The sequence below is a fragment of the Quyinboa sediminis genome (assembly GCF_042219855.1).
Classification (GTDB): domain Bacteria; phylum Bacteroidota; class Bacteroidia; order Bacteroidales; family UBA5342; genus JBHJHP01.
In genome coordinates, this window is the sequence record NZ_JBHJHP010000001.1 from 1,038,084 (window position 1) to 1,095,754 (window position 57,671).

General features: G+C 40.5%; 48 protein-coding genes and 1 tRNA gene. 27 read left to right on the plus strand and 22 right to left on the minus strand.

Annotation, left to right across the window (positions count from 1 at the left end; genetic code table 11):
* Positions 1-492 precede the first annotated feature (492 nt).
* Positions 493-2,244 carry a phospho-sugar mutase gene (locus ACE1EF_RS04365; protein ID WP_375719398.1) on the plus strand — a complete coding sequence of 584 codons (1,752 nt, stop codon included), beginning with the start codon at positions 493-495 and terminating at the stop codon, positions 2,242-2,244.
* A gap of 84 nt (positions 2,245-2,328) precedes the next feature.
* Here the strand turns inward: ACE1EF_RS04365 and ACE1EF_RS04370 are convergent, their stop codons facing one another.
* The 3 genes from ACE1EF_RS04370 to ACE1EF_RS04380 form a co-directional block, all read right to left on the minus strand.
* Positions 2,329-3,084: a PRC-barrel domain-containing protein gene (locus ACE1EF_RS04370; protein ID WP_375719399.1), complete on the minus strand. Its 756-nt coding sequence runs from the start codon at positions 3,082-3,084 to the stop codon at positions 2,329-2,331.
* Between the two features lie 335 nt (positions 3,085-3,419).
* Complete coding sequence (locus ACE1EF_RS04375; RefSeq protein WP_375719400.1) at positions 3,420-4,007, minus strand: DUF1287 domain-containing protein; 588 nt, start codon at positions 4,005-4,007, stop codon at positions 3,420-3,422.
* Positions 4,004-4,834, minus strand: coding sequence for a hypothetical protein (locus tag ACE1EF_RS04380; RefSeq protein WP_375719401.1), 831 nt, complete (start codon positions 4,832-4,834; stop codon positions 4,004-4,006). The genes ACE1EF_RS04375 and ACE1EF_RS04380 overlap by 4 nt, the downstream gene beginning before the upstream one ends.
* Before the next feature lie 270 nt (positions 4,835-5,104).
* On the opposite strand from ACE1EF_RS04380, the gene carA reads away from it, so the two are divergent.
* The 7 genes from carA to ACE1EF_RS04415 all read left to right on the plus strand — a co-directional run bounded on the left by carA (position 5,105) and on the right by ACE1EF_RS04415 (position 12,427).
* A complete protein-coding gene (gene carA, locus ACE1EF_RS04385; protein WP_375719402.1) occupies positions 5,105-6,196 on the plus strand; it encodes a glutamine-hydrolyzing carbamoyl-phosphate synthase small subunit in 1,092 nt (363 codons plus the stop codon).
* A 112-nt stretch (positions 6,197-6,308) separates the two neighbouring features.
* The gene (gene rlmD / locus ACE1EF_RS04390; protein ID WP_375719403.1) at positions 6,309-7,721 is read left to right on the plus strand and encodes a 23S rRNA (uracil(1939)-C(5))-methyltransferase RlmD; all 1,413 of its coding nucleotides are present in this window, start codon (positions 6,309-6,311) and stop codon (positions 7,719-7,721) included.
* Between the two features lie 31 nt (positions 7,722-7,752).
* Positions 7,753-9,216, plus strand: a complete 1,464-nt coding sequence (locus tag ACE1EF_RS04395; protein WP_375719404.1) for an aminoacyl-histidine dipeptidase — start codon at positions 7,753-7,755, stop codon at positions 9,214-9,216.
* A gap of 301 nt (positions 9,217-9,517) precedes the next feature.
* Positions 9,518-10,123, plus strand: a complete 606-nt coding sequence (locus tag ACE1EF_RS04400) for a YceI family protein (protein ID WP_375719405.1) — start codon at positions 9,518-9,520, stop codon at positions 10,121-10,123.
* Positions 10,124-10,158: 35 nt separating this feature from the next.
* Complete coding sequence (locus tag ACE1EF_RS04405) at positions 10,159-11,343, plus strand: hypothetical protein (RefSeq protein ID WP_375719406.1); 1,185 nt, start codon at positions 10,159-10,161, stop codon at positions 11,341-11,343.
* A gap of 57 nt (positions 11,344-11,400) precedes the next feature.
* Positions 11,401-12,003, plus strand: a complete 603-nt coding sequence (locus ACE1EF_RS04410; RefSeq protein WP_375719407.1) for a hypothetical protein — start codon at positions 11,401-11,403, stop codon at positions 12,001-12,003.
* Positions 11,987-12,427 carry an RrF2 family transcriptional regulator gene (locus tag ACE1EF_RS04415; RefSeq protein WP_375719408.1) on the plus strand — a complete coding sequence of 147 codons (441 nt, stop codon included), beginning with the start codon at positions 11,987-11,989 and terminating at the stop codon, positions 12,425-12,427. The genes ACE1EF_RS04410 and ACE1EF_RS04415 overlap by 17 nt, the downstream gene beginning before the upstream one ends.
* Here ACE1EF_RS04415 and ACE1EF_RS04420 read toward each other — a convergent pair.
* Entirely contained in the window at positions 12,411-14,417 is a 2,007-nt protein-coding gene (locus ACE1EF_RS04420; protein ID WP_375719409.1) for a protein-disulfide reductase DsbD family protein, read from the minus strand. The genes ACE1EF_RS04415 and ACE1EF_RS04420 overlap by 17 nt on opposite strands.
* Positions 14,418-14,545: 128 nt before the next feature.
* On the opposite strand from ACE1EF_RS04420, the gene ACE1EF_RS04425 reads away from it, so the two are divergent.
* The 3 genes from ACE1EF_RS04425 to menB are packed head-to-tail and all read left to right on the plus strand — an operon-like array spanning position 14,546 to position 18,905.
* On the plus strand, positions 14,546-16,411 hold the full coding sequence (locus ACE1EF_RS04425) for a sensor histidine kinase (RefSeq protein ID WP_375719410.1): 1,866 nt from the start codon (positions 14,546-14,548) through the stop codon (positions 16,409-16,411).
* An 8-nt stretch (positions 16,412-16,419) separates the two neighbouring features.
* Positions 16,420-18,084, plus strand: coding sequence for a 2-succinyl-5-enolpyruvyl-6-hydroxy-3-cyclohexene-1-carboxylic-acid synthase (menD, locus tag ACE1EF_RS04430; RefSeq protein WP_375719411.1), 1,665 nt, complete (start codon positions 16,420-16,422; stop codon positions 18,082-18,084).
* Positions 18,085-18,086: 2 nt separating this feature from the next.
* Positions 18,087-18,905: a 1,4-dihydroxy-2-naphthoyl-CoA synthase gene (gene menB / locus ACE1EF_RS04435; RefSeq protein WP_375719412.1), complete on the plus strand. Its 819-nt coding sequence runs from the start codon at positions 18,087-18,089 to the stop codon at positions 18,903-18,905.
* A gap of 112 nt (positions 18,906-19,017) precedes the next feature.
* Here menB and ACE1EF_RS04440 read toward each other — a convergent pair whose 3' ends face one another.
* From ACE1EF_RS04440 to ACE1EF_RS04465, 6 genes are all read right to left on the minus strand, one after another.
* Complete coding sequence (locus ACE1EF_RS04440; RefSeq protein ID WP_375719413.1) at positions 19,018-19,635, minus strand: cytochrome b/b6 domain-containing protein; 618 nt, start codon at positions 19,633-19,635, stop codon at positions 19,018-19,020.
* Between the two features lie 4 nt (positions 19,636-19,639).
* Positions 19,640-20,593 (minus strand): hypothetical protein, encoded by a 954-nt coding sequence (locus ACE1EF_RS04445; RefSeq protein ID WP_375719414.1) that lies wholly within the window; start codon positions 20,591-20,593, stop codon positions 19,640-19,642.
* Positions 20,594-20,617: 24 nt separating this feature from the next.
* Complete coding sequence (locus ACE1EF_RS04450; protein WP_375719415.1) at positions 20,618-21,049, minus strand: c-type cytochrome; 432 nt, start codon at positions 21,047-21,049, stop codon at positions 20,618-20,620.
* A 24-nt stretch (positions 21,050-21,073) separates the two neighbouring features.
* Positions 21,074-21,943 carry a DUF5777 family beta-barrel protein gene (locus ACE1EF_RS04455; protein ID WP_375719416.1) on the minus strand — a complete coding sequence of 290 codons (870 nt, stop codon included), beginning with the start codon at positions 21,941-21,943 and terminating at the stop codon, positions 21,074-21,076.
* A gap of 12 nt (positions 21,944-21,955) precedes the next feature.
* Positions 21,956-22,324 carry a hypothetical protein gene (locus ACE1EF_RS04460; protein WP_375719417.1) on the minus strand — a complete coding sequence of 123 codons (369 nt, stop codon included), beginning with the start codon at positions 22,322-22,324 and terminating at the stop codon, positions 21,956-21,958.
* A gap of 83 nt (positions 22,325-22,407) precedes the next feature.
* Positions 22,408-23,400: a hypothetical protein gene (locus ACE1EF_RS04465; protein WP_375719418.1), complete on the minus strand. Its 993-nt coding sequence runs from the start codon at positions 23,398-23,400 to the stop codon at positions 22,408-22,410.
* Between the two features lie 213 nt (positions 23,401-23,613).
* Here ACE1EF_RS04465 and ACE1EF_RS04470 point away from each other — a divergent pair, with 213 nt between their 5' ends.
* Both ACE1EF_RS04470 and ccsB read left to right on the plus strand, forming a co-directional pair.
* On the plus strand, positions 23,614-24,306 hold the full coding sequence (locus ACE1EF_RS04470; protein ID WP_375719419.1) for a Crp/Fnr family transcriptional regulator: 693 nt from the start codon (positions 23,614-23,616) through the stop codon (positions 24,304-24,306).
* A gap of 99 nt (positions 24,307-24,405) precedes the next feature.
* Complete coding sequence (gene ccsB, locus ACE1EF_RS04475; RefSeq protein ID WP_375719420.1) at positions 24,406-27,471, plus strand: c-type cytochrome biogenesis protein CcsB; 3,066 nt, start codon at positions 24,406-24,408, stop codon at positions 27,469-27,471.
* A gap of 39 nt (positions 27,472-27,510) precedes the next feature.
* Here the strand turns inward: ccsB and ACE1EF_RS04480 are convergent, their stop codons facing one another.
* The 10 genes from ACE1EF_RS04480 to ACE1EF_RS04525 all read right to left on the minus strand — a co-directional run bounded on the left by ACE1EF_RS04480 (position 27,511) and on the right by ACE1EF_RS04525 (position 38,686).
* Entirely contained in the window at positions 27,511-28,047 is a 537-nt protein-coding gene (locus tag ACE1EF_RS04480) for an archaemetzincin family Zn-dependent metalloprotease (RefSeq protein WP_375719421.1), read from the minus strand.
* A gap of 5 nt (positions 28,048-28,052) precedes the next feature.
* A complete protein-coding gene (locus ACE1EF_RS04485) occupies positions 28,053-29,396 on the minus strand; it encodes a sigma-54-dependent transcriptional regulator (protein WP_375719422.1) in 1,344 nt (447 codons plus the stop codon).
* A 9-nt stretch (positions 29,397-29,405) separates the two neighbouring features.
* Complete coding sequence (locus tag ACE1EF_RS04490) at positions 29,406-31,064, minus strand: sensor histidine kinase (RefSeq protein ID WP_375719423.1); 1,659 nt, start codon at positions 31,062-31,064, stop codon at positions 29,406-29,408.
* Between the two features lie 76 nt (positions 31,065-31,140).
* Positions 31,141-31,860 carry a glycine cleavage system protein H gene (locus tag ACE1EF_RS04495; protein ID WP_375719424.1) on the minus strand — a complete coding sequence of 240 codons (720 nt, stop codon included), beginning with the start codon at positions 31,858-31,860 and terminating at the stop codon, positions 31,141-31,143.
* 19 nt (positions 31,861-31,879) lie between these two features.
* Complete coding sequence (gene nrfD / locus ACE1EF_RS04500) at positions 31,880-33,103, minus strand: NrfD/PsrC family molybdoenzyme membrane anchor subunit (protein ID WP_375719425.1); 1,224 nt, start codon at positions 33,101-33,103, stop codon at positions 31,880-31,882.
* 3 nt (positions 33,104-33,106) lie between these two features.
* Positions 33,107-33,967 (minus strand): 4Fe-4S dicluster domain-containing protein, encoded by an 861-nt coding sequence (locus ACE1EF_RS04505; protein WP_375719426.1) that lies wholly within the window; start codon positions 33,965-33,967, stop codon positions 33,107-33,109.
* 37 nt (positions 33,968-34,004) lie between these two features.
* Positions 34,005-35,669 carry a hypothetical protein gene (locus ACE1EF_RS04510; protein WP_375719427.1) on the minus strand — a complete coding sequence of 555 codons (1,665 nt, stop codon included), beginning with the start codon at positions 35,667-35,669 and terminating at the stop codon, positions 34,005-34,007.
* A 464-nt stretch (positions 35,670-36,133) separates the two neighbouring features.
* On the minus strand, positions 36,134-36,889 hold the full coding sequence (gene tpiA, locus ACE1EF_RS04515; protein ID WP_375719428.1) for a triose-phosphate isomerase: 756 nt from the start codon (positions 36,887-36,889) through the stop codon (positions 36,134-36,136).
* Between the two features lie 13 nt (positions 36,890-36,902).
* Positions 36,903-38,138 (minus strand): BT_3928 family protein, encoded by a 1,236-nt coding sequence (locus ACE1EF_RS04520; RefSeq protein WP_375719429.1) that lies wholly within the window; start codon positions 38,136-38,138, stop codon positions 36,903-36,905.
* The gene (locus tag ACE1EF_RS04525) at positions 38,135-38,686 is read right to left on the minus strand and encodes a DUF1599 domain-containing protein (protein WP_375719430.1); all 552 of its coding nucleotides are present in this window, start codon (positions 38,684-38,686) and stop codon (positions 38,135-38,137) included. Before ACE1EF_RS04525 ends, ACE1EF_RS04520 begins: the two co-directional genes overlap by 4 nt.
* 161 nt (positions 38,687-38,847) lie before the next feature.
* Between ACE1EF_RS04525 and ACE1EF_RS04530 the strand changes: the two genes are divergently transcribed.
* From ACE1EF_RS04530 to ACE1EF_RS04550, 5 genes are all read left to right on the plus strand, one after another.
* Entirely contained in the window at positions 38,848-39,159 is a 312-nt protein-coding gene (locus tag ACE1EF_RS04530; RefSeq protein ID WP_375719431.1) for a PadR family transcriptional regulator, read from the plus strand.
* A gap of 2 nt (positions 39,160-39,161) precedes the next feature.
* Positions 39,162-40,805, plus strand: a complete 1,644-nt coding sequence (locus tag ACE1EF_RS04535; RefSeq protein WP_375719432.1) for a PspC domain-containing protein — start codon at positions 39,162-39,164, stop codon at positions 40,803-40,805.
* Positions 40,806-40,807: 2 nt separating this feature from the next.
* On the plus strand, positions 40,808-41,014 hold the full coding sequence (locus ACE1EF_RS04540; protein ID WP_375719433.1) for an LITAF-like zinc ribbon domain-containing protein: 207 nt from the start codon (positions 40,808-40,810) through the stop codon (positions 41,012-41,014).
* A 3-nt stretch (positions 41,015-41,017) separates the two neighbouring features.
* Complete coding sequence (locus ACE1EF_RS04545; RefSeq protein WP_375719434.1) at positions 41,018-41,422, plus strand: DUF2752 domain-containing protein; 405 nt, start codon at positions 41,018-41,020, stop codon at positions 41,420-41,422.
* Positions 41,423-41,547: 125 nt separating this feature from the next.
* Positions 41,548-41,769: a DUF6132 family protein gene (locus ACE1EF_RS04550; RefSeq protein ID WP_375719435.1), complete on the plus strand. Its 222-nt coding sequence runs from the start codon at positions 41,548-41,550 to the stop codon at positions 41,767-41,769.
* 191 nt (positions 41,770-41,960) lie between these two features.
* Here the strand turns inward: ACE1EF_RS04550 and ACE1EF_RS04555 are convergent, their stop codons facing one another.
* Positions 41,961-44,339: a TonB-dependent receptor gene (locus ACE1EF_RS04555; RefSeq protein ID WP_375719436.1), complete on the minus strand. Its 2,379-nt coding sequence runs from the start codon at positions 44,337-44,339 to the stop codon at positions 41,961-41,963.
* An 8-nt stretch (positions 44,340-44,347) separates the two neighbouring features.
* On the minus strand, positions 44,348-45,082 hold the full coding sequence (locus ACE1EF_RS04560; RefSeq protein ID WP_375719437.1) for a hypothetical protein: 735 nt from the start codon (positions 45,080-45,082) through the stop codon (positions 44,348-44,350).
* 220 nt (positions 45,083-45,302) lie between these two features.
* Between ACE1EF_RS04560 and ACE1EF_RS04565 the strand changes: the two genes are divergently transcribed.
* The 9 genes from ACE1EF_RS04565 (at position 45,303) to ACE1EF_RS04605 (ending at position 57,340) form a co-directional block, all read left to right on the plus strand.
* Positions 45,303-46,730 (plus strand): TlpA family protein disulfide reductase, encoded by a 1,428-nt coding sequence (locus tag ACE1EF_RS04565; RefSeq protein WP_375719438.1) that lies wholly within the window; start codon positions 45,303-45,305, stop codon positions 46,728-46,730.
* Positions 46,731-46,736: 6 nt separating this feature from the next.
* Positions 46,737-47,405, plus strand: coding sequence for a porin family protein (locus tag ACE1EF_RS04570; protein ID WP_375719439.1), 669 nt, complete (start codon positions 46,737-46,739; stop codon positions 47,403-47,405).
* Positions 47,406-47,449: 44 nt separating this feature from the next.
* Positions 47,450-49,099 carry an NAD+ synthase gene (locus tag ACE1EF_RS04575; protein ID WP_375719440.1) on the plus strand — a complete coding sequence of 550 codons (1,650 nt, stop codon included), beginning with the start codon at positions 47,450-47,452 and terminating at the stop codon, positions 49,097-49,099.
* 423 nt (positions 49,100-49,522) lie between these two features.
* The gene (locus ACE1EF_RS04580) at positions 49,523-50,293 is read left to right on the plus strand and encodes a glycerophosphodiester phosphodiesterase family protein (RefSeq protein ID WP_375719441.1); all 771 of its coding nucleotides are present in this window, start codon (positions 49,523-49,525) and stop codon (positions 50,291-50,293) included.
* 170 nt (positions 50,294-50,463) lie between these two features.
* Positions 50,464-50,784, plus strand: a complete 321-nt coding sequence (locus ACE1EF_RS04585) for a hypothetical protein (RefSeq protein ID WP_375719442.1) — start codon at positions 50,464-50,466, stop codon at positions 50,782-50,784.
* 34 nt (positions 50,785-50,818) lie between these two features.
* Entirely contained in the window at positions 50,819-53,053 is a 2,235-nt protein-coding gene (locus ACE1EF_RS04590; RefSeq protein WP_375719443.1) for a TonB-dependent receptor, read from the plus strand.
* Positions 53,054-53,271: 218 nt separating this feature from the next.
* On the plus strand, positions 53,272-56,592 hold the full coding sequence (treS, locus tag ACE1EF_RS04595) for a maltose alpha-D-glucosyltransferase (RefSeq protein WP_375719444.1): 3,321 nt from the start codon (positions 53,272-53,274) through the stop codon (positions 56,590-56,592).
* 63 nt (positions 56,593-56,655) lie between these two features.
* A complete protein-coding gene (locus ACE1EF_RS04600; RefSeq protein WP_375719445.1) occupies positions 56,656-57,168 on the plus strand; it encodes a GNAT family N-acetyltransferase in 513 nt (170 codons plus the stop codon).
* Positions 57,169-57,269: 101 nt separating this feature from the next.
* A tRNA-Gln gene (locus ACE1EF_RS04605) sits at positions 57,270-57,340 on the plus strand.
* The last annotated feature ends 331 nt before the right edge of the window (positions 57,341-57,671 follow it).

Below are 57,671 nucleotides of genomic sequence, written 5' to 3' on the forward strand. Positions count from 1 at the left end.
AAGCCGGTTTTATTCCGGCTTTTTTTATGCCCTTACCGAACAAAACCCCATCTAACGGAGGACATCCCTTTCAATACACAATATACTTATTTCCAATGAATTAAAACAGCGAATACGTATATTTTGTTTAATTATATAAATTATTCTCATCTATTTTTAAGGAGGATAATTAAACGTGTTTGTATGGCTTGTTTTTCAACTCCCGAAAACCTTTAGAACGACCATAAATCCGGCATTTTTACGACAGAAAAACTGAACGAAAGTACTAAAAAACCGGCTCATACCATTCAAACCGTTCTAATCTGAAAATACTAACACAAACAGTATATACTGGTAGGTTTATTAATTAACTCATTTAATGCATATTGAATTTATATTTATTTTAATTAAAAAACTACATCCAGGGTTTAAATTTACTGAATCCAAATATTAAAAGTAATTCTTTCTTAAACGCACATTTTACGCTATATTTGCTTTACAAAATTGAGTAAAATGGATAACAAAGACGTATTAAATTCTGTACTTGAGAAAGCCCGGAAGTGGCTTGACGGTAATTATGATGAGCAAACCAAAGAAGAGATCAGAAGCATGATGGATGCGGACGATAAATCGGAACTTATTGATGCTTTTTACAAGGATCTTGAATTCGGTACCGGAGGTCTTCGCGGTATTATGGGAGCCGGATCAAACCGAATGAATATTTATACATCCGGTGCGGCAACGCAGGGCCTGTCGAATTATCTTTTAAAGCAGTTTCCGGATGTCAATCCGATAAAGGTGGTTATAGGACACGACTGCAGAAACAACAGCCGGTTATTTGCTGAAACCTCCGCCAATATCTTTTCGGCAAACGGTATTAAGGTTTATCTTTTTGAAGATTTACGCCCTACTCCGGAAATGTCTTTCACCATACGCGAACTTGGTTGTCAGAGTGGAATTATTTTAACGGCGTCACACAATCCAAAAGAATACAACGGATACAAAGCATACTGGGATGACGGTGCCCAGATGATTGCACCTCATGACAAAAACGTAATTGATGAGGTTAATGCCATTACCGACGTTAACGATATTAAATTTGACGGAAATCCTGATCTCATAGAAATAATCGGTGAGGAAATCGACAATAAATACCTGGACAGGGTCGCCACGCTGGTTCTTGATCCTGATGCCATAGAGCGTCAGAAAGATTTAAAAATAGTATATACCCCCATTCATGGCACTGGTGTAAAGATTGTTCCTGCAGCCCTGAAACGTTATGGTTTTACAAACATCATCAATGTACCGGAACAGGATGTGGTCAGCGGCGATTTTCCAACCGTCAAATCACCAAACCCTGAAGAGCCGGCTGCGCTTGAGATGGCAGTAAAAAAAGCCATTGAAAAAGATGCAGACCTGGTTATGGCCTCTGACCCTGATTCAGACCGGATTGGTATTGCCATAAAAAATGATAAAGGTGAATTCATACTGGTTAACGGTAATCAGACCGCTCTGCTCCTGACCTACTACATTATCACACAATGGAAAGCAAAAAACAAGCTTAAAGGCAATGAATTCATTGTAAAAACCATTGTCACATCTGAGTTACTTAAGGAAATTGCAGTTAAAAACGGTGTAGAATACTACGACTGTTATACAGGTTTTAAATGGATTGCAGCATTGATCCGTGAATTAGAAGGTCAAAAACAGTACATAGCCGGTGGCGAAGAGAGCTACGGATTTCTGCCGGAAGACTTTGTACGGGACAAAGATGCTGTTTCCTCCTGCGCTGTCATGGCCGAAGTAGCTGCATGGGCTAAAGACAACGGCAAATCGTTATATGAATTACTTCAGGATATCTACCTTACTTACGGTTTCTCAAAAGAAAAGCTGATATCTGTTGTTCGTAAAGGAAAAGCCGGGGCTGATGAAATCAAACAAATGATGGAAGACTTCAGGCACAATACGCCTCAGACATTGGGCGGATCACCTGTAACTGTTTTGAAGGACTATCAGTCACTGGAAGCAAAGCATTTATTAACCGGGAAAGTTGAAAAGCTTGATTTTCCTGCCACATCAAATGTATTGCAGTTCCTGACCGAAGATGGCTCGAAAATTTCTGTTCGCCCATCCGGAACAGAACCTAAAATTAAGTTCTATTTTGAAGTCAAGGGTGAATTAAAATCCAGAGCAGATTTTGATGCGGCCAATATGAAGGCCGATGAAAAAATATCCCGGATCATTCATGAACTGAAACTGGATTAACACAATGATATAACAGAGTAAAAGCCCGGTTAAGCCGGGCTTTTTTTTGCTGTTTTATCTATATTACCTACCAATAAATGGGGCTTAAGCTTTTATTTTTCGGCCGTAAAAATCATATAATACCTTCTCATACTCTTCGTTGACGGGTTTTGAAGGATCAAATTCCGGGGCGTCTTCAATGTCATCCCGGGTCATATCAATCATTGCCTTTCTACCGGAATAACTGATTTTTGAAATCGCTTCAATGGGTAACATCACCTTTTTACTCCAGGGCAAAAAATCTCTGGTATCTATAACCACATAAAATATATGCCAGTTGTCATCGTCAATAATTAAATCCTCAACATGTCCGAAATAATCATCGCTCGACTGAATGGTATACCCGCGTATCTCCCTGAAACTTCTGAGACTGGTATCAATATCATCCTCATCAACCACTTTTTCAGGATAACGGTTTGGCACCGGTCTGTTTGGATCCAGCATTGATGCTATACCTGTATAACCTGCATATTGCTGAGCCCAGTAAGGTTGCATGGCATAGTGGTTGAATAACAACTGCTCATACCTTCTGGATACAGGCTTGTCAAAATCAATTCCGGGAGACTTTTCAATAACTTCTGTGGTCAGGTTTACCGGAAAATGCTCACTCATCCATTCCGGTTCACCCAGATTTACCCTTGGAATCAATACTTTGCGGCTACTAAATATGCCACCGAGTTTTACTTCAAGGTAACGTATGGTCCAGCGCTCTTCATCGAACAAAAAATCTTTCACACTACCTTTATCCCCATCTTTTGCTTTAACAGAAAACCCTACTAATTTATTTAAACTCCGTCTCATAATGCTTTTTTGCAACTATCGTTGCAAATAATATTCCAGAGCAACGCACAGATGACTGCTATTCATAAAATACTGACCAGAAAACAGATACAACAAAATAAATACGATAGCCGGCTGACAGGAATTCACTAAATTGTAGAAGATTTTGCAAAACCGTGTAAATTCTCCACAACGCAACAATCTTATCATGGTAAAAGAAACCATGGACCTGTTATCGCAGGATGCCGGTCCAGTTTTCAGTATTAACTTACAAGTGAGAAAACTTAACTGAATTAAATGCTGGAAATAAGGCCTGAATAAAGTTTAAACAACAGTACAGAGATGGAAGTATTGATCTATGCTGCTTTTCTGTAACGATAATGGCCTATGATTTTATATGCAAAGAGACAATCTGCAAGAACCTGCCCCTGACCAATATTATGGACTATTTCCAGGTGTGTTTTTTTCTCATTAAGCCAGTTCACAACAATACCAATATGGCTTACACCATTACCCAGATCCCAGCAAACAATATCTCCGGCATTATAGTCTGATCCAGCATCCGTAACAGCCAGTGTTTCACCAAACCGCTGAAAAAACACCATTAGGTTAGGCACTCTTCTGTGATCAATATTTTTATCCGGTCCGGAAAGTCCCCAAATCCCGGGATATAAATCAAAATTATCCCTCATATCCTCATGTACTTCTTTTTGAAGATCGGTTCCCATCTTGCGGTATGTCCTGATAATTACATCTGTACATACCCCACGCCCTTCGGGGACATCACCATCTGGATATGGAATTGAAAAATACGACGGATCATATACAACATCGTGACTTATTAATGTGATTGCTGAATCAGCCAGGGAAGCATAATAATTATCCTGTGACCATAAACCGGCACACGATAGAAACATTAAAACTGTTGCAACAATATGTTTCATTGCACATCCAGTTTATCAGAATTGATCTTTTTCCAGGATTTCCGCTTAATAATCGCCAGTTTTTCGTTCTTCAGATCAAAAACGGATACATACTTCTTACTCATAACATAGTGCAGGTCCCAGTCCACCTCATTCCGATAAAGCAAAAGTGTACAGATATCAGTCGGATCTATAACCTCAGAAATTAAGTGTTTGTGCAACGTAGCATTCTGTGTTGTGTCAATTCCTGAGCTTACACTCAGCTTTATTAAGGATTTATGAATCCGCTCTACTCCCCTGTACTTATTATTTTCATCGAACTTAATACGATAGTCATTACCGAGAATGATCACATCTTCCATTTTTGACCCCGAAAGGACATAAATAACACGTTCGTGACTGTTGATTACAGGAAGTAATGTAAAAGCCACTCCCTTGTAATAGGTATAATAGCCATCTTTGTTAACCTTTATTTTTTCGATAGCCTTTTCCCTCATGGTAATCAGACTGTTTTCCAGTTCTGTAGGAACCAGACTTTTTGTTTCCGGAATGCCGGTAATTTTAACGGGATCGGTTGCCGTTAGATGATAACGGGCGATAATTCTTGTTGTGTCAAAAAAATAATAAAACAGGGTGATAACCTCATTACCGTTTAAATAGGACAAATATCCGTTTGTATTTTCAGAATCATCAGGAAAAAGCTTAAGAAAATGCTCAGTTGCAACAAGAGATGCTTTATCCAGCGTATACAGCATTTTTCCTTCAGCCAGTATTTTTTCAGCATCAGGCTTTTTTGCTGAAACAAATACTGAAAACAGGATAAACAGAATTAATAAGGTGTGTTTCATTTCATTAAATTTGGTTCGACAAGATACAATATACTTATCAGGATATCAGAATAATTAAAAGCTTAATTGTTTAAAAAAACTTATTCACTACTCTATGAACGTTAACCATTATATTCTGTTACATATATACGAAATAATTGAGCCGTGCAATCACATTATTTCGTTTGGATTGAATCGATCCTTTTTTTATTTTTGCACGCGGTTTCGGGGTCACTGATTGCCCCAAAAATTCATTTCGGGGAAGCCCGTAAATAACAAAAACAAACAAAGATGCAGGAGTTTAAGCCTATCAAACTTGTACTGGAAGACGGAACCGTATTCGAAGGAAAATCATTTGGTTATCATCAATCTGTCGCCGGAGAAGTTGTTTTTAATACCGCCATGACCGGTTACCCCGAGAGTTTAACAGATCCATCCTATAAAGGCCAGTTACTGGTTGCCACATATCCTTTAATCGGGAATTATGGAGTACCGGGTGATGAACTGGAAAACGGGATTCCTAAGTTTTATGAATCGGATCAGATTCATGTCAGTGCCTTTATAATATCTGAATATTCTACTGAGCACAGTCACTGGAATGCTGACAAGAGTCTGGGAGACTGGCTCAAAGAACACAAAGTTCCGGGTTTGTTTGGAATCGACACCAGGGCCCTGACCAAAATTATCAGGGAGAAGGGTGTGATGCTTGGGAAAATAATAGCCGATGAAGTGGACGTTGACTTTTATGATCCCAACCAGGATAACCTTGTTGACATGGTGAGCTGCAAAGAAAAAATGGTATATGGTAATGGCCAGCATAAAATTGTTCTGGTGGATACAGGTGCCAAGTACAACATCTTTCGCTGTCTGCTCAGAAGAGACACAACATTAATCAGAGTTCCCTGGAATTATGATTTCACGAATGAGGACTATGATGGGATCATGCTTTCCAATGGTCCCGGTGATCCGGAAGTTTGTGAAGCTACTGTACAGCATATCAGAAAAGCCCTGAACGATGACAAACCGATTTTCGGCATCTGCCTGGGGAATCAGCTGATGGGACTTGCTGCAGGAGGTGGAACACACAAACTCAAATACGGGCATCGCAGTCATAATCAGCCGGTACGCGAAATCGGAACAAACACCTGCTACATCACATCGCAGAATCACGGTTATGTATTGGATACGGATTCACTTAAAAAAGATTGGGAACCGTCATTTGTCAATGTAAATGATGAAACAAATGAGGGAATTAAGCATAAAAGCAAACCTTTCTTTTCAACACAGTTTCATCCCGAAGCATCAAGCGGGCCAACCGATACTGAGTTTTTATTTGATGTGTTTATCGACAAAATAGTAGAACACAAAAGCAGTAAAAAGTAAATTACACATCATAACATCATTCAAAAAAACAGGATGATTTAAAAGGGGTTTTATTTCAAAACTCCTTTTTTAGTCTGAAAATGTCCCGTCAAAAAAAACAAAAAATACCAAAATGGGAAGAAAAAAAAACCATCCTCTGCTCGAAAATATTGAGATTACAGATGTCGGTACAGAAGGTAAAGCGCTGGCCAGGGTTGATAATATGGTGGTCTTTACAAAAAATGTGGTCCCCGGCGATATTGTTGACATTCAGGTAAATAAAAAGCGTAAGAAGTATATGGAAGGCTTTGTTACGGCCATCCACAAAAAATCAGAAATAAGGGCAGTACCAAAATGTGAGCATTTCGGGGTATGCGGTGGCTGCAAATGGCAAAATCTTCCCTATGAGGAGCAGCTCCGTTACAAGACCAGGCATGTAAAAGATTCCCTGGTTCGTATCGGACATCTCTCCATCCCTGAAGTTAAACCGATTCTGGGGTCTGAAGATGAGTACTATTACCGAAATAAAATGGAATATACTTTTTGCAATAACCGCTGGGTTACAGCAGAAGAACTGGAAAAAGGCAATGAAATAAGCGATTGGAGGGCAGCCGGGTTTTATGTTCCCGGGCGTTTTGACAAAGTACTCGACCTGCACACCTGTCATTTACAGGCAGAACCAAGCAACGCAATACGGAATGGACTAAAGGAATTTGCCGTTAAAAAAGGGTATTCATTTTTTGATCTGAAAGAACAAACCGGTTTTTTAAGAACGTTATGGGTCCGGACATCATCAACCGGAGAAATCATGATTATAGTGGTTTTCAATGAGAACCGGAAAAATGAAATTGCGGAAGTAATGGAATACCTTAAAAATACATTCCCTGAGATTACATCGCTTACGTATTGCATCAACACAAAAGGAAATCCGGTTATTAGCGATCTTGACATTGAGACCTATAGTGGAAAGGATCATATCATGGAAGAAATGGAAGAACTGCAGTTTAAAATCAGTCCCAAGTCTTTCTACCAGACAAACAGTAAACAGGCTTATGCACTGTACAAAGTAGCCCGTGAATATGCTGAACTGACAGGAAATGAAACGGTTTATGACCTTTATACCGGAACCGGAACCATTGCTAACTTTGTGGCATCAAAGGCCAAAAAAGTTATCGGTATCGAATATGTGGAAGATGCCATAAGAGATGCCAGACAAAACGCACAACTGAATAGCATAGAAAATGCTGCTTTTTTTGCCGGCGATATGAAGGATATCCTTAATCCGGAATTTATATCTGTTCACGGTCAACCGGACGTTATTATTACCGATCCACCAAGAGCCGGCATGCACCCCGATGTGGTTCAGACCATAATGCAGGCCAGGGCAAAACGCATTGTATATGTAAGCTGTAATCCAACAACCCAGGCCAGGGACCTTGAAATGATGTCTGAGCTATACAGAGTCTCAAAAGTACAGCCTGTGGATATGTTTCCACATACCGCCCATGTGGAGAATGTGGTTCAGCTTGAACTAATTGATGAATAGATGGTTTTAACATGTGACTAAACACACAGCAATGACAATTACACAATTATCTCCCAATGCAATATGGCATTATTTTAATGAAATATGCCGGATACCAAGACCATCAAAAAAAGAAGAAAAAATCATCGCATATTTAAGCGAATTTGGCAAATCTCACGGTTTGGATACCCGCACGGACAAAGCAGGCAATGTACTGATAAGCAAAGCAGCCACACCTGGTTATGAAAATCTTAAAACCGTAATTTTACAGTCGCATGTTGACATGGTATGTGAAAAAAACAGCGACACGGTTCACAATTTCGATCTTGATCCGATTCAACCCTATATCGACGGAGAATGGGTTAAAGCCAAAGGCACAACGCTTGGTGCAGATGATGGCATTGGTGTTGCTGCCCAACTGGCTATTCTTGCTGCCAGTGATATGGAACACGGTCCACTGGAGTGTTTGTTCACTACTGACGAAGAAACCGGTTTATCGGGTGCATTTGCCCTGGAAAAGAATTTTATGACCGGTGAAATCTTACTTAATCTTGACAGCGAAGATGAAGGGGAATTATACATGGGATGTGCCGGAGGCATTGATACCATAGCCTTACTCGAATTCATGAAGGAAGATGTGCCGCAGAATCTGAAACCATTTAAAGTTGTGGTTAAAGGCCTGAAAGGCGGCCATTCCGGTGACGACATCAATAAAGAATTAGGGAATGCCAATAAAATACTGAACCGCTTTATGTGGGAATGCCATAAAGAATTTGGCATCAAGGTATCCTCATTCAACGGAGGTAACCTCCGGAATGCCATTGCACGCGAAGCGGAAGCTGTTCTCCTGGTTCACAAGGATAATGTTGAACTGCTGTTGCAAAAAATGCCTGTCTTTATCAACGAAATCAAATCGGTTTTTGAAGTCACAGAGCCCGGTTTCAGACTTGAAATTGAAGAAACTGAGAAACCCGGTTTTATTCTCGATCGTGATGCCCAGAATAAACTTTTAAATGTTATATATGCCTGTCCCCACGGCATTCTGGGAATGAGTAAGACCATTCCCGGTCTGGTTGAAACGTCCACCAATCTGGCATCCGTAAAAATGTTGGATGACACGCATATAGAAATCGTTACAAGTCAGCGCAGTTCCGTTGAAGCTGCCAGAAAAGGTGCGGCACAAATGCTTCGAAGTGTCTTCAGTCTGGCTGGTGCTACCGTCCGCCATTCTGATGGTTATCCCGGGTGGAAACCAAATCTGAACTCCCCCGTTTTAAACATCACCAGACAGACATACCAATCTGTTTTCAAGGTTGAACCAGAAGTTAAAGCCATCCACGCAGGACTGGAATGCGGGCTTTTCCTGGAAAAGTATCCTTTTCTGGACATGGTTTCATTCGGGCCGACCATCAAAGGTGCTCATTCACCCGATGAGCGGATACACATTGAAAGTGTAAATAAATTCTGGTTGTTACTGACAGAAACATTAAAACGCATACCTGAAAAGGAGCATTAATTTGCATGTTTTAACACCATAACAAATCCTGTATACCTGTGCTGTGTATACCCTTCACTGACGATTGTTTAATGTTTGGTTAAACAATTTTCTTAAAAAAAGCCCACAAGTTAAAACAATATCAAATTGCCATAAAATTATTTTTACAAATTCTAAATTAGTGAGCCTAAAGCACTAATAATAAATTTAATACATATTAAATTAACTATTTTTTTATTTATTTTTTTTGTCATAATGAAAACTGTTCATACTTTTATCCTAGTATTCCTATAGGATTTATAGTTTTTAAAGAACAAACATTATGAGAACAAAATTATTTTTATCCGCTCTTTGCTTCGTGTTGCCATTGATGGTATCCGCACAGCAAAAGGAAACATTTAAGCTGGACAAAAGCAATCTCCTTGTAAAAGGCACATCCTCTTTACACGATTGGGAAATGGAAGCAAAAGATGTATCCTGCTATACAGCAACAGAATTTGAGAATAACGAACTGAAAACTTTTGAAAGCATCAGCTTTGTATGCAAAAGCAATTCTTTAAAAAGTGAGCATTCCATGATGGATGACAAAGCATATGATGCACTGAAAGTGAAAAAACATCCGGAAATTATATTTAAGCTTGATGCCAGTTCAATAAAAAACAATACAGACAGGGACTTTGACGGTTTACTCAAAGGAACACTCACACTATCGGGGGTATCGAAAAAAATTGAAGTACCGGTGACCGGTACATTGAGCAGTTCCAACCAGTTTGAAGCCAAAGGCTCTCTCAGTCTTAAAATGTCGGATTACGATATTGATCCGCCCACAGCAATGTTTGGTACAATCACTACAGGTGATAAAATAACAGTTGAATACGATTTTATTTTTACAAAAACCAGTTCACCGGTTTTATCGGAGAACAATTAAACATTCAAATTTAAACGTTATTTAAAAATTCAATTATGAGAAATTTAATAGCAGCAGTGCTTGTCGTGCTGACCGGACTATCCGGGTTTGCACAGAATTTCGAAGCTCCCAAGCTGGATGCTTCAAAATTCGAAAAAGTGAAGGTAAAGGTAGGAGGCGATTTTGCTATACAATATCAGGCTCTCAATCATTCGATCAATGGAAGTTCTGACTCTTTGGTTGATCTTAAGCATAATATCAACCTGCCGACTGCCAACCTGAAGATTAATGCAGATCTGGGCCCCGGTGTTCAGTTGTACATGAATACATTTCTTTCATCACGTCATCATAATGAAGCCTGGGTGGAAGGTGGATATCTGACCATTGATAATTTACCCTTTTTACCTGCTGCTGATCCGGTTATGAAGTACCTGACCATAAAGGCAGGTGTGTTTAATCCAAACTATGGTGATGCACATTTCTACAGAAGCACAAATGCACACGTCATTAATAACCCTTTTGTAGGGAACTGGATCATGGATTCCTACACCACTAATCCGGGAATGGAAATTATGTTTCGCAATAATGGATTGCTTGCCATGGTGGGAACCAATAATGGCAGGATGAATTACGGCCGTGGTAATGATTTGGGTAAAGACCTGGTGTTTCTCTGGAAACTGGCCTACGACAAACAATTTACAGATGATTTCAGGGGACGTGTTGCCCTTTCAGGTTATCATGTGCCTTCCGGGCACAGCGGATCCTATCTCTACAACGCCGATCGCGCCGGCTCACGGTATTACGATGTTATGTTATGGCACACCGAAAGTTTAATGGATCCTGGAAACCGCAGTACAGGCCGATGGGATCCGGGCACAGGTCAGACTCAGATGAACAGCTACCAGGCTAACCTGTTTGCTCAGTTTAAAGGTCTTAATATATTTGGCATATACGAAGATGAAACAGGTGTGAGAAGAGGCGCAGATCAGCACTTCACGCAGACTGCAATTCAGGCCATCTACAATATCGGAGCATTCTATGTTGGTACACGTTGGAACAAAGTGACAGACAATGCAGGATCAAACGTTACACGTGTTAATTTCGGAGGAGGATGGCACATGCTGGATGATGTTCTTGTAAAACTGGATTACGTCAATCAGAAATATGACGGCCCGGCCTTTGGAGAAATCAACGGTGGTAAATTTAATGGTGTAGTGGTTGAGGCAGCCATTTCATTCTAAAAATAGTAGTTCTTTCATTAAAAAACCGCACAAGTTGTGCGGTTTTTTTTCCTCGTTATGTTACATAAACTATTACATATCGTTCTGTTTTACCTTCTGATCTTCGTTTCGGTTGATGCTCAGCATTTGCCATCTGAAGAACAGGGCAGTATTGATATATCCGGCACTTCGAATATTAATACATTTTCTTTTTACAGTCAGGTTGACAACAACGATGTCAGCACAATAGAATGTGATACAGATTCAATATCAAGAAATTATCTGATCCATAAATTAGCCCTCAGGCTTTCAGATTTTAAAAATGACAATGCGGCACTAAAGAAAGAATTTCTTAAACTGCTAAAATACAGAGAGTTTCCTTATATCAGAATTACGGTCAGGCAGGTTCAACCGGATCACAGCAAAAACAGCCTGGAAAAACTACCGGTTGAACTGACATTATCAGGAAAGAAAAAACAATTTCTCATCGAATGTGACGTTTTTCAACTGCCGGATGATACCTATATTATTTCGGGTAGACATTGTATTCATTTAAACGACTTCGGGCTTGAACCACCTTCAAAATTTTTTGGATTAGTCAGAGTAAATAACGATGTTTATGTTAATTTTGTAATCAAGACAAACACACCTCAATACTGTTACAATGAAATTCAGCACTAAAACACGATATGGATTAAGGGCAATGATGGAAATCGCGAATGCTGACCAGAAAACCGGGATATTCCAGAAGGATATAGCAGCTAACCAGGATATTTCTTTAAAATACCTTGACCATATCATCCATGCCCTGAAGGTTGCCAATTTAATTACCAATGTACGGGGGAAAAAAAGTGGCTATATTCTTACAAAAGCGCCTTCAAGAATTACCGTCTTTGATATTCACAGCGCTTTTGAACCGGGCATATGTGTTATTGATTGTTTGTCGCGAAATATTAAATGCGAACGCGAAGGCATTTGTGCTGCCAAAGGATTCTGGGGCGGATTAAACAATCATATCGTAACCTATTTCAAATCCATAACGCTGAAATCACTTCTGGCAGATCAACTGAATATGGATGATGATTCAGCTACTGCCTGTTGTTAAATTCGGTTGTTGCCTTATCGAGAAACTCAATAAAACCATCCACATCCAGATCGTAGGCCTTAGGCTTTGCCAACAGGTTTTCATTATTATCCAGAAGGACATAATAGGGTTGTGAATTTACCTTATACCTGCTGATCTGGAAATCAGCATATTTTTTACCAAGTGTTTTCTTTACCTTTCCGTCAAAGGTTGAGGTGACCCAATCGGATTCGGGCAGCTTGGTCTTATCATCCACATATAATGCAACGATCACAAAATCTTCCTTCAGGCGTTTTAGAACTTTCGGATCCGACCACACCCTGTCTTCCATTTCCCTGCAGTTTACACAGCCATGTCCGGTAAAATCGATGAACAAAGGCTTATCTTTCTCCCGGGCACAGGCCAGCGCCTGCTCATAATCAAAATAGCCTTCCAGACCGTGAGGCAGATGTAAGAATTCTGCGTACTTCGGCTTTTCGCATATGGTTTGGGAATCATCTGTTTCTGCTACAGCAACTTTTTCCTGAACAATCCGGGTAAGATCAAAATCATGTGTCGATCTTGGAGGGAGATATCCGGCAAGTGCTTTTAAAGGCGCACCAAACATTCCCGGAATAAGATATACAACAAAGCTGAATGTTACAATAGCCAGAGCCAGACGGGAGACTGTAATATGCTTTACCTCACTGTCGTGTGAAAACTTAAGTTTTCCGAGAAAATAGAATCCGAGTAAGGTAAAGGTTACAATCCAGATGGCCAGGTAAACTTCCCTGTCCAGTATTCCCCAGTGATACGTCTGATCAGCCACACTCAGGAATTTTAATCCCAGCGCCACTTCCACAAATCCCAAAACCACCTTAACGGTATTCAGCCAGCCACCGGATTTTGGCATTTTTTTCAGATACCCCGGAAATAATGCAAAAAAGGTAAAAGGCAATGCAAATGCAAGAGAGAATCCCAGCATTCCGATTATCGGTGTCAGCACTGCACCACCGGCACTGGCAACAAGAATAGCACCTACAATCGGACCGGTACAACTGAATGAGACCAGCACAAGTGTAAACGCCATAAAGAATATGCCCACCAGTCCACCTTTATCCTCATTAGCGGTTGATTTGTTGACAATCCATGATGGCATTGTTATTTCAAAAGCACCAAAAAAGGATGCTGCAAATACCATAAATATAATGAAGAAAAGGATGTTTGGTAACCAGTGTGTACTGAGAAAATTAGCAAAATTGGCTCCAAAAACAAGGGCTACCACTGTTCCGACTACTGTATATATTGCTATAATAGATATGCCATATATCAGTGCATTAAACTTTCCACGTGCTTTGTTTTCACTTCCTTTCAGAAAAAAACTCATGGTCATCGGGATCATGGGAAACACACAGGGCGTAAAAATAGCTGCAAGCCCACCAAGAAATGCCAGGAAAAAGAATCCCCAGAGGCCTGTATTATCGACACTGCCTGTTTGAGTTAAATCAGCTGCCTGACTGTCAGCAGAAACTTTATTATTCGATTCGGGAGCGAGCTGCTCCTGGGCCTCTCCCACTTCATATTCAAAATCATAATCATCCGGAGGAATACAACGTTCATCATCACAGGCCATAAACTCCACATAGCCTTTAATCAGTACGTGATCCGGATCTGTAACTTTATAAGTCTGAATAAAATCCACTTCCCCTTCAAAATACTGCAACTCCATATTAAAGGAGACATCGAATTTATCGATTGGTTTTTTAGAGGTATGTATTTTTCCAACCGGCTCCAGTCCGTAGATGGTGTCAATGTTTAATGAAGTGGCAATCGGACCATTATCGGGTAATTCTGTTGAATATAAATGCCACCCTTCATCGATGCTTGCAGAAAAAATCAGATCGATCTGTGCATTTTGCTTAATATCCGTTGAACTCAGTCTTGATTCCCATTTTACGGGCTTTACAATCTGCGAAAAAACAGAAATGGGGAGAACAATAAATAAAAGTGCAACTGCAAGTGTTTTTCTCATGATTAATAACTATTTTTAAACTTTGAATTGTTAGTTAAACGTAAATTGTAAAAAATATACATAAATAACCATTTTTTTTCGATATGGTTTCTTTTTAAATGTTTTTTAATAAATATCTAGATATTTAGATGCCCGGAAAGCTTTTAAAGATAACACTACTGATTACCTTCCTCTGGATTACAAATGTGACATATGCGAAAGAGATGAAGCACGTTCTTGTGTTGCATTCATACTTTCCCAATCAGGGATGGACAAGGTTGGCCAACGAAGGAATTATGTCAACCTTACACAAGGAAAAGGATTTACCGATTACCGTGGATATCCGGTATCTTGATATGCGAAATGACACCAGTAAGAACCGTTTAAATCAGATAAAGAACGACTTGCGCAGGGAATATCCCGATTCGGAAGATATTGACCTGCTGATTGTTGTAGACGACCTTGCTTTTCAGTTTGTAAATGAAGAAGGGAATGCCTTGTTTCCTGATGTGCCAATCGTTTTCTGCAGTGCCAAAAACTACAGGTCGGTTGATTACGGCGATCGTCCTGTTACCGGTGTTAATGAATCAATTGGTTTTGTTAAAAACATACGATTGGCCAAGCAGCTGCTGCCAAAAACAACAACGGCATTACTTCTTAACTCTGAGAACCTGCCAACCGGTAAAGGACACCTGGCTGAATTTGCAGAATTCCCCGAAGAAGTTGACGGCGTTGAGATCAGGCTTTGGAAAGATCATACGAAATCGTCGTTACTGGATGCTTTGCATGATTTACCGGCAAACTCTGTATTATTTTATGGAATAACCAGTTTTACCGATGACCGTGAACTGGATCTGATCGTTAATCTTCACGATTTCAGTTTTTTTACTGATAATACCGATGCGGCTATCTTTTCACACAATTATGACTTAATCAACAGTGGTATCATGGGAGGCTATACCATTAAAGCAGAAGATATTGGTGAAGAGACCGCTAAAATGGCCATTGAATACCTCAAAGGCAAGCCCATTGACCAGCTTCCGGTAAAACTGGTCACTTCCGATCATCTTACCCTGAACTACAATGCATTGAAGAAGTACAACATCCCCATGAAGAACTTCAACAATAAATCAATACTGGTGAATTACAGCCCCAGTTTCTGGGATCAGCATAAAAATCTTGTCATTTCGATTGTAATAGTCTTTATTATTCAGCTTATCTTCATTATTATCTTGCTTGAACAAAGGCGTGCCCTTCAAAAATCGCACATCGATCTTAAGCTCGCACAAAAAACAGCTGAAGAAAGCGACCAGATGAAAAAAGTTTTTCTGGCAAATATGAACCATGAAATACGGACTCCCCTTAATGCCATAATCGGATTTTCCAACCTGCTTTATGAAGAAAATCTGACTGAAAAAGATAAGAAAAAATACCTCGATCTGATTAACGAGAACTCCGAAAATCTGCTCAATATCGTTGGCGATCTGTTGGACTTGTCAAAAATAGAATCCGGCGGACTTGAACTATACCCCAGAAAAGTAAATGTTAGTCAACTTGTTAAGGAGATTTACGACACGTCCAACATGTTAAAATTTGAGCAGGAAAAAACCGGTCTCAGGATAATCCATGTTGAATCCGATCCCGATGAAAAAGTATCCATTTTTACTGATCCCTACAGGTTGAAACAAATTTTGTACAATCTGGTTATTAATGCTATAAAAAATACGGATGAAGGAAATATTAAGTTAGGATATGAATTAAACGGAAATGAAGTCCGCTTTTTTGTAGAAAATCCGGGATTACACTTAACAGACAAGGAGAAAGAACGCATTTTTGAACCTTTTTATCATCCGTTGAAAGCCTATAATATTTTCAATAACAGTTTAGGTACCACGTTATCACTCATGTACCGGCTGGCTAAACTGCTCAATGGTTCGTTAAGTGTTGATGATAATCCCGGTGACGGCTCAGTTTTTATCCTTTCGCTTCCTTTATCGCAAAACGACTCTAATTAAGCAAATTAATGCAAAATAACAGTCATCTGTCTAATATTGCATCACTGGTTTCAGACTGCATTGCAGTTGGCATTACAACTATCGTTGTATCACCGGGTTCCCGGAATGCTCCGTTAACTATTCTGTTTTCATCTGTAAAAACAATTGATTTACACGTAGTTGTTGATGAACGATCGGCCGGATTTTATGCGCTGGGAATGGCACAACAGCTCAGAAAACCAGTGGCAGTCATCTGTACATCAGGAACTGCAGCACTGAATTATGCACCTTCAATTGCAGAGGCCTTCTACTTACAGGTACCCTTATTGGTCCTTACCGCTGACAGGCCATTAAAATGGCTCCACCATTCTGAAGGGCAACAAATAAACCAAACGGGCATCTATGATAATTTCAGTGCAGCATCGTATACCTATGATACAGAAAAGGACCCCGCTGAATTGAAGATCATCAGCAGAAAGGCTTTTGAGTCCCTGATCGCTTCTTCCCGACCGGTTCATATCAACATTCCAACGGATGAACCTCTGTACCAACTGGAAGGCATTTATCCTGTAGAAACGCAGGTTTCAAACTGGACATCCCCAGAAAAAAGGTATACATTTGAATTGCGTGACGAAGAAAAAGAAGCCTTACAAAAAAACATTCTCATCGCAGTCGGTTGTAAGATGCCGAACCCTGATTTTAGTAGCATAATCAGCAAACTGAGTGAGCATGGCAATGTTGCCGTTATCAGTGAAACCACCTCTAACTTACAGGAAGGTAACATTATTCGCAATCCCGATTTATTGTTTCCTTCACTCGATGAAAATGAGAAAAAAGAACTCAAACCGGATATTTTGATTACGGTTGGAACCCACTTTATTTCAAAACATCTTAAACTATTCCTCCGAAAATATAAACCGGAAGAGCACTGGCATAGTGATGCCAATGGTTTCTTCCCTGATACGTTTCAGGCCCTCACGAAAAGCCTTAAACTTCCGCCTGAGATTGTTCTGGGCAAAATTGAAGCAGAATTAAAAGGTGAAAATGACCTTTATTCGGAATTATGGCAAAATAAGGATAGAATAATTAAGCAGGGCATCCGTGACTTCATCATTCTTCAGCCATGGAGTGAACTGCAGGCTTTTAAGTCAGTATACGATGCCATTCCAACCGGCTCTGTTTTACATCTGGGCAACAGCATGTCCGTCAGATATGCACAGTACCTCGAAGTACGATCCGATCTTGAATACTACTCCAACAGGGGCACAAGTGGTATTGATGGCTCACTATCCACTGCTGTTGGCGCAGCAAAAGCGTCGGAGAAACTGCATGTGTTGATCCTTGGTGATCTGAGCTTCATGTATGATTCCAACGGATTGTGGCAGGAACAACTACCGGACAACCTCAGGATTATTGTTTTGAACAACGGCGGTGGTGGAATATTCCGTTTTATTAACGGTCCCTCCGCCTTTACCGGGTTTGAACGGACCTTTCTGGCCAAACATAGCAGAAACTTTAAACATTTAGCCGCACAGTTTAATGTACCTTATCATCCGGTTCAAAACAAGGCTGAACTAATGGATGCCCTGAAGGGTTTTTACATTACGAAAGGCATTAAGATGATTGAAATTCAAAGCAACGAAGAAGAAAACACAACGATTCTAAAAACATACATTCATAAAATTATAGATTAATTATGGGATACAACTGGAAAACAATCAAAGAATACAAAGACATTAAGTTTGAGTTTTTTGAGGGTATTGCCAAAATAACCATCAACAGACCCGAGGTCAGAAATGCCTTCCGGCCTCAGACGGTAATGGAAATGAGTGATGCGATGGTTATATGTCGTGAAAACCAGGAGATTGGTGTTGTGGTATTAACCGGCGAAGGCGACAAAGCCTTTTGCAGCGGTGGCGATCAGAATGTGAAAGGTAAGGCGGGATATATAGGTGAAGATGGTGTACCGCGCCTGAATGTACTTGACCTGCAGAAACAGATTCGATCCCTGCCCAAACCGGTCATTGCCATGGTAAACGGCTATGCCATTGGAGGTGGTCACGTGCTGCATGTTATCTGCGACATGTCCATTGCCTCTGAAAATGCGATATTCGGACAAACCGGACCCAAAGTAGGAAGCTTTGACGGCGGATTCGGTTCATCGTATCTGGCCCGCATTGTCGGACAGAAAAAGGCACGCGAGATATGGTTCCTTTGTCGCCAGTATTCGGCACAGGAAGCGCTTGATATGGGATTGGTAAATAAGGTGGTTCCTCTTGATAAACTGGAAGATGAAGTGGTTGACTGGGCCAGAACAATTATGATGCGTAGCCCGATGGCCATCAGAATGATTAAAGCCGGTTTAAATGCTGAACTTGACGGTCAGGCAGGGATACAGGAGCTGGCAGGTAATGCCACTTTGCTGTTCTACATGACAGATGAAGCACAGGAAGGGAAAAACGCGTTTCTTGAAAAAAGAGATCCTGATTTCAAAAAATTTCCTAAGTTTCCGTAACCGGAGCTTAAACAAAACAAAAAACGGGTGTCTGAAAGAACTATCAGACACCCGTTTTTTATAAATTTAAATCCTGTAAAGCGTCAAAACCATTATGGTTTATCCTTATTTTCTAATCTTCATGATATCCGGTCACAATGCTTCTGTAATTTCTGAACGGATGTTTACCTACTGAGGCCACATACAGGTGAATAAACAGAAACAGTGAGATAAAAAAGCCAAGAGAGGCATGAAAAATTGCCGTCAGACGGATACCACTGGTTTTCAGCACATTTTCAATTATCACTTCAGGAAACAATAACGAAACACCCGTGATAATTACCAAAGGTACTAAAACATACATTGTCACCACATATGCAACTTTCTGCAAGGGGTTAAACTTCTCAGTTTTACTCACCGGATATGGTTTCGGTTCACCTTTAAAATAACCGCTCAGATAATACTGTGATTGCACCATAAGGCGTTCTATCAGCCCCTTAAACTGTAACTTATAGGCTTTTTTGTTATCTGTAAGTGAGTTCACAATTACAAAAACCAGATAATTTATAAGCGTAATTACACCAAAGAGGTTATGAAAAAATACTGCCGACTGAAAATTAATAATCGGGTAGTTAAGATTTGAATACTGCATACTGATTCCGGTAGCAATGAGCGTAATGATGCTCACCGCATTAATGCCATGCCACACACGTAACCATTTGGGATACAGATATAATTTATGATCACTCATGATTTTACTTTCTAATTATTCGTGCAATAATATGAACCAGAATCCCTGTAATCAACAAACCAAAGATAATGACGCTGGTGTAATTCAGAAAAGGAACCCGGTTCGCACCTATCACATAGGCTTTATTCTCCAGCGATGATCCTAATCCTTTTTCTGATCTCGACTCCATGGTCATATACTTATATAACTTGGCCTGAAGCAAGTTGTCAGAGCTGTGACACTCCACACAATTCTTAATGGCATCTTCCTTGCGAAGAATATTATGCGAAACCATTAAGGTATCCTCTCTGGCTGTATGACACTCCAGACATCTGACATTTTTAAAATGTAAAGATTGGTTCGGCAACCAGTCATGCGCATCAATAATCTTTGGTTTTTCACTTTCGGTATAAATGTGAAATACACTTTCATCGCTATGACACTGCAGACACATGTTATTATCTACAGCGACAATATCCTGAATTGAATAATTCTGCGATGATGCCACCAACTTATTGGTGTGCGGGTCATGACACATTTCACACTTAAAGGCATCCCCAAGTTTTTCGGCATGTATACTCTTACTGGCTTCTTCTGCTATTTCATCAAAATGCAGATGTTCGTATGCCGGGTCTCCGCCATGGCAATCCATACATCCGTATTTGAACTCCAGCTTCAGATCAGCATTATGAGGGTAGGTTGCATAATCAGGTGAATGACAGTCATCGCAGGAGAAAGCACCATGAACCCCATGTTGAAACATGGTTGAATCAATCCTTAAATAAGGATTCATGCGTTTCTTTTCATTGAATCCTGTCATTTCATTGTAAAAGGAATAATAATCCTTACTATGACAGTTTAAACACGTTTTAGATGTCTCTGCCAGCTCCTTTTCCTCCGCTCTGACCGAAAACACAGTCAGAAGTAAACATACCAATCCCGGGAGAATAGCAAGATGCAACCTTCCAAAATATTTCATGCGAATAATGCTTCTACTTTAAATCTACTTTGCTTTGAGTGAACGCAGGTACATAACAACAGCCCAACGATCTTCTTCTTCCGGAATTTTTGATTCAAAATTCGGCATCTCGTCTCTTCCGATAATTGACTGATAATAAATTGTACCATCAGATTCTTTCTGAAACTCTTCAGAAGAAAAATCACCGGGGAAAGCCTCAAGATTACGTGCTTTTGGTCCGTCACCTTTTCCTTCGTTACCATGACATGCACGGCAATGCTTCATGTAATTCATTTTACCATATTTAACGATTGAAGCATCGTCGGCATATGGATTTTTCATGGTTTGATATTTTTCAGGAATATCCCATGCTTTCTTTTCTTTTTTTGCATCCTGTGGTTTAGCGATGAAAGAAGAAAGAATAAAAATTGCGAAAAAAGCCGCAATACCTGCAAATACTAATTTATTTCGTTTCATAATAAAAATAATTTATGTGTATAATTAAAAGCTCCAAAGTCTTGTAATGGTAAATCCGATTCTGAATGAACTAACATTGAATTCATTGTAATTATTAACCATTATATCCTGCGGCAGAACACCACCATACTGCCCTGCATATATCTGAAAGGCATGTGTACTGGTAGCAATCTCAACTCCAACTGCTATATTTGGATTCGTATTATTTCCGTTTTTATTTCTCAGGACGAGTAATCCCAGAGGCTGATCGTAATTAAATATAAAAGATGACTGAGGAGAGAATTTGGCTCGTCCGTTAAAATGAACACCTACCTTATCAAAGTCTGACTTCTCCCTGTCTACCATATTATAATGTGAAAAACTTCCACCTGCCTGTAATGACAGCCAGTCATTAAATTTTCTGCTGATAATGAACTGTGAATAATAGGAAAAACGTCCCATAAAGGAATAATCTTTTCCGAAATAATCGTCTGACTGACCGTTAATTGCTGCGATACCATAAAGTGTCAGCGCAACCGGAAAGGTATTTTTACGGGTTTGTTCAAAAATGGTCCAACGTGCATTAAAATCGTGGGTCATGTTTGATTTTGATAAGCCGTAACCAATTTCCACATTATTTAATATTACATAGTTAAATCCAAGCCGAACATTGGCACCCGGTGCATAAAGACCATAAAGGTCAGAAATGCCATTACCCATTGTGCCGAATTTATGCTGAATAACGTATTCAAGTGTATTTTTATACGGTATATATGTTGTTTGATTATCAATCAGATATCCGCTTTGGAACGGAGGTCTAACTGGCTTATCCTGTTCTTTTTCTTCATCCTGAGCAAAAAATGATAAAGCGCAGAAACAAAAAATAAGTGTAAATACAATTCTATATGGTTTCATCGTCTATCTGTTTTAGTTGTTTTTTGCACCTTGTTCAATCCATGCCAGGATAAGCTTAGCCTGTGCGCTGGTATAATTTGCACCATGACTGTTATCCGGAGCAGGTTTTGTATAAATTCCACTTTCTGCAGGATTTGCCGTATTAACCAGTCCCATTGACATGATACTCTCGTAGGCACTTCCTGCTGTGAGATCCGGCTTTTTCATTGACGGATGACAATTGGTGCAACTCTGTGTCGTAAAAATAGGTTCAATATCTGCTGAAAAACTAACGTTCTCAGGAACATTTCCCGAACCATCATCCTCTACTATATCTGTATATTCGCATGCCACAAAACCTAACATGATTATGAAGCTGAATATGACACTTAATTTTTTCATCCTTTGAATATTAATGTTCTAAAGTTATAGTATCAAATAAAGGCTGCAGGTAGCAGCCTTTATTCAACTTTTATATTATTGTCTTACTGAATTGCAGCCAGTGTATTCTTAAGAACTGCAATAATATATTCAGGATTATGTACACCCATACTGCGATCTTCTTCGATTCCAATATAGTTGTAATAAGCAGCAGCCAATGTGCTTGAATATGTTCCCGGAACCACATGACCTTCGGCATCCAGTACATTATTTGATTCTAATACTGCAGCAATCTCTTCAAGTAATCCTTCAACTTCAGTCTGAACTCCACCGATATCGAATGAAGTAGCATCGGTATGACAGGCTGTACAGTTTGCAACATTCGCACTGAAGGTATGACCACCATGCATTTCACTACCTTCACCTGTTGATTCACCCATGTGACACATTACACAGGCTCCGGCAGAAGCGTGAGTAGAAGTTCCCGGTTCAGGATAACTCTCAGAACCTGAAAATTCAACAGCGCCTAAACCATCAACATATGTAGCCTGTGGTCCGTGGTGAGGTCCCCAATGCGTACTTGAAATTCTGAAAGTCTCATCAGCAAGTGAAGGACCAGCTGTTCTCGGTTGATGACAATTGGCACATAAATTACTTGAAGCTTCAAAATCTACTGTCTCACCATTAATAATAAATGTTACAGGATCTTTGGCTCTTAAGGCAAAATCAGGGCCATCTGTTTCAAAATCAAGTGATTCATGAAAATCATGACATGTTTCACAGGAAATACGGGTTGGAATTGGAATATCAAACGCCGTTGTATCCATTCCGGTATGCAGTGTTTCAATGAAACCTTCGTTTGAATGACACCTTGCACAGGATTTTCTTCCTCCGGCATACGCCACATTGGTACCGGCTCCATGTCCGGAAAGTTCGTATTCCACAGATTTTAATGTCATATTTGCATCATTATGACATTGCTTACACGTTGAGTTGGCATCTACACCATCCATTCCGGCGGGACCTTCACAGCTTATTATCAGAGCAGTAGCCATAATTGCGAATAACCCCTTGACATAAATTAATGTTCTTTTCATTACAGTAGATTTTAATAGTTCTTTCATAGCCTAAAAGTATATAATAGATTAATTCAATAAATTTTTCCGCATTAATCCTTTTCATTTGAAATGTTGATTGTTTTGCTTAATTTGCGCTACAAATATCATAGCATTAATTGATATATATCAATGCATGTTTAGATGTTTATATATGTAAATAATTATATTTTGCCGGGTCAAAAAAATTAAAAAATGCGAGAGGGAAATAACAGAACTTGTCAGCTTTGCACGCATGGCTGGGATAATTTTAAAAATCTCACCACAGAGGAGTTAGAAATAGTTAATGAGCACAGATTTGAAGCAGGTTATCTCGCCGGAGAAATCATTATGAAACAGGGAAGTCCCTGTTCGAATATGATATTTTTAGCAAGTGGTATCGGTAAAGCATATATAGAAGGTATAGACGGCAAACGCATTATCATTGGTTTTCTAAGACCGGGAGACATGCTCGTGGGACCGGGTCTTTATGGTAATAACAGACATAACTATTCCCTTTCGGCGATAACAAACCTGAGGGCTTGTTTTATTGATTCAGCCATCATAAAGGAAATGGTTATCAAGAATGGTAAGTTTGCAGAAGGATTGATAAAAGACATATCTTTTAAAGCAGAAAATACATTCCAGCAGCTTTTAAACCTGACACAAAAAAAGATGCATGGCCGGCTTTCTGATGGTTTATTGTATTTATCCAACGAATTATTTAAATCGGATAACTTCAAATGTATGCTGACCCGGCAGGAGCTTGGTGAGTTTACAAATATGACTAAAGAGAGTGTGGTGAGAATACTAAATGAGTTTGATAAAGAAGGGATATTAAAAGTCAATGGTGACCAGATTCAGATTCTGGACATGGAAAAACTGGAACACATTTCAATTTCAGGTTAATTTCCCGGGTTTTACCTCAGTTTTTTTTATCACGGTATACATTATATTATATAACTGCATCTGTTAATATACAGATGACTGAATTTTTAATCGTTAGAAATGAAGAAATTTTATAATCTGCTTTTTTCTCCCGTCTTAATGGGGATACTTTTGCTTGTTCTGGGCGTGGCTCTTGCTGTAGCAACTTTTATTGAAAATGATTTTGGGGCTGAATTTGCCAGGATGAAGGTTTACAATACCCGCTGGCTGGAGGTACTTTTTCTGCTTTTAGCGATCAATATGACAGGCCGCATTTTCCGGCTTAAGCTTTACAAACCCAAAAAATTTACCATCTTCCTTTTTCATTTTGCTTTTATAGGCATGATAGCCGGAGCGGCTATAACACGTTATTTCGGATACGAAGGAACAATGCACATTCGTGAAGGACAGGCATCTTCGACCATTATCACAGGTGGCATGGTTTTAAAAGTACAAACCGATGATAATAATCCCGTTACGTTCAACACGCGGGAAAAACTTTCTGCCGATGGATCATTTAATGAATCGGTTGACCTTGCAGGTAAACCACTGCATATTACCCTGACCAAACGATATAAAAATGCCTATGAAAAGGCAGCTGAAACTGAAAACGGAGTACCGATTATAGGATTTATTTTGTCAGGGCCGGATATCAGGGGATTTCAGTATCTCGAAAAAAACACTCCTGTGCAACTTGGTAAACTGAATTTTTCTTTTGGAGAAAAAGATCATGCAGATATTGCGTTTAGTTATGATCATGATACCTTATATATAGATGCTGATTCCCCGATAAGTGTCAGTGAGATGGGCAACAAAGCAGAAGTCTATATTACTAACAGTAAGGTACCGTTTGAGGCTAAAAAACTGTACAAAATCAAACAATACAGCCTGGTATTCCAGGAATTTTATCAAAGTGCAAAGGTAGTTCCTGTTGAATCAACGGTTCAGAATCATATGCTGGGTATGCAGGCTATGGAATTCAGGCTTCAATACGGCGAAACAGCAAAAAATGTCATTTTGTGGGACAAAAACTGGAATACTGCTTACGTCAAGTCCAATATTGAAGGCCATAATGTAAATCTTTTCTACGGCAATAACACCATCGATCTTCCGTTCAGCGTTTACTTAAAAGACTTTGCAATAGATCGATACCCCGGATCCATGAGTCCTTCATCCTTTTCAAGTTATGTTACACTTAGGGATAACGGAAATGCACCAATTGATTTTCATATCTACATGAACAACATTTTAAAGTATGAGGGTTTCAGGTTTTACCAGTCATCATATGATGATGATGAACGGGGTACCATCCTATCGGTCAACAGCGACAGATGGGGTACAACGGTAACCTATTTCAGTTATGCAGTATTATTTTTAGGCATGATCTTCTCGTTATTAAATAAAAACTCCTTTTTCAGAAAAACAAAATTAAATGAAAAGCTGCTTGCAGTTACAGCCTTTATCTTCATCTCATTTACTTCGAGCGCCCAGATGCAGGGCGGTAAAATGCCTGACAGCCATCGTCCTATTGATAAAAAGCATGCCGAAAAATTCGGCGAACTGTTGATTCAGAATACCAAAGGCCGAACAGAACCTGTATATACTTTTGCATCTGAGCTGATGCGTAAAATCTCCCGGAAAGAAAATATCATGGGTATGAATCCGGTTCAGCTGTTTATGGAAATGAACATGCAGCCATCACACTGGACCCAGGCACCGCTGATTCGTGTAACGAACGGTGAATTACAGCAATTACTGGGCATGAACGGGAAATACACCTCATATTCCAGTTTTATTGATCCGCAAAAGGGATATGTATTGCGGCCACTCGTACAAAAATCTTTTGAAAAGTCACCCGGCGAAAGAACAAAGCTGGATAAAGCGATTATCAAGACCGATGAAAAAGTGAATATCTGTTATGCCATTTTTTCCGGTCGCTACCTGAAAATGTTTCCTGTTCCTAATTCCAGGGACAGCGTTTCATGGTTTGTTGCTGAAGAAGCGGCACAGAAAGCCACAAATCAGGAAGATTCCCTGTTTCTGAGCAGAATACTAAAAACCTACTACGATGAAGTATTAAACGCAAAAACCACTGGAGATTATTCCTTAGCCAATGAAATGGTAAGTGGGATTAATACGTTTCAGCGTACGCATGCAGGGTACAGCCTACCATCAGACTTTAAGATAAGCGTGGAAATCATGTATTATAAACTCAATCCGTTTAAAATACTGTTTCCGTTTTATGCTACCTTCGGGGTTTTATACTTGTTTTTACTGATTGCTTTTATCGTCAGTGGCAAACAGGTCCCGCGTATAATCCGGTCTTCATTTTTCTATGTCCTGCTGCTGGCTTTTGTGGTCCATGTAATTGCAATCGCTGCAAGGTGGTATATCTCCGGCCATGCTCCAATGAGCAACGGCTATGAGTCAATGATATTTATCTCAGGTGTAACCTTACTTGCCGGTTTCATCTTTAACAAGCTGTCGTCTTTTGCCTTACCTGCCACCGCAGTTCTTGGCGGATTAACGCTTATGGTAGCAAATTTATCGTTTATGGATCCGGTTATAACAAACCTTGTTCCGGTGTTACAATCTTACTGGTTAACGATTCATGTTTCTGTGATCACTGCAAGCTATGGATTTTTGGGTCTTGGTGCGATACTGGGACTGATAAATATGATATTAATGACTTTAAGAACCTCTAAAAACCAGGAACGGATTCTGAATAATCTGCAGTCATTAACCATATTAAATCATAAAACATTGATTGTCGGTCTGTATCTACTGACGATAGGAACATTCCTTGGTGCTGTTTGGGCCAATGAATCGTGGGGACGATACTGGGGATGGGATCCAAAAGAAACCTGGGCATTCATATCCATTCTTGTTTACACTATTGTCACTCATGCCAGACTTATTCCCGGATTGAAAGGGATATTTACCTTTAATGCACTGTCTGTATATGGATTTGCATCCATTCTGATGACCTATTTCGGGGTAAACTATTATCTGTCAGGCTTACATTCCTATGCGGCAGGTGATCCGGTTCCGGTTCCGAATTTTGTGTATTATACGGTGGCAGCTGTTTTGTTACTTACCGTTGCTTCTGCCTATCAGTTTGATAAAATGCAGCAATCCAGGAAGTAAACAACTACAGATTCAGTGGGGTGAAAAGATGGATAGAAATCAAATTCCCAGCTTTATATTGCAGGGATCGCAAAACCGGATTGTTTTCTGATCAATATCTTCTACATAAGTACTTGACTGCATTACACAGCCCGGAGTATGGCAATGAATCAAACCGAATTCATGTCCCAGTTCATGTATGACCTCTTTCTTAAACCGGTTCAGCAACAATTCATGATCCGGCTTTAAGCCATAGCGTTCGTTGTATAACCGGTATGTTGAAGATATACCAGTTGTTCCGTTCAGATAAGCCTGTCCGAAAATGTAGGTAAGTATAGGGATAAAAAGATCCACCTGGAACAAGCCAATTACTTTATGGTCTTCTGGCAGGCGCAGGGCATCAACCTTTTTTAATAACAAATCACCGTTGTACTGTCTTCGTGCCGGATCATAGTATTCGATCAATTCTATTGTTGCGTTCCGGATTGAAACTTCCCTGTAGAATGCCTTCCTTATGGCATCTGCTACCAGGTTGATAAATTTCGGATCGAAATTACCGCATGAAATAAGCGTAATATTTTGTGGCGAATAGACCAAGCCCGTTATTTTTTGACCTGCTTCAGATTGTATTTTTTAATCTTATTATATAAGGTAACGCGGTCAATTTTAAGTGCCCTGGCTGTTTGTGAAATATTCCAGTCGTATCTTTCAAGAATTTGTACTATGTGTTTCTTTTCATTTTCATCCAGGCTCTCAGCACCGCTCACTTCAACCTCGCTCCCTACCGGAAGGTCTTTTACGCGAATCTCTTTCCCGTTTCCGATTACGATAGCTCTTTCAATCATATTCTCCAGTTCACGCACGTTACCCGGAAATTCAAAGCTTTCAAGACGTTTAATAGCGGCAGTCTCTATTTTTATGGCATCACGGCTCATGGACGAACAGTACTTTTTAATAAAATAGTTAACCAGTAACGGAATATCTTCTGTTCGTTCTCTGAGCGGCGGTACGTTAATATTAACCACATTCAGACGGTAATACAGGTCCTCGCGGAAAGTTCCCATTTCAACCATTTTCTTCAGATCCTTGTTGGTAGCACATATCACCCTGAAATCGGATTCGATCTCCTTATTTCCACCAACCCTTACAAAACGTTTGGATTCCAGAACCCGGAGCAGTTCAATTTGCATTTTCAGCGGAATTGTAGCGATCTCATCCAGAAATATGGTCCCGTTATCGGCCATTTCAAAGCGCCCTTTCCTGTTATACATTGCACCGGTGAATGCACCTTTTTCATGACCGAAAAGCTCGCTTTCAAGCAAAGACTCTGATAAAGCCCCGCAATGTACGCTTACCAGCGGAAAGTACTTTCTGGGTGAATTAAAATGGATTGCCCTGGCGATCAACTCCTTGCCCGTACCACTTTCACCTGTAATGATGACGGATGAAGTAGACTGGGCAACACTTTCCACCTCCCGGAGTACCTTTTTCATCGCCTCACTGTTGCCAATAAGATCTTCAACATTCTCAAGTGATATTACCCTTTCCTTAAGGGACTCATTCTCCTCTGACAGTTTAATCTGCCTGGATACATTATTTATCAAATGGGATAATTCATCCGGATCAAACGGTTTTGTGACATAGTCGTACGCACCATCCTTAAGAGCCTGTACTGCAGTTGTTACGGTAGCAAAAGCAGTCATCATGATAACGATGGATTTGCTGTTTAGCGATTTTATCCGTTTCAGCATTTCCATCCCGTCCATTCCCGGCATTTTGATATCTGCTAAAACAATATCATAGGGATGAGACTCAAGGATTGAAAGCGCATTCCGGGCGTCGGGTGCACATGCAACCTCATAACCATCTTCAATAAACCAGTTATAAAGTGAATCCCGAACGGATTCCTCATCGTCAACAATCAGAATTGAAATTTTCTGGTCCATAAATTTTAATTATTGGTTCATTAATGAAAACTTTATGCTTACCCGTGTTCCCTTGCCAACAGTTGAGGTAATACCTATTTCCCCGTTATGATTCTGGATGATACCATGAACAATGGCCAGCCCCAGTCCTATCCCGCTGGTTTGATGTTTCGTTGAAAAGAAGGGTTCAAAAACATGCTTCAGATTATCTTCAGAAATACCACTTCCGTTATCACTGATTTCGAGACGAATGCTGTGGTCATCTTCATTTCTTGTTTCCATTACAATTTCGCCACTATCCGTTATGGCTTCAGTAGCATTTACCAGAATCGCAATAAATGCCTGCTTTAATTGTGCAGCATTACACGATATGAGATCTTCTGTTGCTTCGTAATTTGTTATTAATCTGATATTTGCAATCTTAATTGAATGAAGCACGATGTTCGTTGTCTCCTTTAAAATATGGTGCAGGTGTTTGCCTGCAAAATTATCCTGATCTTTTCTGGAAAAATCCAGCAGTCCCTTCACAATATCGCCGCACCGTACAATCTCATTCTCAACAAACTGTAAATGCTTCAGCAAACTCTGTCGCTTTTCAGTTGAAAAATCCTCTTTACGTAGCTGGCGTGATACCAGTTTTGTATAGACCAGCATACCTGAAAGCGGATTGTTTAATTCATGGGCAACCGAAGCGGATAACTTACCCAGGGATGCAATACGTTCAATATGGATCATTTCATTCTGAGCGGCGCTTAACTCCTCGGATTTCTTTTGAACCTTATACTCCAGCTGTTTCGACCAGTTTTCAAGTTCTGTATTGGCAGCCTGCAACTTATCAAGCATGTTGTTAAATGCACTTGAAACCATGTGAATATCACCAAGTTGATTTGGTTTTAAGGTCAGACGAATAGAATTGTCCCCATTGGCCACTGCCTCACTGGCCCTGGTGAGTTCATTCAGAGGCTTTCGGATATTTTTACCGGTAAAGAAAACCAGGATGGTTATGAGCAAAAACGTTGTAACCAATGCCATGGCAAAGAAATCGGTTGAAGATTTCATCACTGCTTTGTCCAGATCGTCAAGCGGAGCTTTAATAATAAGTGAACCCAATACCTTTTCATCCGGTCCGTGTGCATGGCAGGAAGCTGTATAGCACGACGGCTGATTAAGAATGGGTGACCGGATCATCAGGTGTCTGTGGTTATTGTCATTATCGGTCATTGTACAACCACTTTTCATATCAATAATCCGATAGGCTTTTTCCGCCGGGGGAAACATCTCGGACAGGTTGCCGTGACACTTTATGCAGTCGGGATCGCTGTGCTTATGATCATCGGAAGAAAAAGAAGTATATATCAGCTGATTATCGCTGTTATACATGTTCACTTCGTCAATTCCTGACATGGTATTGATAAGATCCAGTGTATTCTGCAGTTCTGTCTTGTCGTTTTCAAGCATAGAAGTATACAAGGCACCTTCTACAATCGATCCTACATTATTCCCGTTCTGACGGATAACCGTTCGCAGATATTCACCATACACTGCCCTGAAAATCAGGCTAAATGAAAGAAACAATATCAGCGATGAGAAGACAATAATTAAAATAACCCGGCCATAAATGGATGACCGGATTTTAATATAGCTTTCAAATAGTGGTCTTATAAATTTAGTCTTTATCCTTTGCAGCATATGCGTGATTTCTGGCTTTAATAAAGCGCAAACAAGTTACAAAACATCATCAGAATAAAAAACAGATTTCATACAATCATGATGTTTTGTTTAAAAATTCATCCTGAAAACTGTGCCACAACGCAGGAGGCATATCAGACAAGGTAAACTCTGTCAGCTCTCCTCCATCCTGCATTACGGGCCATGGTTCATTCACTTCAGCACCTTTCAGACTTGTAATCATGAATTCTTTCAACCGCTCTGTTTCTGACTTTAACCAATCCATCGCCTTTCTCCCCAAATAGAACGACTGTGTTTCGAGTTTCCAGTTTTCAGGCTCAATTTTTATTAACCAACCGGAGCCATACGGATCAGCAGTAAGCGAATGAAATGCTTCATGCAGTACTTCATTATTTCCCACTACATCTCCTGTAACAGGAGAATAAATCTTAAGATGTTTATCATCTACATTTAATTTTGCCAGCAACTCCCCTTTTTTAATTTTTTCACCCTGAGTCTTCATATATTCTATCTGCACATTGCCCACCATATGTGTTATCAAATGGTCAATCCCGATTTTAGCCGTTCCGGTCTGCTCAAGAAAAGCCCAGGTATGATTTCTGTTGACAAAAAACCCTCCGGGAATAACCGGTAAAACATTTTTAACCATAGCTTTTACTTTAGCGGTCTCTTCTTTTACTTTAATCTTTTTATTCAACACCAGCCAGAACGGAATCAGAAGAGCAAAAAAGATGATGGTAATGATATATTCAAATCCCTTGGTTTCAAATATATTATGATATGTAAATTCATTCATTGTTTATAAAATTAAGTTATTATATCAGATCATTTGATTTGCGTAATACAGGCATTCTTCTTACGATCCACCGGAATACCCAGATTTCAATAAAAATAATTGTAAGGGTGACGGTAACTTCCTGCCATGATGGGATATAGTGCGGTGTTTCATACCATTTAAACCCTATCAATGAAACATTCAGGCGATTCAGAAGGATACCTACAAGGGTCATCAATGATGCAATTTTAACCAGTGTTACATTTTGCTTTCTGTAACTCAGAAAGAACAACACCATCGGAATAAATACAAAACCAATCATTTCAAGAAGATACCAGTAACCATACCCGGTATTCAGATAGGTCCAGTTCTCTTCGTGTACGAAAACGATAACGGACATAAAGAGATAAGCAAAGAGTGCTACGGTACATATTTTGGCAAGACCGATAAGTATTTTGTGATAGGATTTGTGGAAATTCTCATCCAGTTGATTTGAAAAGACCTTGTGACTGATTGATCCTTCAAAAACGATAAGAGAAAAACCGGCAAAAATACTTGAGATCACAAACATGAGAGGCAGATACGGATTGTACCATAAGGGATGAATCTTTTCTTTGGCCATTAAAAACAGTGCACCTATACCGCTCTGGTGTAACACAGAAAGCGTAATACCAAAAATGACTGCGCCAAGTGTTAGTGCCGACAATATTCGATGTGCTTTTTTGGCATTGAGCCATTCTGCTATTGCCGGTGAAAATTCCAGCAACAAGGCCAGCATATAAAGCAAAAAATGCCATCCCACCAGGAATAATACGGAGCTTACACCAAAATTATTTCCGATAATCACATTTACAATATGTAACGGCCTTCCCAAATCGAGCAGCAATGCGCACGAATAAAAGAAGTAGGCCAGAAATCCATTCAGAACGGTTACTCTCATTATGGGTTTATACAATTTCAGATTCAGAATATGCACCATAAAAACCAGCACATAAGCTCCACCTGCAAAAGCAACGCCTGTAACAACATCAAAGGCAATCCATAATCCCCAGGGAAATTCCTGCGACAGATTTGTAACAGAGCCTAAACCTTCGGTAAACCGTATAAAAATAAGGTAAAGACCCACTAAAATTACGGGTACGCTGATGACGTTAAACGGGGTGAAAATCTTTCCTTTGGGCTTCAGTTCGCTTAAAATGAACCTGAATCTGTTTTGTGTTTTCTGAACTGTCAGTGGAGCATCTGAGGTCGTTATATTTAACATTGATTATTCCTCCTTATTATTTTGGTTTCTGAATTTTACTGCTTCATGAATGCCTATGAGTAACCCCGGTAATAAAATATCAACAGGCGCAATAGACGATATAAATCCCTTTGTAAGTGCCGGATAGGAACTTTTCTGAAGATTTGTTTTCAGTCCAAGCTCCTCAAATGGTACCGGTGATATATAAAGCCATCCGGTTCCACCGGCTTCGTGTTCTCCATAAATCTGATCAATATAAACATCAGGATTTTCAGCAATTCGTTTATGTGCTTCAGATAAGAGTTCTCTTCGCGTTCCGTATTTCAGGGCATCATAAGGACAATTATACACACAGTTAGGCACTTCTCCCTGTTCTATCAGTTCATAGCACATGGTGCATTTCTGAATGACAGGATTAGTGCTTTTATATTCAAATTTTGGCATATCAAACGGACAGGATACCATACAGTACCTGCATCCCATGCATTTATCGCCCCGCCAGATGACCGGTCCAACTTCAGTTTTATGCATTGCCTCAGTTAAACAGGCTGTACAGCAGGCGGGATCATTACAGTTCATGCACTGCGTACGGACAAACATTTTTCCTTTAGAGGTTTGTTTTGCATTTACGACGGTACGTTGTATTTCGCTTGTTTTCCGGACGACGCCCAGTTCAGCACCATCCTCAGGATAAGGCAACCCGTTTGCATCCGCACAGTCAATTTCACAACCACAACATCCCTTACACCGTGAAATATCATATAGAATACCGTGTAATTCTGTCGTTTCACCGGGTTTTGTATTTGCAACCAGCTTTTCACCTGTGGTAACGGCGACACCTGTTACACCCAATACTTTTAAGAAATTTCTTCGATTTAAATTCATAACGTAGTTAATTAGATTATTTTTAACCGATGATCTGCTACCTGTCTAAAAACTGACTCTGAAACTCTTCCCATATATCAGGGCTCATTTTACTCAGAGTATTTTCATTCAACTCACCACCGTCCTGTAAGACTACAGTATTCAACCCTGTATCAATCCTTGACAGTGCTGTTGTTATAAAGTCTTTAAACCGGGTATATTCCTGTGAAATCCATTTTTTATACTTAAACGCACTGTTCAGATAGATCCGTTCAATATTCCAGTTATCCGGTGTAATCTGGTATATCCACCCTTCATCATAGGGCACTTTATTCAGTTTTGTTGCATCATAAATTAATTCCTCATTCAGGGCCTGCACTATACCGGAAACCGGAGCGTTTATTTTAATTTGCTTTCCTTCCTGAACAATGGTCAGCATATGCTCTCCCTTGGTTACTTTTTCTCCTTCGCTTTTTAATACCACACGTGTGTATGGACCTGAAATCTGAGCCAGAAAGTCGTCAATACCAATTCTTACATTTCCGTTTTTCTCCATGAAAGCCCAGGTGTGCGTTTTATCGAAATACATACCCTGTGGAATTCCCATGTTTGCTACATCAAGTGGTTTCGGCTGATCCGGAACATCTGTGGTATTTCTTTTCTGCCTTCTTCCTGAACGAATCCACAATTCAAATCCAACGATTAAGAGTAAAACTGCTAATCCAATAAAAACAATATATCGAGCTAAAAACGGTTTAGGTTCAACGATTACAGGTGTCTGAAGCGGTTCATTGAGCTGAGCTGTTTTAGATGGAATTTCAGAATAAACCAACTCCTGAAGCCCGTAATCCGGTAACAAAGGCTGCCCCTCGGTAATAACCCATTTTACAAAACCAATTTCCGATACCTGCTGCGGCTGTTTCATCGATGCCAGGTAAACATTGGAATACATGTTCCTGGGATATTTACCAATCCAGACGCCCCGATTGAAGGAAGCTTTATTCTGATAAATATTTTCTGTCTGATCTATGATTCCATTTCCGTTCCTATCAATAGGCAGAATCTGAACATCTCCTTTGAACGGTTCCTGTTCAGTTTCGATATCGGACAAAAGACATAAAGCAATGGCAGTTTTATTGGTCTTTAATTTATGCTGTATTTCATTCCCATCCGGAACTACCTGCACAGACAAGTCTGCCTGGTTCGTATTCACCAGTTCAGCCAGACATTTTTCAACAATGGAATTATTTTCCACGTAAACCAGAATGTCAGCACTAAATGATTCACCCAACAGATGCTTCCAGTTTCTATGCTCTGGATTTTGTAATACCCTGGACAACTCATCGATAGTTACACCCTGCTGAATGATCTCCTTATAAAACGGATTATCCCTGTTGATCAATGGAACAACAACGGATCTCCCGACAACCATCTTCCAGTTATCCTGAAAACTTCCTTTGCTGAGGTCTTTATCACTTAGCAGAATCAAATCGTTTTCTTTCAGCTCCCCGGATTTTTCAGAATACGGTTTTGCGGTGACTGACACATCTCCATTGGCGGCATTAAAGGAATCAGACAGATTCAATGCCAGTGACTCTAGTTCTGAGGAATACAACACAGAAACTTTTAGTGCATCTTCTACAGTTACATTTGCATGCAACAGATTACCAAAAAGTAATCCACTGAAAAGAAGCACGACCGGTATTAACATTTTTGTTTTCATTACAGAGTGATTTTATGTTTTACTATATGATGTCCGTTTTAATCTTCCGAACAATTTCACACCTAGTTAATCAACTATAATGCCAATCTTTATAACTATCTCATATTCTTTACTTTACATCATACTTGACGAATATTTAATCAGTGTAATGTGTTGTATTTTTAAACACCCAATTATCATTTTGAACTTATATAGCTGTATTTCAACCACATATACTCAGTGCTTAATTTTTAAACACATGTTTATTTATTAAACACCTTAATTTTATTTAATTGATTTACTACTACTTACAACGAAGACAATAGAAGAATTACGGGCATAAACCTTATATTTACGGATCAGCTACTGGCATTTAATGCACAATACATTAAAAACTGGCCTTAGGTTCGGATACAGTCAGGGTTAAACAGGGGCAAAAAAAAACCGGCATTTCTGCCGGTTTTATATTTTGGGTATCGAAAGTTTTACCAGGCCTCCACAATTCCCATAAAATCTTCCACTTTAAGTGAAGCTCCACCAATTAAGCCTCCATCCACATCAGGATTGGCAAATAGTTCAGGAGCATTTGAGGCTTTACAGCTGCCTCCGTAAAGTATTGATGTTTCTTCAGCAACCTCGGCACCAAATTGCTCAACAATTGCATCACGGATGGCCTTATGCATTTCCTGAGCCTGATCAGATGACGCAGTTTTACCGGTTCCGATAGCCCAGATTGGTTCGTAAGCCAGTATCAGTTTTTTAAAATCTTCAGCAGAAAGTTTGAATACGGTCTCTTTTAGCTGGTTAATAACGTATTCATTCTGAGTACCTGCTTCACGGATATCCAGGGCCTCTCCACAGCAGTAGATAGGTGTTAATCCGTTCTCAAGAGCAAGGGCAACTTTATCATTCAGGATGGCGCTGGTTTCACCATAGTATTCACGACGCTCACTGTGACCTAATATCACATAACCCGCACCTGTTGATTTTACCATTTCTGCAGATACTTCACCCGTGAAGGCACCACTTGCTTTATCTGCACAGTTCTGAGCACCAATCCCCACAACTGACGTATCCACAGCTTCCACAGCGGATGCAAGGTGAATGAAGGGCGTACAGATAACCACATCGCAATTAACCTTTTTTCCTGTTAAAACTTCATTAAGTGCTTTTGCTGTTTCCACTCCTTCAGCAAGCGACTTGTTCATTTTCCAGTTTCCTGCAACTACTTTTTTTCTCATGATTATTTTATAATTAATATTTCCTGTCCAGATTTGTATACACCAAAATGATGATGAAAAAAATGAGCCCCAAAGTTAATACATTATATCTATTATTCACCATCCTTTGTTTGCTTAAGGTGTACTCCAGTACATTGAAAAAACCGGCATTAATTTCAGTTCTTTTCAGGTTAAATTTCCCAACAATCGTTCCCTCCTTCAGAACAAAAATACCCGGATTTGCTCTGATCATACTTTTCAATAAAACATCATCCGCCTGGTAGATAGGGATATCAGATCCCAGCATATATGTAAATTTCTGGTTCTCAACTGCCGTTGCCGAACTGATGACAAAAACGGTGTAAGACTTTTCTTTACCAAGTTCATAGGCAAGTCTTATTTTCTCCAGATCCTTTTCTCTGACGGATCTGAAATCGCGGCATATAATCATGAACTGATAATCATTATTTAATATGATATCGGGTCCGATATCCTCACCCTCACTGTTCAGCACATTAAAACTTTTAATGGGCGGTTCATAGCCTTTACTAACCAGTTCATTCTCAGCATCCACAAATTGCCAGGTACTATCCTGCCAGGGATAATCATCCTCTGAAAAACCAACAACCTTTCCATCTTTCCTGTAGTAAAGTGTTGTTTTATATACATCATCCGGTGCCCACTCAGGCTTTGTCATGCTGTTATATATGTTGACGCCCAGCTTATAAGGCCTGAAATCAATGATGGGCAGCGTAACCAGGCTGTATGTTGATATGCCAAGAGAAAAAAGAATAAAATACACCCACAGCAAACGCTGTGTCCTCACTTTAAAGTACTGGTTAGAAAAATGCTCATTATTGAGTACGAGAAAAACACTCAGCAACAACAAAATAAGATTTTTGTAAAAGGTTGTCCAGTTATCCAGCTTAATGGCATCGCCAAAACAACCACAATCCGTCACAGGATTGGTAATGGCTGAAATCAGGGTCAAACCGGTAAAATAAAGAATAAACCCGCCGAGAACCCAGGTTGTAAACTTTTTCAGAATATTAAAGAGTAAAGCAAAGCCTATGGCAAATTCCAGTGCAGGGATAATAAACGCAAGCGCTGTTGCCAGCGGATTTAAAAAATCCACATTAAAAGCTTCAAAATAATCAATGAATTTATATGCAGAACCGAGCGGATCAACCGCCTTTACAAATCCTGAAAAAACAAATACCAGACCGACAATAATCCGGAAGATTAAATCTGTTATTCTTCTGTATATCATATTTCGTTTTCTCCAAATTCCAGTTTGACCAAAGCAAATACCGAATAATTAAGCATATCAAGGTAATTGGCATCAATGCCTTCAGAAATAAGTGTTGCTCCTGCGTTATTTTCTATCTGCTTGGTTCTGTAAAGCTTCTGAAGAATAAGATCAGTATAGGAACTGATCCGCATGCTGCGCCATGCTTCATCGTAATCGTGATTCTTTTTCATCATAAGCGCTTTGGCTTCCGCTGCCCTCTCATCATATAGCTTCAGTGCTGATTCCTCATTTAAATCGGCATGATCAGCATAACCTTTATCCAGTTGTACCAAACCCATAATGGCATAGTTGACTATAGCTATAAATTCTTCCTTTATGCCCTCTCCTACTTTGCTGTATCCCTTTGTTTCGAGCGTTCTGATACGATTGGCTTTAATAAATATCTGATCGGTAATAGATACCGGCCGCAGAATTCGCCATGCAGTGCCGTAGTCCCTTGTTTTCTTTTGAAAAATATCTCTGCACAAAGCTATTACGTGATCAAACTGTTTTTCGGTTTTGCTCATGCCTGGTTTTTTATAAAGCTGTAAAAATACAAAAAAACAGATCATTTTAAAATGTTAATAATAGTTAATTTATAGTACTATGTTTTGCAAGGTACTAAATTTATTCGATATCTTTGCTATGCAATTTAAAGGTTATGAAAGGAGAAAATGCAAAAGCACAAATGAGGAAAGGCGTACTTGAGTATTGCATTATGCTCATCCTTGCTAATAAACCGTCCTACACATCAGACATTATTGATGCCTTAAAGCAGTCGAAACTGATTGTGGTGGAAGGTACGTTATACCCTCTTCTCTCGCGTTTAAAGAATACAGGTTTCCTGACTTATTCGTGGAAAGAGTCGACCCAGGGTCCGCCCCGCAAATATTACGAGATCACCTCCAAAGGAGGCAAATTACTTGCCGAACTTGAGACCGGTTGGAATGAACTCTCTGCTGCTGTAGAAAACCTTAAGAAGAATCAAATAAAAAAATAGCAATGAAAAAAACATTAACTATCAATATTGGTGGTGCTGTATTTCATATTAATGATGACGCCTACGAGCTTTTGAAGGGCTACCTTGATAAACTTCATGCTTATTTCGATAAGCAAAGCGATGGCAGTGAAATCATGTCGGATGTTGAAACCCGTATCGCTGAACTTCTGAATGAAAAGATTGTGGAAAGCAACCAGGTTATCACTACAACCATGGTTCATTCTGTTATTGATGTCCTGGGTCAACCTGAAGATTTCACCGAGATGGATGATGATTCCTTTGGCGAAGATTCCAAAGAACAGAACAAGACCTATTCCAATACACGAATGCCGTACAGAAAACCCCACAGAAAGTTTTACAGGGATCCTTCAAATAAGGTGTTTGGTGGAGTCTGTTCAGGATTATCGGTCTATTTCAACATTGATGTTGTAGCCATGCGGATAATTTTCGTCGTCCTGCTGATTGCCACATCATTCAGTTTCGGATTCATCTATCTGGTACTGTGGCTGGCCGTTCCGGAAGCTCTTACAGTCACACAACGTCTTGAGATGCAGGGCGAACCGGTTAACGTGAATAATATTGGCAAAGAATTTAATGACCTTAAAAACAATGCCAAGAACCAGTTCAATAAGTTCCAGGAGAATATGAAAAGTAAATCCACGAACAAACCACCCCGGCCACCGAGACCCCCAAGACCTCCCCGTCCGCCAAGAAGTTACCGGTATGGAAGTGCCTTTGGTGATTTCGTAATAGGTTTTCTTAAGATAATTGCCATTTTTATAGGATCCCTTGTGCTGGTGTCACTGGCCGTAGCGCTGTTTGCTCTCATCGGCTTAGCCTTTGGTGCGGGATTCCCCGAAACCGTGGCTGACATCTGGAACCTGAATCTGCATGCGTTCCCCACGGAGCTGGCCAGAACCAGTGCCACTGCTGCAACCGGACTGATCATTTTGGTTGGTGTTCCAATATTTCTGCTGGCATATTTTATAAGCAAACTGGCCTTCAGGCATCAGGGAAAAACAGGTTGGGTCCTTGTACTTTCTTTCCTGCTGTGGTTTACAGGGTTCATTATGGTTGGATCCTCCTTACTGAAGTTTATTGATGAGAACGGACTACCGGAAGAGTGGCGGGAAGAACTCCGGAATTCAAACATTGATATTAACTCGCATCATGGCAGCCGCGTGGATAACGAGAACTATCCTTTAAATATTGACAGTGACACCCTGTATATTGATTTTTCATATAATGATACCGTAGCTCCACTAAAATATGATGATGACTATACCAAAAACAGTATTTTATATAAAAAACCTGATGTTGCCATTTTGCCTTCCAATGACAGCGAAATGCTTTTATCGGTTTCCAAATATCAGTATAAGTACAACAGTGAAAATATCAGGCTTAACTGGTCACTGGTAGATGACACTTTGCACCTGCCCATAGCATTTACACAGAAAGCTAAATGGAATGATCAGGCAGAAGTTAAAATAAAAGTAAAAATACCCGAAAATAAGGTGGTCTATCTCATTAATGGAAACGGTTTCAGCAATTTCAGAACTGTATCTTTTGATAGTGGATATTATCAACTACAGGATATGCACAGCCAATACTGGGAGATGACCAATAAAGGACTTAAAAAATTATAACGATGAATACAATGGAAATTAAATGCCCCTACTGCGAATATGAAGGCGCTCCAATCGTAGAAGAAAAACTTAAAGTAGAAGCCTGGATTGTTTTTGGCATTCTGTTCTTTGTCTGTACCCCACTTTGCTGGATCCCTTTTGTATCTTCAGGATTTAAAGAGCAGGTCGTTAGATGCCCGAACTGTGGTTTTTATATGGGTTCCCGCTAGTTAATGAAAAGTAATAAACTGACTAAAATACGTAACAGGAGCATCGGTACCGGAATGGTACTGAGTGCCCTGTTTTACCTTTATTATCCTTTTTTATCTTTTCATTCAAAAGAAACCCTTTATCTGGATGGTTGCATCTTTAAATCCGTAACACATCTGCCCTGCCCCGGCTGTGGGTACGACCGTGCCATGAACCAGCTTGTCAGAAATAACTGGAGTGAAGCTTTCCATTATAACGCCCTGTTTCCATTTTTGATTCTGCTCTCACTGTTCATTCTGGTTGCAGGTATAAAAATTACATTGAGCGGTAAATTGTTTTCCATTTCCAAAACGACACTTTACATAATTCTTGGATTGGTCATCGCCTCCTGGATCATGAAATTTATCATGGGTCCCCTCTATTACTAGGGCCTGATCATTAAGCAGAGCTTAGACATGTAAATGTTAAAGTTACCCAAAATTGAACTCTGAATAATGTATTGCGTTTTATACATATATAAAATATTATATATTTGATCTCAAATTATTCTGGAATGGATTTAAAACGCAAGACTACCATCATAACTGTTATACTCATAGGTTTAGGCGCTATAGCCGGATTTGTGTACTGGAAGACCATTGGATGTACATCCGGAAGCTGTCCTATCACATCAAAATGGCATTGGACCACGCTTTACGGGGCATTTTTCGGATATGTGATAGGTGATACCATTAAGGGCTATCTGAAGCGAAAGGAAAAGAAAGCTGAAGAGTGAGGTTGGTGGGGGTGACGGGTTACAGGTGACAGGTGACGGGTGACAGGTGACAGGTGAGAAATGAAGGGTGATCGTTTTTTGAAGCCATGATCATAAAATAAGAGCGGGGATTTCAGTTATCTGATATCCCCGCTTTCATTTAAAATTCTAACAAAATCTTGTGTCTTGATTCTTGTGTCTTGATTCTATAATTAAAACTCTACCATTATCCCCACAGTCGGAAGAATGATCCCACTTGTATTTGGAATCCTGTCAAGAACATACCTGGTTCCATTATCCACCAGTTTAAAGGAACCGTCATCATTCCGTTCACGTATAATGTAATCCTGACCTTCTGATTTAAAATTATATACATTTTGTATATCCACATAAAACATCAGGCTCCATTTATCATAAAAATACTTCTTGTCTACCCTTAAATCCAGTTGATGAAACGGACTGAAACGTTTCTCGTTCAAGCGGGAATAATCAAAGTATGGCTGACCGTTGGCATCCCATGCTTCTCTGAGTGCACTTTTTTCAAGATCATATGGTGTGTAGGGCAAACCGCCCACAAAACGCCATTTAAAACCCGCTGACCAGTTTTTCTTAAATGTCCTTGTCCCCGTCATGGTTAATAAATGCCGGCTGTCCCATGAAGATGGGATCTCCTCACCTGCCGCATCTGTAAATAAGCTTCGTACAAAGGTATAGGATGCGATTAAATTAAAATTCTTCTTGTTGATCCGGTTCAGGAACTCAAAACCTACCGCACGGCCCTTACCTGTTGATTCAACTGGAACTGCACCCGCAACCGAACTGTAATCCGCACCAACATTTGCAAGACTTACGCCCGTAAATTTATCGATAGGGTACTGAAAGTAACCCTTGTAAAATCCCTCGAGAGAGAATAAATAATCCAGACCTATTTTTTGTTCGACACCGGCCACATAATGGTCCACTCCAATATATTTTACTGCAGTGTTGGTCAGTTCATTAGTATTATCTCGGTACCCCAGAGTTGTATAAGCCGGTAATTCATAAAACCGTCCGGCTGAAACGCTGAAACGTGTTTTATCGGTGAGTGCAAACGAAACGGATGCCCTAGGGGAGAACTGAGACAACGGATTCTGCATTGATTTGCTGTATGAGTTTCCATCGGCTCTAAGCCCCAGAGATACAGACGTTCTGATGGACGTAAACTGCCTGGTAAGCTGACCATAAACCCCATATTTAAACAAGTCAATATTCGATTCATAATTTATCTCCTGCAGCGAACCGGCAGTAAAAAACTGTTGCTGGGTTTTATTGTAATAACGGGCATATTCACCACTTATACCATAACTTATCTTCAGATTATTCAAGAGGTAATCCACCTCATACCGGGCTTTATTCTCGGCTTCAAATGAATGATAATCAAAGGTTTTAGGCCTGCTTTCATCGTTTTCAGGAAACTTGTAAAACTCATTGTTCAGCATGTTACGGCTCAGGACAAATGTCCTGTAGCCGTTATCCATAAAGTGTTTCAAGACAAAACCTAATGTATAACTCCACTGATTATTAATCGGTATTTGTGTCAGAATATATTCCTGGGACGGATCCGGGTCCTTAATGCCTGTATTCAGAGTCAGGTTATCCAGAGATCCGATACTGACGACAGTCAGTTCATTTTTTGCATTCAGTTTTGATTTCAGTTTCAGCTGATAATCGTTAAATGTGGGAAGGAACGGCAGTCCTATCGCACTGAACAGAAACTGCAGGTAAGATCGTCTTGCAGAAAAAATGTACGTTGTATTTTCGCCTAGCGGACCATCAATTGTAGCACTTACTTCGCTTGCGCCCAACGTTCCACGGAATTTAAGTTTCTCCGGATTCCCATCGATCTGGGTAAATTCAAATACGCCGCTTAGGGCGTTATAACGGTCCGCCGGAAAAGCACTGGAATAATAATTAACCGTTCCGATAAAGTCTGCATTGATAATACCAACAGGACCACCCGATGCACCTTGTGTGGCAAAATGGTTCAGCACAGGGATCTCTACATCATCAAGATAGAACCGGTTCTCACTGGGGCCACCTCCGCGCACAATCACATCATTTCTGAAAGCCGGTGTTGAGCCCACCCCCGGAAAGGACTGAATCACCCGGGAGATATCGCGGTTACTGCCCGGATTGCTTTCGATCTCCTTTACACCGATTTTCTGCATGGATAACGGCACTTCATCACGCTTTTGAAAAGGGTCTACCTTTACAACCACCTCACTGAGATTGGTGGATGATGCTTTTAATCCGATATCAATATATGAAGTCTTTGCATTGCTCACAGAGATATCACGGCTTACCGTGGTCTGATACCCGACAAATGAGACCTGTAACTTTACAAATCCAGGTTGAACACCGGTAATGGTAAAATTTCCATCCAGATCCGTCGTACTTCCTACCGTTGTCCCCAGGATAACCACATTGGCGAATGGTACAGCGTCGTTATTCGCCTCATCAAACACACGACCTTTGATTACACCATTCTGAGCAATGGCCATTTGCGAAATCAGTACAAGTAAAAAGAGTAAATTTGTCTTCAATAGTTTCATCTGTCAGGCTATTTTATTTTTAATTCAATTCTGTCAAAAATCTTAAGCGCAGTTGTCAAAGTGGATAAATCAGTATACAATTCCCCATCTTCACCGGCATAATGTCCATGACCAATAGGGTTCATGATGTAATACGGCATTGGATTTTTTACATCGACCGTAACTGCATAAATTATGCTGGGTTGTGCACTGCTTTTGTAATCTCTGTTATCAGGATACTTATTATTGGTCCAGAAGCGGTTCCAGTCCCAGGTTTGATTAACCTCAAGCAATACCCGGTATTTTCCATCTTTCGGCATTTGAGACTCTATTGAGAAGTCCCCCTGTGGTGTTGCACCGGTAAACCCGTCAACAAAAGGATGATCTTTTTCAGGAATCATAAATTTTCCATCAATTAATCCCTTCTTAAAACTCCAGTAAGGCAGGGAAGCCGGACGAAATGATTGTCCCGCCTTGTTGCTCCAGGTGGAATCGGTCAGGGCAGCATGTCCGTAAATGCCACTGGCAAAAGATCTGGTTATGAAAATAGTCTTCAGATAATTTCCTTCCATATCCTCCAGCCAAATGACAAATGTGGGATGGTTATGGCCCTCACCCGTTGTTACATTAATTTCAAAAGGTGTCCCATCAACATAGGCATCAATATTGTACACCTTCCGTTCCGATGCGGTTTTTGATGATACACCGCATCCTGCGAGCAGCACTACCAGCACTATCAGGAATATCACATTTATGTTTCTCATATTTTTTGGTTTTTATTTTTATTCATAACAATAATACGAAATTTTTGTTTAATTATTTTCATTTATAGTTAAACATTTTTACAATTATTCTATGCTGATGATATCCGCATCACTCCGTGAATCCTTATTTTTTGTCTCTTAACACTGTGGATTATGTTTTCTCTCCTCGGTTTTATACACTATTTTTGCCTTTTCACGTTAAATACAAAAATGAACCGCTATGCATAAGCTTGTTCAATTCGGTTTTGTGGCTGCACTTTCCTTACTTATATCGTGCAACACATACGGACAGTACGATATTGAAATTAAAACCACCGGATGGAAGGATACAACCATGATACTTGGTTTTTACCAGGGTGAAAACATGCTGGTAGCCGACACCTTTGAAATAGACAAACACGGCAAGGCTGTTATAAAAAGTGACACACTGCTGCCCAAAGGTATCTATACAGCCTATTTTCCCAATAAAACTTTTTTTGACATCCTTTTGGGAGAAGATCAGACGTTTTCCATATCTGTCGACACCGCAGATTTTATTCAGAGTCAGCTTGTAAAAGGCAGTGAAGAAACTGAAGCCTTTGCTGCATATCATAAGTTTATGCAGGATATGCAAAAAAAACGGACCAGCCTTATTACACATTACAGGCCTCTGATACAAAACAAAGATTCTCTGGCTCTGGCAAAAGAAAAGCTTCAGACCTTAAATGACAAAGTAGACGCCAGATGGCATGCAGATTACAATAAATTCAGGGGAAGTTTTTATGGCACCGTCATACATTCATTCATTCCGGTGAAGTATGAACCGGAACAAACACCCCAATACAATGCATTAAGTGATTCGGTAAAGGCTCTAAGACGCTACTTTTTTGAGGCAAATCATTACTTCGACCATACTGATTTAACAGAACCGGGTTTATGGCGCACCTCTTTTTTTGAGGATAAGGTCAGGCACTATCTCGACAAAGTTCTTATTCCGCAACCGGATTCCATTACACCCTATGCATTAAAACTGATAGAGGCTTCCAGACCGGATAAGACGTGCTTTCGTTTTATGGCCTCCACTATATTAAATTTTGCCGTAAAAAGCGATATCATGGGTATGGAGAGTCTGAGTGTGGCAGTAGCCAAACAATATTACCTTAACGGTGATGCGTACTGGGCTGATTCAACACTCCTGAGTAAACTTGGCGAACTTGTGGCAAAAGAGGAACACACGCTCCTGGGCAAAACGGCTCCTGACCTGGTGATGGAAGACTGGCAGGAAGGATTTAAGTCACTTCACCAGGTGGATGCTCCCTACACCATTCTCATCTTTTTTGAACCCAACTGCTCACATTGTAAGGTGATTGTGCCGGAAGTGTATGAAAAAATATGGAAAAAATACGAAGACCAGGGTTTAGCCGTTTATTGTGTATACACCCAGACCAATCGGGATGAATGGGAAAAATTCATTCATGACAAAGGGCTGTATGGATGGATTCATGTCTGGGATCCGCATAACCAGACAAACTTCAGGTATTACTACGATGTTACGGTTACGCCCAGGATATTCCTTCTGGACAAAGACAAAAAAATAATCGGAAAAAAACTTGGAGTAGAGACACTTGACTTAATGCTGGACAGGTTGTACAAGAATGGTAAATTATAAGAGAGGATGAGATTTTTTTTGTTAATTGCTTTACTTACCGTTACGGTTTCTACATTAAATGCACAGAATAAAAAGGAGGACTATAAAAAACTTAAGCTTGGGCTGGTTGCATCTCCACAGGTTTCCTGGTTGAAATCAGATTATTCCAAAGTGCTGAATGAAGGTGCTGTTCCCGGCATGTCGTATGGGCTTATGGCGGATTTCTTTTTCGACAGGAACTATGCTATATCTGTTTCTGTGCTCCGAAGTCACACCGGGGGAAAACTCAGGTATACCACCGGAACAAATCCCCAAATGAATATCGATCATAACTATGTCACGATACAGGATGGTGAATTGATCCGTTATAATTTAACCTATATTGAATTACCTGTGGGTCTTAAACTCAAAACAAAGCTTTTTCGCCGCTTAGGCTATTACGGCCAGTTAGGCCTGACCCCGATGATCAACACGAAGGCTTATACCGGGGACGATCTGGCTCTGATCAATGAGATTCAGATTGGTGACATCGGGTTTCACTTTGGCGGTGGCATAGAATATTCATTAGGCGGGGACACATACCTTCACGCCGCCATTTTTTATACCAACGGTCTCATAGATATCACAACTAATGATGATATTAGTGATAAAACTAATTTAAACTCTGTAAATTTGCGGCTCGGAATCAACTTTTAAAATCTTGAGTCTTGATTCCAGTGTCTTATGTCTAAGGAAAGAATATGAAAATAGCTTTAGCTCAACTCAATTATATTGTCAGTCATTTTGAATATAATCATAACAAGATGGCTGCAGCCATAGAAGAAGCTAAAAAAAGTGGTGCCGAACTGATTGTTTTTTCGGAACTCAGCATCTGTGGCTATCCACCCCATGACCTGCTTGAAAAGCGGGAATTCTTCGACACCTGTATGTTGTGGGTGAATAAACTGGCCGGGTTGAGCAAAGATATTGCCATCATTGTCGGATCACCAAGTCTGAATGAAAATCCCAGGGGTAAACGGCTGCATAACTCAGCATTTTTTCTGAATAATGGAAAAATAGAAAAGGTGTTTAACAAGACGCTGCTTCCGACCTATGACGTATTTGACGAATACCGTTATTTTGAACCCAACAGGGATTTCGACATCCTTGAGTTTGGGGGAAAGAAATTTGCAGTGACCATATGTGAGGATATCTGGGAAAAACAGCCGGTACTGAATCCCTTTGCTCAAAGCCGACTCTATTCTGTTGTACCGATGGAGCAGATCATTAAGCTAGAACCTGATATGCTGATCAACATTGCCGCCTCTCCCTTCTCATACGTGCAGGAAGGCACACGGAAACGGGTTTTAAAACTGAATGCTGAAAAATACAATATTCCGGCTATTTACGTCAATCAGGTAGGGGCAAATACCGAGCTGGTTTTTGATGGCAACAGCATGGCTATTGATGGACAGGGAAACCTGGCGTTACAATGTAAACGTTTTGAGGAAGATATTCAGATTATTGACACGGAAGATATGGATGTCAAACCTTTGGTCATCCCCGAAAAAACAGATCATATCCCTGTTATTCATGATGCTTTAATCCTTGGAATCAGAGATTATTTCCAAAAAATGGGTTTTAAAAAGGCTACGCTTGGCCTTTCCGGCGGCATTGACTCTGCCGTAACGCTGGTTTTAGCCGAACGGGCTCTGGGTGCAGAAAACATAAGAGTCCTGCTCATGCCGTCCCGGTTTTCAACGGATCATTCCGTGAAAGATGCCGTGGATCTGGCTGAAAACCTGGGTATTGAATATGATATCCTTTCCATTAAAGAAATTTATTCACAGTTTGAAGATACACTGTCGCCCGTATTCAATGACCTGCCGTTTAATGTAGCTGAAGAGAACATACAGGCCCGCATCCGTGGTACCCTTGTTATGGCGTTATCCAATAAATTTGGACATATTCTGCTGAATACCTCCAACAAAAGTGAGGCAGCTGTAGGATACGGGACCCTTTACGGAGACATGAACGGGGGCCTTTCCGTGCTGGGAGATGTATACAAGTCAGATGTATTTAAGCTGGCCTGGTACATTAACAGAAAAACAGAGATTATTCCGCATAACACCATTGTAAAACCACCTTCGGCAGAGTTACGTCCGGATCAGAAAGATTCTGATTCTCTTCCTGAATACGATATTCTGGACGGCATTTTATTCAACTATATCGAACTGAACCGGTCACCACAGGAAATTGAATCATTGGGTTACGACCGCGCAACCATCGATAAAACAATTCATATGGTAAATGTAAATGAGTATAAGCGCTTCCAGACACCACCTATCCTGCGGATCTCATCCAAAGCATTTGGCTTTGGCCGCCGTATGCCATTGGTAGCCAAATACTGAATCAGTGACGAATTATGAATGAGGAATTACAAGTTTAATCTGCGTTTATCTGAATTTCATATAACTGATCCTGAGAACAGTTATTTTTCTCGCTGATTAACGCAAGGATCTCACGCAGATATTCGCTGAAATCCTGAATAGATTAAATGTTATTTTAAATAGCGTTACTCCGCGTATCCATCTGCGTATTTCTGCGAGAAAATTTCCTTGTCTCACCCGCGCAATGACGAACTGACTGAAAGTTATAAACCACCCTTTATATGCTTAAGTACAAAAAAGTAAATTCTGAAATCAATTAGAAATTACAGTACTTATACGCATGCAATCGCAATTTGAAATTCGTCATTCGTCATTAATTTTGTAACAAACATTTCATATTAGCTTAAAGTATTTTGACTTAAATTGTGCTGAAAAGCGTATGACATGAGAATAATGGTACTCCTCACTTTGATTTCCCTCACGATCAGCACATTTTCACAGGTTAAGTATATTGCTCACAGGGGTGCTTCATTCATTGCACCTGAAAATACCATGGCTGCTGTTAATTTGGCATGGCAACTGAATGCTGATGCCGTGGAAGTTGACGTTTATCTGTCGCAGGATAACCAGGTTATGGTCTGCCACGACGATACGACCCTGAGAACATCAGGAATCAAACTTGTCATTTCTAAATCGAAAGCCAAGTTATTGCGCAAACTGGATGTGGGAAGCTGGAAGGACCATAAATATGCCGGAGAAAAGATGCCTTACCTGACAGAGGTTATTAACTCTGTGCCGGAACACAAAATGCTGGTGGTTGAAATAAAATGCGGAAAAGAGATTCTACCTTACCTGAAAGAGATTATGGATACCACACCCAAAGCGAGCCAGCTTGTATTTATAAGCTTTGGTTGGGAAACGATTCTGGAAACAAAAAAGACTTTTCCAAACAACAAATGTTATTGGCTAAGTGCCGAAAATGAAGGATTATCAGAAAAAATTAAAGAGGCATCGCAAAACAAACTGGATGGGATCAACCTGTATTATGAGATCATCAGTCCATCTGTAATAAATCTGGCCAAACACTATAAACTGGATGTGCTTTGCTGGACCGTGGATGATCCTGTCGAAGCCAAAAAACTCATTAAGCTTGGCGTATCAGGTATAACCACCAACAGGCCTGCATGGCTTAAAGAACAAGTGGGACGGAAGTAGGAGTTACAAATTAGGAATTAGGAATTACGATTTACGAATTACGATTCACGGTTCACGGTTCACGATTCACGATCTACGGTTCACAGCTGAGCACGAAGCCCGAATCCGGCAACAAATAATTTTTTTTGCTTTCGGTAAACCGAAATTCAGATATCTTTGTTCCTTATTTTATGAATCAACAAAAAAGAACATATAAAGCTCTACTTTCCATAGCATTGTTTATGGCACCGTTCTTTATTCAACTGGTTCACGCAGAAGTTCATCATCATGCTCAGGTACACGAAACGGGTTTTATTGATCACGGTTCAGAATGTCTGATTAATACCTATGAATTTCAACCCCATTTTATTTTTGATTATGATCCGCTTATTCCGGTTTACAGGTTGTGCCTGGGGGAACTCATCTCAGATTACTCATCTGTTACAGCAACAAACTTTCACCAAAATATCAGATTACGGGCACCACCTGTTGTTTCCCTTACAATGGTTTGAAACAATTACATACTAATCTGATATTAAATAAATTATGAAATACATATCAACTACCTGCATTCTGTGGGTATTTTTAATTATATCCGTTACAGGTCAGAATAATATAATGGGTACCGTTTACAATTCAACTGACCACACAACGATTCCCGGAGTTAACATTTTTATTCCTGAACTTTCAAAGGGCGTCATCAGCGATGATGATGGCACATTCGCCATTAAAAATCTGCCGGATGGGGTATTTAAGGTTCAGTTTTCATTTGTAGGATTTAAAACGGTGATTAAGGACATAAATACCAGGACGAAAAATAGCCAGGTCATTGAAATGACACCCTCTGTTTTACAGTCAGAAGAGGTTGTCGTATCAAGCGGAAGTTATTCATCGCAGCATGAAAATGCCATAAAGATTGAAAACTATCATTTGCACGATGCGCTGCAAAGTGAGAATACCAATATATTTGCTTCACTTTCCGAGGTTCCTGGCATCAGTGTGATCACAAAATCACCCGGCATCAGCACACCGGTCATTCGCGGACTTTCCACCAATAACATTCTGGTACTTAATAACGGCGTAAAGCTCGAAAACTACCAGTTTTCACAGGATCACCCCTACCTGATCAGCGACAACGGGTACCGCGATGTGGAAATCATTAAAGGTCCGGCTTCCCTGCTCTACGGGTCTGATGCTCTGGGAGGTGTACTTAATTTTATCAAATCCGACCCGGCACCTTCTGGTACCACCGAAGGTTCGGTCAGTGCAGGATGGCTCAGCAATACAAACGGTTACCAGGCGGGAATGGATGTGAAAAGCAGCAAACAAATGTTCAATTGGGGCATTAACGGTTCTTATAAGAATCATGCAGATTACCTGGATGGAAATAACACTGCCGTATTGAACAGCAGGTTTAACATGCAGAACCTGGGCGCTTTTGCCGGAACAGGATATAAAAACAGCCGGTATAAGCTGTTTTACGATTATACAGCCATGAAAGCCGGAATTCCATCGCCGGAGGCTCAGGGACTGGTCGGTGAACGGGGGAGAAATAATGAGGTTTGGTATCAGAATCTGGATCACCATATGGCCACGTTAAAGTACAATTATTATAAATCAGCCTGGAAGTTTAATAATGATCTGAGTTATCAGCTCAACGACCGGGAATTGTTCGGATCAACCGGCAACCTGGTAAAAATGCACTTAACAACTGCTTCGCTGAATGCCAAACTGAGCAGGCATACAGGACAATCAGGTGAGTTGATCACAAGCATACAGGGACGATATCAGTATAATCACAATTTTGATGCACCGGTACGCGTGTTACCGGACTACACTTTAGCAGACCTTGCCGGACTTGGTTTGTACCAGCTCAATGTTAACCAGACCCTTTTCCTTCAGATGGGGGCCCGCTATGATTTCAGATATGTGAATGCACCGGAACAGATTAAAGCCGCTCATTCACATGAGGAAACGGCGGCTGATGCACCCCATGAAATGATGGATCCTTTTACAAAATCGTATAATAACATCAGTGCTTCGGCCGGATTAACCTGGCAGCTTATTCCTGATGGACTGATCCGGTTCAACCTGGCATCGGCTTACAGAACCCCCAATGTGTCAGAATTGCTTCAGGACGGAGAACACGGCACACGCTATGAGATCGGCGACCGTAACCTGAAATCACAGCGGAATTATGAAGCAGACCTGAGTTTTCATTATCATTCAGGTGTTGTCGTCACTGAAATTGCCGGCTACTTCAATCAGATTCAGAACTATATCTACCTGGCCCCAACAGGTGAAGTGACCGATGAAAACTTTCCGGTTTACAGGTACAGTCAATCCAACGCCCGGTTAGCCGGACTGGAAGGAAGCATTGATGTACATCCCGCTCCATATCTTCTTCTCAGTGGTACATTTGCATATCTTTACGCTATAAAAGAAAATGGCACATATCTGCCCTTTATTCCACAGAACCGTCTTACACCGTCATTTACCTTACACAAGGATAAAAACTGCAGACTGGCCGATAAGCTGTTTCTGAAAATAGCACTCCCTGTCGTGCTTGATCAGAATCATCCGGCTCAGTTCGAAACCCGGACCAATGCTTACACGCTGCTCAATGCCAGTGCCGGCATGGTATTTAAGCATTTCAAAGTTGATGTGTCCGGATCGAACCTGATGAATACGCTGTATGTCGATCATCTATCCACACTTAAACCGCTTGGATACTATAATCCCGGACGAAACTTTTCACTCCATATGACTTATCACTTTTAATTGAATATTACAGCATCTTTAATCCCTTACCGAAACACATTACAACCGGTCCGCTCATGACAAGCAGACCGGTTTTTTGTTTTCTGACTGTCCCACCCTGAACCGGAAATTATATTTATTGCTAAAAACCTGAACCAAACAGGGCTGCATCAGTTAACACTATAGGTATTACTAATTCCGAAGCAGATTTTCTATGTCTGCTCAAAAAATTTTAAAGTATGAAAAACCAAACCCGGAACTCTGCCAGCTGGTATAAAGATGCTGTGATTTATCAATGTCATGTCCGTTCTTTCATGGATAGTAATGGTGATGGAATCGGCGATTTTAACGGACTGATCCAGCGGCTCGATTATCTGCAAAGCCTTGGGATCAACGCCATCTGGTTACTGCCGTTTTACAAATCTCCACTGAAGGATGGTGGTTATGATATTTCGGACTTTACCAGCATACATGAAGATTACGGTACCATGGCCGATTTTAAACGCTTTATCCGTGAAGCGCATAAACGGCACATCCGGGTGATTACGGAACTTGTACTCAACCATACATCAAGTGCGCATAAATGGTTTGAACGTGCCCGGACTGCCAAACCCGGTAGTGTATACCGTGACTTTTATGTGTGGAGTGACACTAACGATAAATATACCGAAGCGCGTATTATTTTCCAGGATTTTGAATTATCCAACTGGTCATGGGATCCGGTGGCTAAAGCGTATTACTGGCACCGGTTCTATTCCCATCAACCGGATCTGAATTTTGATAATCCCAGTGTGCATAAAGCGATCCTTAAAGTGCTGGATTTCTGGTTCGGTATTGGAGTGGACGGCCTAAGACTGGATGCCGTACCTTACCTTTATGAACGCGAAAACACCAACTGCGAAAACCTGCCGGAAACACATGATTTTCTGAAAAAACTGCGCACCTATATCGATGATAACTTTGAAGATAAGATGCTTCTGGCCGAAGCCAACCAGTGGCCGGAAGATTCATCCGCCTATTTCGGCATAGGCGATGAGTGCCATATGGCCTTTCACTTTCCCCTGATGCCACGCCTGTACATGTCAATGAAAATGGAAGACCGGTTTCCGCTGATTGATATCCTGGAACAAACACCGGCCATTCCCAAAAACTGTCAGTGGGCCATTTTCCTGCGAAATCATGATGAGCTAACGCTTGAAATGGTGACCGACGAAGAACGGGATTATATGTACAAGGCGTTTGCCAAAAATCCGAAACAGCGCATCAACCTCGGGATAAGACGAAGACTTGCACCCTTGCTTGAAAATGACCGCAAAAGCATTGAGCTGATGAATGTGCTGTTGTTTTCCATGCCCGGAACACCCATTATCTACTATGGAGATGAAATCGGGATGGGTGATAATTATTACCTCGGCGACCGTGACGGCGTGCGGACCCCCATGCAATGGTCTGCCGATAAAAATGCGGGATTTTCAACTGCAGAACCTCAGCAGCTCTTTCTGCCGGTAGTATTTAATTACGATTACCACTATGAATCCATTAACGTAGAGAATTTTGAAAAGAATTCAACATCCCTGCTCTGGTGGATGCGGAGGGTCATCAATGTACGCAAACAGTTTAAAGCCTTCAGCCGGGGTGATATAGAGTTTATTGATACCAACAATCCGCGCATTCTGGCCTTTACCCGTACCTATGAGGATGAAGTTATCCTGGTTATCATAAACCTGTCCCGCTATTCTCAAAACGCACAGCTTGATTTAAGAAAATACGCCGGATACATCCCGACTGAGGTGTTCAGCCGCAATGCGTTCTCTCTCATTGGCGAGGAACCCTATGTTTTTCCTCTGCAATACAAAAACTATTTCTGGTTTCAACTGAAAAAACAGGAGACCGAAAACGACAACAAACCGGTGGAACTGGATTATAAGCTTGATGTGACCACACGGAAATGGAACCGCATGTCGGATGCACTCCGCACTGATCTACAGGGACTGTTGCTTGAGTATATGCAGAAAAACCGCTGGTTCAAAGGACGCTCAAGGAAGATACGTAAAATCGACATTGTAGATACGGTTCCCTTCCGCGACCATGATATTTTTTCCTATCTGCTGATCATAGAGATCACATACATTGAAAACAGTGCGGAGTTTTATGTCATTCCGGTGTCTGTTTCATTGGGAGATGAAGCGGCAGATATCCGGTACACCTATCCTGAAGCCATCATCAGCAGCATCAATATCGATGGTCGTGAAGGATTGCTGTATGATGGATCTTACAAAAGAGAATTTATGGATGATTTTCTCCGGCTCATGGCACAAAAAGGGAAACTAAAGACAGCGCAGGGCGAGTTACAGGGTTTTGCGGCACGGCAGCTGGCTAAAACCATGAAGCAGGCCGGTGAAGAACTCCAACCGCGCGTTATCAGTGCAGAACAGTCCAATACTTCGGTTCAGTACGGCAATACCCTGTTCCTTAAACTGTACCGCAGACCGGAAGAAGGTGTCAATCCTGAAGAGGACATCGTTAAGGCGCTGAGCAATAACCGCAATTTTAAAAATTCACCCGGTTATGCCGGATCCATAGAATATAAACGGCCATGGCACGACAGCATGCTGATTGGCATACTTACAGATTACATTACGAACGAAGAAACAGCCTGGCAATATACCGTTTCTGCCATCGACAAGTTCTTTGACCATATCGTATCACAAAAAGAACAGTTGCTGCCAGCTTATGCTGCGGATGATCCTGCAACCTTTGTTCCGGATGATGACGAAGTAGTCCGTTCAGCCTTCGATCCGCTGTATATGCAGATGGTGGCCTTACTGGGTCAACGAACGGCTGAGATGCATAAAGCGCTCGCTTCGGTAAAGAATGACAACAGTTTTGCAGAGGAGAAATTTTCCTTACTCTACCAGAAATCGCTGTATCAATCGTTCAGGACCACTGTAAAACGAAACTTCAGCAAGATTAAAGCATCCCGTGGGAAACTGGATCCGGCACAGCAAACAGTTCTGGATGAAATTCTCAGCAATGAATCCAGTTTATTATCTGCAGTTAAAACCGAACTTGAAGCCGGGAAAATGAGGGCATCCAAACTGAAAATACATGGCAATTACCATTTGGGTCAGATCCTGTTTACCGGTAAGGATTTTATGATTACAGATTTTGAAGGTGAAAAGGAACGAACACTTTCAGCCCGTAACCTGAAATACTGTCCTTTAAAAGATGTGGCTAACCTTTTGCGTTCTTTCCATTATGCCGTTTACATGGGATTTGAGACCTACAGTTCACGCATGCCAGAACACGCAGCATTTTTGGAGCCATGGCGCGACATCTGGCACAATGCGGTGAGAGACACACTGCTGAAGAGCTACCTGGAAACAGCCGGTAATGCGTCGTTTATTCCGGATGTGCCCCATCAGACGGATATTCTGCTGACGCTGTTTACCATAGAAAAAGCAGTGGATGAAGCAGTTTATGAACTTGAAAACCGTCCGGAATGGCTGCATATGCCTCTGAACGGACTTAGAAAGGTTATTCATACGATTATTGAATAACGCGATTGCACGCTGTATTTAACAAATTGTATTAGATTTGTTTCAGGAAACAATTTAACAGGCATGGATTCCATTACCTATCGCGAAGTTGAACTGTCTGATGCGGTTCAGCTTATCGGATTCATGAAGGGTGTTCTTGGCGAAACGCCGTTTCTCCGGTATGAACCGGAAGAGTTCAGCATGAATGTTAAGCAGGAAGAGGATTTTATATCCAATTTCATTCTGAACCGCTCCTTAAAAATGATTCTGGCCCTACACGGAAAGGAGATCATAGCCATCGGTTCCATCGAAGGAAACCATCTGAAAAAATTCCGCCATAATGGCGAATATGGCATTGTGGTTAAGAAAGCCTGGTGGAACAAAGGCATAGCCCGCGACATAACAACGATGCTCCTGGATTGGGCACGGGATAATGCGGTTCTGAAAAAGATAAACCTGCATGTGCATTCTGGAAACACCATTGCTATTGCGTTTTACAGGAAAGTAGGATTCCGGGAAGAGGGCCGTATATTGCGCGATTTTTACTACAATAAAACATATTACGATACCCTGATAATGGGTCTCAACGTGGACTGAAATCCGGTGAATAATAAAAAATTTTAATCTTTTAAGTATTTCAGCAGCATTCCATGCGTTGAAATAAATATTTTTTTATATTTGCACTCGCTAAAAAACACTGTCTCGTGGTGTAATGGTAGCACAACAGTTTCTGGCACTGTTTGTGAGGGTTCGAGTCCTTCCGAGACAACTTTAAATTATTTCAAACCCCTGTATTTAAACACAATACAGGGGTTTGTTTTTTATTCCACTCAGTATTTGTTTGCTTACTGGGTTTCTAATCAGTTCTAACTAAGATCGTATTTCATGTAAACGACTAAACGTGCGGCCTTGATCCGTTTTTAATTTCCCTGAAAACATAATCACCAGCCGTAATTAACATAACATCCTTAACCCAGGGTGGCATTCGCTTCGCTCATTGACCCGGGGCTACCCCCGAAGTATCGGTGTTGACCCTTACAGGGTCATGGTTAAGTTGCAAAAATTATCAGATCATATTGATTCGTATGTTGGGAACTGTA

Coding starts and splice junctions, on each gene's coding strand:
- ACE1EF_RS04365 (WP_375719398.1), top strand. CDS start 493: ATGGATAACAAAGACGTATTAAATTCTGTACTTGAGAAAGCCCGGAAG.
- ACE1EF_RS04370 (WP_375719399.1), bottom strand. CDS start 3,084: ATGAGACGGAGTTTAAATAAATTAGTAGGGTTTTCTGTTAAAGCAAAA.
- ACE1EF_RS04375 (WP_375719400.1), bottom strand. CDS start 4,007: ATGAAACATATTGTTGCAACAGTTTTAATGTTTCTATCGTGTGCCGGT.
- ACE1EF_RS04380 (WP_375719401.1), bottom strand. CDS start 4,834: ATGAAACACACCTTATTAATTCTGTTTATCCTGTTTTCAGTATTTGTT.
- carA (WP_375719402.1), top strand. CDS start 5,105: ATGCAGGAGTTTAAGCCTATCAAACTTGTACTGGAAGACGGAACCGTA.
- rlmD (WP_375719403.1), top strand. CDS start 6,309: ATGGGAAGAAAAAAAAACCATCCTCTGCTCGAAAATATTGAGATTACA.
- ACE1EF_RS04395 (WP_375719404.1), top strand. CDS start 7,753: ATGACAATTACACAATTATCTCCCAATGCAATATGGCATTATTTTAAT.
- ACE1EF_RS04400 (WP_375719405.1), top strand. CDS start 9,518: ATGAGAACAAAATTATTTTTATCCGCTCTTTGCTTCGTGTTGCCATTG.
- ACE1EF_RS04405 (WP_375719406.1), top strand. CDS start 10,159: ATGAGAAATTTAATAGCAGCAGTGCTTGTCGTGCTGACCGGACTATCC.
- ACE1EF_RS04410 (WP_375719407.1), top strand. CDS start 11,401: ATGTTACATAAACTATTACATATCGTTCTGTTTTACCTTCTGATCTTC.
- ACE1EF_RS04415 (WP_375719408.1), top strand. CDS start 11,987: ATGAAATTCAGCACTAAAACACGATATGGATTAAGGGCAATGATGGAA.
- ACE1EF_RS04420 (WP_375719409.1), bottom strand. CDS start 14,417: ATGAGAAAAACACTTGCAGTTGCACTTTTATTTATTGTTCTCCCCATT.
- ACE1EF_RS04425 (WP_375719410.1), top strand. CDS start 14,546: ATGCCCGGAAAGCTTTTAAAGATAACACTACTGATTACCTTCCTCTGG.
- menD (WP_375719411.1), top strand. CDS start 16,420: ATGCAAAATAACAGTCATCTGTCTAATATTGCATCACTGGTTTCAGAC.
- menB (WP_375719412.1), top strand. CDS start 18,087: ATGGGATACAACTGGAAAACAATCAAAGAATACAAAGACATTAAGTTT.
- ACE1EF_RS04440 (WP_375719413.1), bottom strand. CDS start 19,635: ATGAGTGATCATAAATTATATCTGTATCCCAAATGGTTACGTGTGTGG.
- ACE1EF_RS04445 (WP_375719414.1), bottom strand. CDS start 20,593: ATGAAATATTTTGGAAGGTTGCATCTTGCTATTCTCCCGGGATTGGTA.
- ACE1EF_RS04450 (WP_375719415.1), bottom strand. CDS start 21,049: ATGAAACGAAATAAATTAGTATTTGCAGGTATTGCGGCTTTTTTCGCA.
- ACE1EF_RS04455 (WP_375719416.1), bottom strand. CDS start 21,943: ATGAAACCATATAGAATTGTATTTACACTTATTTTTTGTTTCTGCGCT.
- ACE1EF_RS04460 (WP_375719417.1), bottom strand. CDS start 22,324: ATGAAAAAATTAAGTGTCATATTCAGCTTCATAATCATGTTAGGTTTT.
- ACE1EF_RS04465 (WP_375719418.1), bottom strand. CDS start 23,400: ATGAAAAGAACATTAATTTATGTCAAGGGGTTATTCGCAATTATGGCT.
- ACE1EF_RS04470 (WP_375719419.1), top strand. CDS start 23,614: ATGCGAGAGGGAAATAACAGAACTTGTCAGCTTTGCACGCATGGCTGG.
- ccsB (WP_375719420.1), top strand. CDS start 24,406: ATGAAGAAATTTTATAATCTGCTTTTTTCTCCCGTCTTAATGGGGATA.
- ACE1EF_RS04485 (WP_375719422.1), bottom strand. CDS start 29,396: ATGGACCAGAAAATTTCAATTCTGATTGTTGACGATGAGGAATCCGTT.
- ACE1EF_RS04490 (WP_375719423.1), bottom strand. CDS start 31,064: ATGCTGCAAAGGATAAAGACTAAATTTATAAGACCACTATTTGAAAGC.
- ACE1EF_RS04495 (WP_375719424.1), bottom strand. CDS start 31,860: ATGAATGAATTTACATATCATAATATATTTGAAACCAAGGGATTTGAA.
- nrfD (WP_375719425.1), bottom strand. CDS start 33,103: ATGTTAAATATAACGACCTCAGATGCTCCACTGACAGTTCAGAAAACA.
- ACE1EF_RS04505 (WP_375719426.1), bottom strand. CDS start 33,967: ATGAATTTAAATCGAAGAAATTTCTTAAAAGTATTGGGTGTAACAGGT.
- ACE1EF_RS04510 (WP_375719427.1), bottom strand. CDS start 35,669: ATGAAAACAAAAATGTTAATACCGGTCGTGCTTCTTTTCAGTGGATTA.
- tpiA (WP_375719428.1), bottom strand. CDS start 36,889: ATGAGAAAAAAAGTAGTTGCAGGAAACTGGAAAATGAACAAGTCGCTT.
- ACE1EF_RS04520 (WP_375719429.1), bottom strand. CDS start 38,138: ATGATATACAGAAGAATAACAGATTTAATCTTCCGGATTATTGTCGGT.
- ACE1EF_RS04525 (WP_375719430.1), bottom strand. CDS start 38,686: ATGAGCAAAACCGAAAAACAGTTTGATCACGTAATAGCTTTGTGCAGA.
- ACE1EF_RS04530 (WP_375719431.1), top strand. CDS start 38,848: ATGAGGAAAGGCGTACTTGAGTATTGCATTATGCTCATCCTTGCTAAT.
- ACE1EF_RS04535 (WP_375719432.1), top strand. CDS start 39,162: ATGAAAAAAACATTAACTATCAATATTGGTGGTGCTGTATTTCATATT.
- ACE1EF_RS04540 (WP_375719433.1), top strand. CDS start 40,808: ATGAATACAATGGAAATTAAATGCCCCTACTGCGAATATGAAGGCGCT.
- ACE1EF_RS04545 (WP_375719434.1), top strand. CDS start 41,018: ATGAAAAGTAATAAACTGACTAAAATACGTAACAGGAGCATCGGTACC.
- ACE1EF_RS04550 (WP_375719435.1), top strand. CDS start 41,548: ATGGATTTAAAACGCAAGACTACCATCATAACTGTTATACTCATAGGT.
- ACE1EF_RS04555 (WP_375719436.1), bottom strand. CDS start 44,339: ATGAAACTATTGAAGACAAATTTACTCTTTTTACTTGTACTGATTTCG.
- ACE1EF_RS04560 (WP_375719437.1), bottom strand. CDS start 45,082: ATGAGAAACATAAATGTGATATTCCTGATAGTGCTGGTAGTGCTGCTC.
- ACE1EF_RS04565 (WP_375719438.1), top strand. CDS start 45,303: ATGCATAAGCTTGTTCAATTCGGTTTTGTGGCTGCACTTTCCTTACTT.
- ACE1EF_RS04570 (WP_375719439.1), top strand. CDS start 46,737: ATGAGATTTTTTTTGTTAATTGCTTTACTTACCGTTACGGTTTCTACA.
- ACE1EF_RS04575 (WP_375719440.1), top strand. CDS start 47,450: ATGAAAATAGCTTTAGCTCAACTCAATTATATTGTCAGTCATTTTGAA.
- ACE1EF_RS04580 (WP_375719441.1), top strand. CDS start 49,523: ATGAGAATAATGGTACTCCTCACTTTGATTTCCCTCACGATCAGCACA.
- ACE1EF_RS04585 (WP_375719442.1), top strand. CDS start 50,464: ATGAATCAACAAAAAAGAACATATAAAGCTCTACTTTCCATAGCATTG.
- ACE1EF_RS04590 (WP_375719443.1), top strand. CDS start 50,819: ATGAAATACATATCAACTACCTGCATTCTGTGGGTATTTTTAATTATA.
- treS (WP_375719444.1), top strand. CDS start 53,272: ATGAAAAACCAAACCCGGAACTCTGCCAGCTGGTATAAAGATGCTGTG.
- ACE1EF_RS04600 (WP_375719445.1), top strand. CDS start 56,656: ATGGATTCCATTACCTATCGCGAAGTTGAACTGTCTGATGCGGTTCAG.